At 51.1% G+C, this 54,655-nt stretch carries 50 protein-coding genes and 1 rRNA gene; 34 read left to right on the top strand and 17 right to left on the bottom strand.

The annotated features are described in order from the left end of the window. The first annotated feature begins 92 nt into the window (after positions 1–92). Positions 93–208: ribosomal RNA gene (gene rrf / locus IV04_RS20860) — 5S ribosomal RNA — on the top strand. A 65-nt stretch (positions 209–273) separates the two neighbouring features. Here the strand turns inward: rrf and IV04_RS20855 are convergent. The 4 genes from IV04_RS20855 to acs form a co-directional block, all read right to left on the bottom strand. Continuing rightward, on the bottom strand, positions 274–2,313 hold the full coding sequence (locus IV04_RS20855; RefSeq protein ID WP_051916921.1) for a glycoside hydrolase family 3 N-terminal domain-containing protein: 2,040 nt from the start codon (positions 2,311–2,313) through the stop codon (positions 274–276). Between the two features lie 384 nt (positions 2,314–2,697). After that, positions 2,698–4,350, bottom strand: a complete 1,653-nt coding sequence (actP, locus tag IV04_RS20850) for a cation/acetate symporter ActP (RefSeq protein WP_037395187.1) — start codon at positions 4,348–4,350, stop codon at positions 2,698–2,700. Next, positions 4,347–4,658 (bottom strand): DUF485 domain-containing protein, encoded by a 312-nt coding sequence (locus tag IV04_RS20845; protein ID WP_037395184.1) that lies wholly within the window; start codon positions 4,656–4,658, stop codon positions 4,347–4,349. The genes actP and IV04_RS20845 overlap by 4 nt, the downstream gene beginning before the upstream one ends. Positions 4,659–4,906: 248 nt before the next feature. Next, positions 4,907–6,865, bottom strand: a complete 1,959-nt coding sequence (acs, locus tag IV04_RS20840) for an acetate--CoA ligase (protein ID WP_037395181.1) — start codon at positions 6,863–6,865, stop codon at positions 4,907–4,909. Positions 6,866–7,013: 148 nt separating this feature from the next. On the opposite strand from acs, the gene IV04_RS26455 reads away from it, so the two are divergent. Next, positions 7,014–7,157 (top strand): hypothetical protein, encoded by a 144-nt coding sequence (locus IV04_RS26455; RefSeq protein WP_156106821.1) that lies wholly within the window; start codon positions 7,014–7,016, stop codon positions 7,155–7,157. A gap of 306 nt (positions 7,158–7,463) precedes the next feature. Here IV04_RS26455 and IV04_RS26450 read toward each other — a convergent pair whose 3' ends face one another. Further along, on the bottom strand, positions 7,464–7,637 hold the full coding sequence (locus IV04_RS26450) for a hypothetical protein (protein ID WP_156106820.1): 174 nt from the start codon (positions 7,635–7,637) through the stop codon (positions 7,464–7,466). A gap of 86 nt (positions 7,638–7,723) precedes the next feature. Between IV04_RS26450 and gltP the strand changes: the two genes are divergently transcribed. After that, positions 7,724–9,040: a glutamate/aspartate:proton symporter GltP gene (gene gltP / locus IV04_RS20835; RefSeq protein WP_037395178.1), complete on the top strand. Its 1,317-nt coding sequence runs from the start codon at positions 7,724–7,726 to the stop codon at positions 9,038–9,040. 49 nt (positions 9,041–9,089) lie between these two features. Here the strand turns inward: gltP and IV04_RS20830 are convergent, their stop codons facing one another. Beyond that, the gene (locus tag IV04_RS20830; protein ID WP_037395176.1) at positions 9,090–9,629 is read right to left on the bottom strand and encodes a metal-dependent hydrolase; all 540 of its coding nucleotides are present in this window, start codon (positions 9,627–9,629) and stop codon (positions 9,090–9,092) included. Between the two features lie 111 nt (positions 9,630–9,740). Between IV04_RS20830 and IV04_RS20825 the strand changes: the two genes are divergently transcribed. After that, positions 9,741–12,002 carry an FAD-dependent oxidoreductase gene (locus IV04_RS20825; RefSeq protein WP_037395173.1) on the top strand — a complete coding sequence of 754 codons (2,262 nt, stop codon included), beginning with the start codon at positions 9,741–9,743 and terminating at the stop codon, positions 12,000–12,002. A 166-nt stretch (positions 12,003–12,168) separates the two neighbouring features. Here the strand turns inward: IV04_RS20825 and IV04_RS20820 are convergent, their stop codons facing one another. The 4 genes from IV04_RS20820 to IV04_RS20805 all read right to left on the bottom strand — a co-directional run bounded on the left by IV04_RS20820 (position 12,169) and on the right by IV04_RS20805 (position 15,612). Next, positions 12,169–13,317, bottom strand: coding sequence for a sugar phosphate nucleotidyltransferase (locus IV04_RS20820; protein WP_037395171.1), 1,149 nt, complete (start codon positions 13,315–13,317; stop codon positions 12,169–12,171). 19 nt (positions 13,318–13,336) lie between these two features. Continuing rightward, positions 13,337–13,684: an STAS domain-containing protein gene (locus IV04_RS20815; RefSeq protein WP_037395169.1), complete on the bottom strand. Its 348-nt coding sequence runs from the start codon at positions 13,682–13,684 to the stop codon at positions 13,337–13,339. A 536-nt stretch (positions 13,685–14,220) separates the two neighbouring features. Further along, positions 14,221–15,006: a LuxR family transcriptional regulator gene (locus tag IV04_RS24800; protein WP_051916920.1), complete on the bottom strand. Its 786-nt coding sequence runs from the start codon at positions 15,004–15,006 to the stop codon at positions 14,221–14,223. A 279-nt stretch (positions 15,007–15,285) separates the two neighbouring features. Further along, positions 15,286–15,612, bottom strand: coding sequence for a FaeA/PapI family transcriptional regulator (locus tag IV04_RS20805; RefSeq protein WP_051916919.1), 327 nt, complete (start codon positions 15,610–15,612; stop codon positions 15,286–15,288). Positions 15,613–16,376: 764 nt separating this feature from the next. Here IV04_RS20805 and IV04_RS20800 point away from each other — a divergent pair. The 15 genes from IV04_RS20800 (at position 16,377) to IV04_RS20730 (ending at position 33,407) form a co-directional block, all read left to right on the top strand. Then, positions 16,377–16,910 (top strand): fimbrial protein, encoded by a 534-nt coding sequence (locus IV04_RS20800; protein WP_037395166.1) that lies wholly within the window; start codon positions 16,377–16,379, stop codon positions 16,908–16,910. A gap of 68 nt (positions 16,911–16,978) precedes the next feature. Then, the gene (locus tag IV04_RS20795) at positions 16,979–17,512 is read left to right on the top strand and encodes a fimbrial protein (RefSeq protein WP_051916918.1); all 534 of its coding nucleotides are present in this window, start codon (positions 16,979–16,981) and stop codon (positions 17,510–17,512) included. Positions 17,513–17,635: 123 nt separating this feature from the next. Then, positions 17,636–20,206 carry an outer membrane usher protein gene (locus tag IV04_RS20790; protein ID WP_081893263.1) on the top strand — a complete coding sequence of 857 codons (2,571 nt, stop codon included), beginning with the start codon at positions 17,636–17,638 and terminating at the stop codon, positions 20,204–20,206. Positions 20,207–20,217: 11 nt separating this feature from the next. Then, entirely contained in the window at positions 20,218–20,967 is a 750-nt protein-coding gene (locus tag IV04_RS20785) for a fimbria/pilus periplasmic chaperone (protein WP_037395225.1), read from the top strand. Between the two features lie 164 nt (positions 20,968–21,131). Next, complete coding sequence (locus tag IV04_RS20780; protein WP_152562927.1) at positions 21,132–21,569, top strand: fimbrial protein; 438 nt, start codon at positions 21,132–21,134, stop codon at positions 21,567–21,569. A gap of 19 nt (positions 21,570–21,588) precedes the next feature. Further along, positions 21,589–22,074: a fimbrial protein gene (locus tag IV04_RS20775; protein WP_051916915.1), complete on the top strand. Its 486-nt coding sequence runs from the start codon at positions 21,589–21,591 to the stop codon at positions 22,072–22,074. A 14-nt stretch (positions 22,075–22,088) separates the two neighbouring features. Further along, positions 22,089–22,619, top strand: a complete 531-nt coding sequence (locus tag IV04_RS20770; protein WP_037395217.1) for a fimbrial protein — start codon at positions 22,089–22,091, stop codon at positions 22,617–22,619. Positions 22,620–22,698: 79 nt separating this feature from the next. After that, on the top strand, positions 22,699–23,526 hold the full coding sequence (locus tag IV04_RS20765) for a hypothetical protein (protein WP_037395162.1): 828 nt from the start codon (positions 22,699–22,701) through the stop codon (positions 23,524–23,526). Between the two features lie 442 nt (positions 23,527–23,968). Next, entirely contained in the window at positions 23,969–25,369 is a 1,401-nt protein-coding gene (locus tag IV04_RS20760; RefSeq protein ID WP_037395159.1) for a glutamate decarboxylase, read from the top strand. Between the two features lie 101 nt (positions 25,370–25,470). After that, complete coding sequence (gene gadC, locus IV04_RS20755; RefSeq protein WP_051916913.1) at positions 25,471–26,973, top strand: putative glutamine/gamma-aminobutyrate antiporter GadC; 1,503 nt, start codon at positions 25,471–25,473, stop codon at positions 26,971–26,973. A 94-nt stretch (positions 26,974–27,067) separates the two neighbouring features. Beyond that, positions 27,068–28,531 (top strand): amidohydrolase family protein, encoded by a 1,464-nt coding sequence (locus tag IV04_RS20750; RefSeq protein ID WP_037395156.1) that lies wholly within the window; start codon positions 27,068–27,070, stop codon positions 28,529–28,531. A 59-nt stretch (positions 28,532–28,590) separates the two neighbouring features. Beyond that, a complete protein-coding gene (locus IV04_RS24795) occupies positions 28,591–28,926 on the top strand; it encodes a YtcA family lipoprotein (protein WP_051916911.1) in 336 nt (111 codons plus the stop codon). 9 nt (positions 28,927–28,935) lie between these two features. Next, the gene (mdtN, locus tag IV04_RS20740; RefSeq protein ID WP_037395152.1) at positions 28,936–29,985 is read left to right on the top strand and encodes a multidrug transporter subunit MdtN; all 1,050 of its coding nucleotides are present in this window, start codon (positions 28,936–28,938) and stop codon (positions 29,983–29,985) included. Next, positions 29,969–31,873: an FUSC family protein gene (locus IV04_RS20735; protein ID WP_037395148.1), complete on the top strand. Its 1,905-nt coding sequence runs from the start codon at positions 29,969–29,971 to the stop codon at positions 31,871–31,873. Before mdtN ends, IV04_RS20735 begins: the two co-directional genes overlap by 17 nt. A gap of 1 nt (position 31,874) precedes the next feature. Continuing rightward, positions 31,875–33,407, top strand: a complete 1,533-nt coding sequence (locus tag IV04_RS20730) for a TolC family protein (RefSeq protein WP_051916909.1) — start codon at positions 31,875–31,877, stop codon at positions 33,405–33,407. Positions 33,408–33,584: 177 nt separating this feature from the next. Here the strand turns inward: IV04_RS20730 and IV04_RS20725 are convergent, their stop codons facing one another. Both IV04_RS20725 and IV04_RS20720 read right to left on the bottom strand, forming a co-directional pair. Beyond that, positions 33,585–34,958: an exo-beta-N-acetylmuramidase NamZ domain-containing protein gene (locus tag IV04_RS20725; RefSeq protein WP_037395145.1), complete on the bottom strand. Its 1,374-nt coding sequence runs from the start codon at positions 34,956–34,958 to the stop codon at positions 33,585–33,587. A 353-nt stretch (positions 34,959–35,311) separates the two neighbouring features. Beyond that, a protein-coding gene (locus IV04_RS20720; protein ID WP_152562926.1) for an IS3 family transposase occupies positions 35,312–36,399 on the bottom strand; the annotation gives its coding sequence in 2 pieces (ribosomal slippage) (positions 35,312–36,147 and positions 36,147–36,399; 1,089 coding nt in all). Between the two features lie 30 nt (positions 36,400–36,429). On the opposite strand from IV04_RS20720, the gene IV04_RS20710 reads away from it, so the two are divergent. The 3 genes from IV04_RS20710 (at position 36,430) to IV04_RS20700 (ending at position 40,542) form a co-directional block, all read left to right on the top strand. Then, a complete protein-coding gene (locus IV04_RS20710; RefSeq protein ID WP_081893262.1) occupies positions 36,430–37,035 on the top strand; it encodes a glutathione S-transferase in 606 nt (201 codons plus the stop codon). Positions 37,036–37,352: 317 nt separating this feature from the next. Next, positions 37,353–38,714 carry an NCS2 family permease gene (locus tag IV04_RS20705; protein ID WP_037395134.1) on the top strand — a complete coding sequence of 454 codons (1,362 nt, stop codon included), beginning with the start codon at positions 37,353–37,355 and terminating at the stop codon, positions 38,712–38,714. A gap of 178 nt (positions 38,715–38,892) precedes the next feature. Further along, positions 38,893–40,542: a Na+/H+ antiporter gene (locus tag IV04_RS20700; RefSeq protein ID WP_037395131.1), complete on the top strand. Its 1,650-nt coding sequence runs from the start codon at positions 38,893–38,895 to the stop codon at positions 40,540–40,542. Between the two features lie 108 nt (positions 40,543–40,650). On the opposite strand, the gene IV04_RS20695 is transcribed toward IV04_RS20700, so the two are convergent. Both IV04_RS20695 and IV04_RS20690 read right to left on the bottom strand, forming a co-directional pair. Next, on the bottom strand, positions 40,651–42,381 hold the full coding sequence (locus tag IV04_RS20695) for a SulP family inorganic anion transporter (protein ID WP_037395128.1): 1,731 nt from the start codon (positions 42,379–42,381) through the stop codon (positions 40,651–40,653). 154 nt (positions 42,382–42,535) lie between these two features. Continuing rightward, the gene (locus IV04_RS20690; protein WP_037395125.1) at positions 42,536–43,423 is read right to left on the bottom strand and encodes a LysR family transcriptional regulator; all 888 of its coding nucleotides are present in this window, start codon (positions 43,421–43,423) and stop codon (positions 42,536–42,538) included. 123 nt (positions 43,424–43,546) lie between these two features. Between IV04_RS20690 and IV04_RS20685 the strand changes: the two genes are divergently transcribed. Further along, positions 43,547–43,969: a CidA/LrgA family protein gene (locus tag IV04_RS20685; protein WP_037395122.1), complete on the top strand. Its 423-nt coding sequence runs from the start codon at positions 43,547–43,549 to the stop codon at positions 43,967–43,969. Beyond that, positions 43,962–44,651 (top strand): LrgB family protein, encoded by a 690-nt coding sequence (locus tag IV04_RS20680; RefSeq protein ID WP_037395119.1) that lies wholly within the window; start codon positions 43,962–43,964, stop codon positions 44,649–44,651. The genes IV04_RS20685 and IV04_RS20680 overlap by 8 nt, the downstream gene beginning before the upstream one ends. 32 nt (positions 44,652–44,683) lie before the next feature. On the opposite strand, the gene IV04_RS20675 is transcribed toward IV04_RS20680, so the two are convergent. Both IV04_RS20675 and lpxP read right to left on the bottom strand, forming a co-directional pair. Next, positions 44,684–45,373: a CTP synthase gene (locus tag IV04_RS20675; protein WP_037395116.1), complete on the bottom strand. Its 690-nt coding sequence runs from the start codon at positions 45,371–45,373 to the stop codon at positions 44,684–44,686. A gap of 140 nt (positions 45,374–45,513) precedes the next feature. Continuing rightward, positions 45,514–46,434: a kdo(2)-lipid IV(A) palmitoleoyltransferase gene (gene lpxP, locus IV04_RS20670; RefSeq protein WP_037395113.1), complete on the bottom strand. Its 921-nt coding sequence runs from the start codon at positions 46,432–46,434 to the stop codon at positions 45,514–45,516. Between the two features lie 434 nt (positions 46,435–46,868). Here lpxP and IV04_RS20665 point away from each other — a divergent pair, with 434 nt between their 5' ends. The 3 genes from IV04_RS20665 to IV04_RS20655 are packed head-to-tail and all read left to right on the top strand — an operon-like array spanning position 46,869 to position 49,179. Beyond that, on the top strand, positions 46,869–48,092 hold the full coding sequence (locus IV04_RS20665) for a site-specific integrase (protein ID WP_037395110.1): 1,224 nt from the start codon (positions 46,869–46,871) through the stop codon (positions 48,090–48,092). Beyond that, positions 48,089–48,910: a hypothetical protein gene (locus IV04_RS20660; RefSeq protein ID WP_037395106.1), complete on the top strand. Its 822-nt coding sequence runs from the start codon at positions 48,089–48,091 to the stop codon at positions 48,908–48,910. The genes IV04_RS20665 and IV04_RS20660 overlap by 4 nt, the downstream gene beginning before the upstream one ends. A gap of 53 nt (positions 48,911–48,963) precedes the next feature. Continuing rightward, complete coding sequence (locus tag IV04_RS20655; protein ID WP_037395103.1) at positions 48,964–49,179, top strand: AlpA family transcriptional regulator; 216 nt, start codon at positions 48,964–48,966, stop codon at positions 49,177–49,179. A 454-nt stretch (positions 49,180–49,633) separates the two neighbouring features. Here the strand turns inward: IV04_RS20655 and IV04_RS20650 are convergent, their stop codons facing one another. After that, positions 49,634–49,837, bottom strand: coding sequence for a YlcI/YnfO family protein (locus IV04_RS20650; protein WP_037395100.1), 204 nt, complete (start codon positions 49,835–49,837; stop codon positions 49,634–49,636). Between the two features lie 196 nt (positions 49,838–50,033). Here IV04_RS20650 and IV04_RS26445 point away from each other — a divergent pair, with 196 nt between their 5' ends. From IV04_RS26445 to IV04_RS20615, 7 genes are all read left to right on the top strand, one after another. Beyond that, complete coding sequence (locus IV04_RS26445) at positions 50,034–50,249, top strand: host cell division inhibitor Icd-like protein (protein WP_037441317.1); 216 nt, start codon at positions 50,034–50,036, stop codon at positions 50,247–50,249. Further along, positions 50,242–50,475: a hypothetical protein gene (locus IV04_RS20640; protein WP_037395098.1), complete on the top strand. Its 234-nt coding sequence runs from the start codon at positions 50,242–50,244 to the stop codon at positions 50,473–50,475. The genes IV04_RS26445 and IV04_RS20640 overlap by 8 nt, the downstream gene beginning before the upstream one ends. Further along, complete coding sequence (locus tag IV04_RS20635) at positions 50,468–50,758, top strand: hypothetical protein (protein WP_051916906.1); 291 nt, start codon at positions 50,468–50,470, stop codon at positions 50,756–50,758. The genes IV04_RS20640 and IV04_RS20635 overlap by 8 nt, the downstream gene beginning before the upstream one ends. After that, positions 50,755–51,093 carry a hypothetical protein gene (locus IV04_RS20630; RefSeq protein WP_037395097.1) on the top strand — a complete coding sequence of 113 codons (339 nt, stop codon included), beginning with the start codon at positions 50,755–50,757 and terminating at the stop codon, positions 51,091–51,093. The genes IV04_RS20635 and IV04_RS20630 overlap by 4 nt, the downstream gene beginning before the upstream one ends. Then, positions 51,090–52,838 (top strand): DUF5906 domain-containing protein, encoded by a 1,749-nt coding sequence (locus tag IV04_RS20625; RefSeq protein ID WP_037395094.1) that lies wholly within the window; start codon positions 51,090–51,092, stop codon positions 52,836–52,838. The genes IV04_RS20630 and IV04_RS20625 overlap by 4 nt, the downstream gene beginning before the upstream one ends. A gap of 286 nt (positions 52,839–53,124) precedes the next feature. Beyond that, a complete protein-coding gene (locus IV04_RS20620) occupies positions 53,125–53,427 on the top strand; it encodes a hypothetical protein (RefSeq protein ID WP_051916905.1) in 303 nt (100 codons plus the stop codon). A gap of 215 nt (positions 53,428–53,642) precedes the next feature. Beyond that, the coding region (locus IV04_RS20615; protein ID WP_037441313.1) for a phage major capsid protein at positions 53,643–54,655 on the top strand (1,013 nt) is incomplete at its 3' end.

The raw sequence follows: 54,655 nt of genomic DNA, 5'->3' as shown, positions 1-54,655 counted from the left end.
TGATTTTCAGCGAAGTTCCGGATTGGTTCTGGTGGTTGCGTGCATACGAGAGAGGAGTATGTGATGTAACGGCTGGAATGAGAAAGAATTTGCCTGGCGGCAATAGCGCGGTGGTCCCACCTGACCCCATGCCGAACTCAGAAGTGAAACGCCGTAGCGCCGATGGTAGTGTGGGGTCTCCCCATGCGAGAGTAGGACACTGCCAGGCATAAAATAAGCAGAAGGCCATCCGCAAGGATGGCCTTTTTGCGTTTCTGGTATTCACTCAGGCAATTACAAACTCATCCCTGCATGAATTGGGTAGAGTGGATTTGCCGAGTCGTGTGGCACATCTTCTTTTTGCTGCAAAACAGCATTCCAGCTTGAAGGCAGTTCAAACGGCAATTTGCCTTCAGGTTTTGCTTTACCACTGATGATATCGAAGAGTGTGGCATCAGAACTGCCAAAGTTTGCCAATAAAGCATCCGTTTTATCGACGATATTTGTGAGTATTGCCGGACGATCCAGATAAATTGAGATGATAGTTGGTATCCCCTGCAGCTTCACCTGTTTGATGATCTGGTAATCATCACTGCCGCTGTAGATACCTGGTTTTTCATCTAATACCACGCTCTCTTGGTCTTCAAACCCCAGTTGCCCGAAATGCACAGCGCCAAACGGGTAGTGCGGATCGGTCTGGTAAGGCGTATTCACGCGAATTACTGCAATGTCAGCAGCTTCAGGCGTGCTGACAACGGTGAGCCCATAGCTGGCAGCCACTTCGGCATTTACGTTATACAAAAAGACTTTCTTGCCTGTGAGTGACATTGGTAACAGGTTATTGTCGTTCTTCAACAAGACATGCGAACGGCGCTGAGCGTCTGTGGCCTGCTGTTGAAAATCATTGTTACCGACCAGCGTTGCGGCGGCAGTTTCATCAACATAGGGGTTTTCGAACAATCCCAGGACGAATTTTTGTTGCAGTATTCTGACGACGGATGCATCAAGACGCGTCGTAGTGATTTGCTGTTCCTCTACTGCTGTGATCAGATCACTGGGATCGCTGGTTCCGCCAAACTGATCGATACCTGCATCCACGGCTTTAACGACTCGCTCTTGGCGTGTCAAGGTTTCAACGCCCCAAGGCATACCAATGGGGACAATAGCGAAAGGCGAAATTCCTGCGGCAACGTCGGCATCACTCATACCGGTAATACAGGTGCCTTCACAGTCTGACAGGATCCCCCAGTCACTCAGTATCACACCATCGAAAGCATAACGGCCACGAAGGATTTCTGTCAGAATCTGTTTGTTAAAACCGAACCCCACAGATTCAATCAGCGCATCTTTATACCAGAGGTCTACCGGTTGGCCGTAATAGGGCATAACCGAGGCTACTTTAGCGGCAAATGCTCCTTCAAATGGCACTAGGTGATACTCAAAGTCATTTCCTGGATAGACCTGTTCTTTACCATAAGAGTTATGAGGATCCAGGCCGTTCAACTGTGGCCCACCGCCGGAAAAGTGTTTCACTACGGTGATGACGCTATCTTTGTTCAGGCCGGTGCTGCCATTCTGGAAACCTTCAATATAAGCCTGCGTCATTCTCTTCGAGATCTGGTTATCTTCACCGAATGTTCCGTTGATCCGTCCCCAGCGTGGTTCGGTAGCCAGGTCAGCCTGCGGTGACAATGCCATTTGGATCCCTACGGCACGGTACTCCTTCCGGGCAATATCGCCGAATTTTTTCATCAGTTCTACATCATCGATCGCGGCGAATCCCAATGTCTCAGGCCATTGGGAAAAACTGCCCGCGACAATACTGGTCGCGTTGGGATCGTTGGTAAAATGGTTTCGTGGGTCGGTGCTGATGATAATCGGAATACCGAGGCGAGTTCCCTCTGCGACTTGCTGTATTTGGTTGTTATCATGGGAAATGTGGTTGGGATTGCCAGCCATACGCGTGATGAAGGTATTGACGGCTTTATCGACGATATCTTTTTTAGCGGCCTCAACATCGACACGCCCTGAAGAAAGTGGCAATGTCCCGTGCATCATTAATCCGGCTTTTTCTTCGGTAGTCATCAGAGAGGCCAGATTATTGGCTCGCGTTTTGGCATCCAAGCGCCAATCTTCATAGGGATCGAGCTTATTATTTTTATTGAGATCTTTGAACTTCAGTCCGTCGACCTCTAACAAGTTAACCTCTCGATGACCTAAATTTGCCTGTTTGGGGCCATCAGTATTTATCGTATCGTTATCAGAACATCCACTCAGCGCTAGAGCGATGAAACTTGCCAAAGACATTGCAGTACCGATCTTTCCTATTTGCATTGATCTATCTCCATTTTAGTGACAAAACTCCCAAAGGTAAGTCGTTAGCCTACTTCAAATTTTTTCCCAAAAAAACAAAGAAATAGCTTAGATGTTGCCCCAGAAATACGTGTAATAAAAAACTATTTTTTCGGACTATAAAATAAATACTCATAGATATATGAGATAGAGTTCAACCTTTGAGTAATTATTCTTCAGTATTGGGTCATGTTTTGGGATAGCTGTAGGATTTTTTTGGCAGAAATAGAGATTTTATGAATTAACCCCGAAACATTATTCGAGAATAATTTTAAAGATAAAAATATATCGCCTTCTATTTAACAAGCGACAGAGGATTTTTGTAGGGAAAAGGCTCCCTGAGGAGCCTTTGGCGGGTGATTGATATCAGTGTTTGGCACTCTGAGAGATACCTAGCCCGGTTTGCGAACGCACAAACTGGAAACGGAAGCGTTCGCGTTCTTGTTGCCCGGAGAGTGAGTTATCGGTGACTGAGAAGAACCAGGTTCCGACAAACGCAGCCAACATTGAGAACAAGGCCGGATATTCATACGGGTAGATAGGTTTGGCATGCCCAAGAATTTGTACCCAAATGGTTGGGCCCAGGATCATCAGGATCACAGCGGTCAACAGGCCGAGCCACCCCCCGATCATTGCCCCACGGGTTGTCAGACGTGACCAATACATGGAAAGAATGATAATCGGGAAGTTACAGCTGGCTGCGATGGAAAACGCCAAGCCAACCATGAAAGCGATATTCTGCTTTTCAAACAGAATCCCCAAAGTGATCGCGACGATCCCTAACACCAGAACGGTGATCTTAGAGACTTTAAGCTCATTACGTTCAGTCGCTTTACCGCTTTTGATGACACAGGAGTACAGATCGTGAGAAACCGCAGAAGCACCAGCCAGTGTCAGCCCGGCGACCACCGCCAGAATGGTAGCGAACGCCACGGCAGAGATAAAGCCGAGGAAGAAGTTACCACCAACGGCATTAGCCAGATGCACTGCAGCCATATTGTTGCCGCCTAGCAGGGCCCCCGTGGCATCTTTAAACGCTGGGTTAGAGCCCACCAGCAGGATCGCGCCGAAGCCGATAATAAAGGTCAGAATATAGAAATAACCGATAAAGCCAGTGGCATACAGCACACTCTTACGTGCTTCTTTAGCATCGTTAACCGTAAAGAAACGCATCAGGATATGCGGCAGACCTGCGGTTCCGAACATCAATGCCAAGCCTAGCGAGAGGGCTGAGATCGGATCAGAAACCAGCCCGCCAGGGCTCATGATGGCAATCCCTTTCGGATGCACTTTCACTGCTTCGGCAAACAGCGTATTGAAATCAAAATTGACTGACTTCATGACCATCAGGGCCATAAAGCTAGCACCAGCCAGCAACAGGACGGCCTTGATGATTTGCACCCAAGTGGTGGCCAGCATGCCGCCAAACAGAACGTATAACACCATCAATATGCCAACCAGTATGACCGCCACATGGTAATTGAGGCCAAACAGCAGTTGGATCAATTTGCCCGCCCCAACCATCTGAGCGATCAGATACAGCGCCACCACCACCAGTGAACCACAGGCGGAAAGGGTGCGGATGGGTTTCTGTTGCAGGCGATAAGAAGCGACATCGGCGAAAGTATAGCGCCCAAGGTTCCGCAACCGCTCAGCGATCAGGAACAGAATGATCGGCCAACCAATCAGGAAACCGATAGAATAAATCAGGCCGTCATAGCCGGAAGTATACACCAGGGCCGAAATACCGAGGAATGAGGCGGCAGACATAAAGTCACCGGCGATTGCCAACCCGTTTTGAAAACCGGTAATGCGCCCACCTGCCGTATAGTAATCCCCACGGGAGCGGGTGCGTTTAGAGGCCCAGTAGGTGATGTACAGTGTGGCACCCACAAACAGTATGAACATGATAATGGCCTGAATGTTCAGTGGTTGGCGCTGTACTGCCCCGCCGATAGCATCGGCATGGCTTAAGCCTGGCAAGGCCAGTAGAGTGATAGCTGATGTCAGGCGCTTCATTGCTGTACCTCACGCAGGATTTCGGCGTTAAGACGATCAAATTCACCGTTAGCACGGTAAACATAAATTCCGGTCAGAACAAAAGAGATGATGATCAGCCCGACACCGATCGGGATCCCGCGGGTAATCGTCGATCCGGCGGCGATCGGGGTGCCTAGCCACTGTGGTTCGAAGGCGATAAGAAGAATAAAACTAACGTACAATGCGAGGGTGATCAGCGAAAGTAGCCAAGCAAAACGGCTACGTTTCTGTACCAGTTCCTTGAAGCGCGGGTTATCTTCAATCTCTTGATAAATGTTTTCATTCATCTAAGTCTCTCCAGTAGGTGTTGATCTATACTCGCCGCACTTCAAGTCATATGGGCATAGGCTGCGTCCACTCGCCATTCGCACGGCTATACGCCTGGCGATTTTCGGGCTTGTTGCCTGCATGCAACTCGAATTATTGAGAGTACATACCTTTTATTGTTCAAGGGCGCCATTGCAGCGTCTTGACCTCTATCGGGTATACAAGCCGTTCCCCTGTGGTGACAGAGGAACGGCCAAGGCGGCGAAAATTAGGATGGAACTTTAATTGATTGTTTTTCTTCTAACAGCTTGTCGACTACAGCTGGATCCGCCAGCGTTGAGGTATCCCCCAGATTGCTGGTATCACCGGCAGCAATTTTGCGCAGAATACGCCGCATGATCTTGCCGGAGCGCGTTTTCGGCAGCGAATCAGTCCAATGGAGAACGTCCGGCGTAGCGAGCGGCCCGATCTCCTTACGCACCCAGTTGCGAACCTCGGTATAGAGCTCCGGCGTGGGTTCTTCTCCGTGATTCAGGGTGATATAGGCATAGATTGCCTGGCCCTTGATGTGATGCGGGATCCCTACCACGGCAGCTTCGGCAATTTTAGGATGAGCGACCAGCGCTGATTCGATCTCTGCCGTCCCCAGACGGTGGCCGGAAACGTTGAGCACGTCATCGACGCGGCCAGTGATCCAGTAATAGCCATCTTCGTCACGGCGGGCACCATCACCGCTGAAGTACATACCTTTAAAGGTAGAGAAGTAAGTCTGCTCAAAACGCTCGTGGTCACCGAACAGGGTGCGTGCCTGACCAGGCCAAGAGTCGGTAATCACCAGATTACCCTCACAGGTGCCTTCCTGCGGAATCCCCATGTTGTCCACCAGCGCAGGCTGCACGCCAAAGAATGGGCGCGTCGCGGAGCCGGGTTTCAGTTCGGTGGCACCAGGCAGCGGAGTGATCATGAAACCGCCGGTTTCTGTCTGCCACCAGGTATCGACGATCGGGCATTTACCGTTACCGATCTTGTTGTAATACCATTCCCAGGCTTCCGGGTTGATCGGCTCACCAACCGACCCCATAAGGCGCAGTGAATCGCGCTTGGTGCCTTCGATAGCTTTGTCACCTTCTGCCATCAAGGCACGGATCGCGGTTGGTGCGGTGTACAGAATATTGACCTGATGTTTATCGACAACCTGTGACAGGCGGTTCACACCGGGATAATTTGGTACGCCTTCAAACATCAACGTGATTGCGCCACAGGTCAAAGGGCCATACAGCAGGTAACTGTGGCCCGTTACCCAACCTACGTCGGCGGTACACCAGTAGATATCACCATCGTGATAGTCGAAAACATATTTGAACGTCAGTGCGGCATACACCAGATAGCCACCGGTGGTGTGTACCACGCCTTTCGGTTTGCCGGTAGAGCCGGAGGTATAAAGAATAAACAAGGGATCTTCGGCGTTCATCTCTTCTGGTGGGCAATCAGCACTCGCTCCAGCCGTCAGTTCGTGCCACCACAGGTCACGCCCTTCTTGCCAGTAACCGGGCTTACCGGTGCGTTGGAAGACCACGACATTGGTGATGGTTTTCACCCCAGGGTTTTGCAACGCGTCGTCCACGTTCTTTTTCAACGGCACGGAGCGGCCAGCGCGCAGGCCTTCATCGGCCGTGATCACCAGTTTGGCATGACAGTCGATAATACGGCCAGCCACGGCTTCGGGTGAGAAGCCACCAAAGATCACGGTATGTATGGCACCAATGCGGGCACAGGCCAGCATCGCGACGGCGGCTTCTGGCACCATCGGCATATAAATAGCGACGACATCACCTTTTTTCACCCCGAGTTTCTTCAGCACGTTGGCGAACTGGCAGACATCGTGATGCAGTTGCTTGTAGGTGACTTTTTTGGACTGGGTCGGATCGTCACCTTCCCAGATAATGGCGGTTTGCTCACCGCGATCGGCCAGATGACGATCCAGGCAGTTTGCCGACAGATTCAACGTACCATCTTCAAACCAGCGGATGCTGATGTGCCCAGGATCGAATGATGTATTTTTCACTTTAGTGTAGGGCTTGATCCAATCCACGATTTTGCCATGCTCACCCCAGAACGCTTCCGGGTCTTGCACAGACTGTTGATAATATTGCTGATACTGCTGCGGGTTGATCAGGGTTCGTTCTGCAATTGCAGACGGAATTGGGTGTTTATGCGGTTGGCTCATGGTTTTTCTCCTTAGAATTGTTAATAATATGTCAACTTATGGTTAAGTATAGTTTGCTCTCATTCTTTGTTCTTTTTTTGCGCGGCAGATCACGCAACGAAGATATTGATTTGTAATAGTTACTACAGTAATTGCGTTGTGGATCTGCTTGTTTGACGATGAAAAAGCCTCAGCCGGGGCATTTTCCTTAAAAAACTTTTTAAATAACCAAAAAGAGTTAATAAAAAAGCTGGCGTCTAGCTCTCTTGAAGAGGGAATGGGTATTACAAGTATGGAGTATGTATATATTTAAACCATTTTAAATTCGGTTAATAAATATTCTCTTCATTATTAATGATAGGAATTACCTTATTTCTGACTCAATGAAGAGGTCATTACTGACCACTAAAATCATTGTCAGCATTTTTTGTTTTGTATGAATTTCGTGCGTCTTATGGCTTTTGATTGGGAGCCTGCCGTTTCTTTTTGTTATCTTTTATTTAACAAAAATGAAACGATAGGATAAGACTAATTATGCAAACCGGATGCGAAATAACGCATTTCTATTTTGTATAAATATTGTTCTATTCTGTGCGCGGGTGATCAGAGAGCGCTAATATTATGTTTTTAAGAACAAGCAATTATGTTGCTGTTCATTTTTTGCTTGCTTATTTCCTATTCGAGAAAGTGTTCTGCCCAGATAAAACAAGGCTTGCAGAACAGGGGGTCCAAATGGTACAGATTCATATTGCGCTGCATAAAGGGCAAGCAAGCGTAGGGTTTCAATCAGCATAAGCCCACATCAAGTGACTAAGTATTCCATCTGAAGCTAGGGTTTGTTAAAGACTTTGGAGAGGCGTCTGTGAGGGATTTTTGGGTATGAAAAGTGTAAAAATTAGTCTGGCGTGGCAGATACTGATCGCGCTGATATTGGGGATTATACTGGGTGCGGTATTACATAATCAGACGGAATCGCGAGAGTGGTTGGTCAATAATATATTGAGCCCCGCTGGTGATATCTTTATTCGACTGATTAAGATGATAGTGGTTCCTATTGTTATTTCTACGCTGATAGTAGGGATTGCCGGTGTCGGAGACACCAAGAAGTTAGGCCGTATTGGATTGAAAACCATTATCTATTTTGAAGTGATTACCACTATTGCCATTGTGCTTGGGGTGACATTGGCTAATGTTTTTCAACCCGGACATGGCATCGACATGTCGGTGCTGACAGCGGTTGATATCTCCAAATATGAGAAAACCACTGAGCAGGTGCAGAGCGGCTCACACAGCCTGGTCGCCACTATGCTGTCGCTGATCCCGTCAAACGTGTTTGCATCGATTGCGAAAGGGGAAATGCTCCCGATCATCTTCTTCTCGGTGATTTTTGGTTTAGGGCTCTCCTCCCTGCCGCAGGAAACCAAAGAACCGCTGCTGAAGGTGTTTAAGGCGGTGTCTGAAAGCATGTTCAAAGTGACGCATATGATCATGCGTTATGCCCCGATTGGGGTGTTTGGTTTGATTTCGGTTACGGTGGCGAATTTTGGTTTTGCTTCGCTGCTGCCGTTGGCCAAGCTGGTGGTGTTGGTTTATTTCGCGATCGCCTTCTTTGCGCTGGTGGTGTTAGGCGTGGTAGCGCGGATGTGTAACCTGCGTATCTGGACCTTGATCCGCATCCTGAAAGAGGAACTGATCCTGGCATACTCGACCGCCAGTTCAGAGACCGTGTTGCCACGCATTATTGAGAAAATGGAGGCTTACGGCGCACCGAAGTCGATCACCAGCTTCGTCGTACCCACCGGTTACTCTTTCAATCTGGATGGTTCTACGCTGTATCAAAGTATCGCTGCCATTTTTATTGCACAGTTGTACGGCATTGAGCTGTCGCTGGGGCAGGAGATCATCTTGGTGCTGACGTTGATGGTGACCTCAAAAGGTATTGCTGGTGTGCCAGGGGTTTCTTTTGTGGTCCTGCTGGCGACGTTGGGCAGTGTGGGCATTCCGTTGGAAGGCTTGGCGTTTATCGCCGGTGTGGATCGGATTCTCGATATGGCGCGTACTGCATTGAACGTCGTGGGCAACGCCTTGGCGGTGCTGGTGATCGCCAAGTGGGAGAACCAGTTCGATGTCGAGAAATCACAGGCCTATGAGCGCGAGTTCCTGGCTGGCAAAGTGAAACCGGCAAGTCAGTCTTAAGTTCTCAAAAATACCGGTAAATCCAGCCACGGCGGATTTACCGGTACCCTCACGCTCTGCGCCCTGCAATCACTTTGCGCCAGACTATCAGCAGGCTCATCATCATCATCCCCGGCAGCCAGACCCACTGTAATTCAGAGAACATCACCGCATGGCCTGATGGCGTCAGGTATTTTTCCAGGTTGAATGGTGCCACCCGAATGACCTGCCAGGGCGCGAAGAAGCGTTGATCACTCCATGGCCACAACCAGCCTACGCCTTTACCTCCCGTGGTGATCGAATCCAGCAGGCTGTGTGAAAGCAGTGAGACAAACAGAAAGGCCCAGCTTTTCAGCGGCGGAGCTTTAAACCACCGGCACAGCAGCAACGCCAGCGTGGGGATGAGCACGGCAAAAAACAGTGAATGCGTAAAGCCGCGATGACCGAATGCATTGCCATAAGCAACACCAAATTTGAATGCCAGTACGTCGGCATCGGGCAACATGGCCAAGATAACGCCAACGAATAACAGGCGCGGTGGGATGATGTTCTGCCCGAGCCCTAATCCAAGGCACAGTGGCACTGCTGCATGAGTCACGATCGTTGGCATGGCTATCTTCCGTGATTTGAACCTATCGGCCCGCAGTTTTATCACAATCGTTCTTTATTACCTACTTTGGTATAGGCTTACGTCATTCAGCGTCATGGAGAGGTTCTGACTATGTGGGATGTTATCGTGATTGGTTCAGGGATTGGCGGGCTTACCAGCGCCGGATTATTGGCGGGGGTGGGTAAAAAAAAGGTCCTGGTATTGGAAAAACACTCGGAACCGGGCGGGCTGACCCATGTTTTTCGCCGCGATGGCGCATCATGGGATGTCGGCCTGCATTATATCGGCAATGTTGGGCCTGATTCTAAAACCCGGCAGCTATTTGATTGGCTTTCTGGCGGTGAGTTGAAATGGAATAAGCTCCCTGACGATTTTGACCGTTTTATCTACCCCGATTTCCAGTTCAACGTCCCTTCCGATCCTGATTTATATAAAGCTCGTCTCATTGCCTGTTTTCCAGACGAGGCCCGAGCGATCAAACGCTATTTCCGTGATATCAACCTCAGTTCTCTTTGGTCAACCATGGGGTTTGTCCGTGCATTTGTGCCGCAGAAAGTGGCTCCTATTGTGGGTTTTTTGCAGCGCTTAACCAGCCGTAAATCGCTCCAGACCACCCAGCAATATATGGAGAAAAACTTTCGTTCACCGCTGTTGCGTGCCGTTTTAGTCAGCCAATGGGGGGATTATGGTCTGCCCCCGGCCAACAGTGCTTTCGCCATTCATGCCCAGATCGTCAAACACTATTTAAACGGAGCCTGGTATCCGCAAGGGGGGGCGGGCCGCATTGCGCGGACTTTTGAACCACGCATAGAAAGCCAGGGCGGTGCGATACGTGTCAGTCAGGAGGTAGTGGCGATCGTGCTTGAAAACGGTCGCGCCGTCGGGGTAAAGGTGATCGATAGAAGGGGCGGCGAACCGCGTGAGGTCATCTATCGGGCCTCTACGATTATCTCCAATGTTGGTCTGGAGAATACGTTTCAGCACTTATTGCCGACGGAGGGGGAGGTCGGTAGCAAAACGGCGGCGATACGAGAGCTGGTGGGGCGGTTAAAGGGGCAGGGCGTATCTGCCGTCACACTGTATTTACGCTTAAAGGCACCGATTGCTAGCCTCGGCGTGCAGGGGGAAAACTATTGGATAAATACCAAGACGGACTTTGACGATCTGAGTTCACACTCTGAGCACCTGATGCAAGGCCAACCTTCGCACATCTATGTCTCTTTTCCTGCTGCCAAGTCGGGGGACGAGCGATTCCACACGGCTGAAATCATCTCTTTTGTGCAGCCCGACGCCTTCTCTGCCTGGCAAAATACCGCTAAAGGGCTGAGAGGCGGTGACTATGCGGCGCAGAAAAAGCGCGTGGCTGCAGGGTTATTACGATTGGCAGAAGCATCATTGCCCGGTTTAACCCAGTTGGTTAGCTATTCTGAGCTCTCAACGCCTTTAACCATGCAACATTACACCTCACATCCTCGTGGTGGTTTCTATGGCTTGCCTGCGACCCCGGAACGCTATCGCGCCTATTTTTTAGGGCCAACTACACCGATTGCCGGGCTCTATATTTCAGGCACGGATGCCGGATGTCTGGGGATTGTTGGCGCGTTGATGGGGGGCGTTGGGGCTGCGGCGCAAGCGATGGGGGCCAGAGGGTATAATTTAATCCAGGCTGCGCTGAAAGAAGAACTGCAACCGTTACCGACCTATTCATTACCGGCGCACAAGCAACGTGCCGTATTAATCAACAAAACCCCGCTTACTGCCACGATCTGGCATCTTCGTTTTGAATTGGGTTCACCGCTTGTTGCCTTTGTTGCAGGGCAATTTGGCCGTTTGCGTGTTGCCGATTACGAGTGGCGCGACTATTCGATTGCGCGAACGCAGGGGAAAACGGTTGAATTTGTCATCGATACTCGCACCGGAGGGGATGGATCTGTTTTCGTCAGGCAGGCCGAAGTGGGGTTGCAGACCGAGATTGAACTCCCACTCGGCCATTATGCAGTGGTGAACAACGCAAACCGCAAAGTATTCATTGCTACAGGCACGGGATTAGCGCCCTTTTTACCGATGTTTAAGCAGCTTGCCCAGTCCGGGGATCTCGAAATGGCTGAACTGTTCTTTGGCTGCCCGACATTGGCTGATGATATTACCGGCCATTTTTCGCCGTTGCCGCCAGTGAAAACGCTTTGCCTCAGCAGAGCAGAGGTTGTGTCTGATGGAATGTTTAAAGGAAGAGTGCCCGAAGCGCTCGACAATCTGCCTTTTGACCCAGATACCACGGATTTTTATGTTTGCGGTTCCGCGCAGATGGTGGCGGATTGCCAACGCTTGCTGGAACAAAAGGGCGCAATAAATATTTTCATCGAAGCTTATTAGGGGGCGCAGTGAGGCTCCCTGGCATTTCAGCGCTATCAGAAACTCGTAAACCGGTAGCACTTTAAGTGTTGGCCGCCGTATCTCACCTGATGCGGGCCCGATAGCGCAGCAGACTGACTTCTGCACCTTGATCGGGCCTGCATCCTCTCGGCGAGCGGGCTCAGATCTAGCCGAGTAGCTCTTTGAATAACGACTTTTCTGCCGTAATAATGTCGGTGCGCCGTTTGTCATCAATTAACCAGTTCAACCCGGCATCCGACAAATCGATGGCGGTTCCGTCCGGTGAAATCACCTTTCCGGCAAAAATCATCTGCTGGTTCAATTGGGCGATCCCACCGACCCGGGTGTAATCAGCGACAAAGCTCTGATCGACCACCGCACCTTGCTCCAAGAGGCAGCCTGCCCCAATGATTGCAGGCCCTCGGATGGTCACACCCGGCTGTATCTCGGTACTGCTACCGATATAGACCGGCCCTTCGATATCCAGGTTGGCAAAATCGGCTTTTACGTTAAGTCCACACCAGATCTGCGGTGCAACCTGAATACCTGGCATCGGGTAGTCAGGCAGTTCCCCATTAAGAATCATACGGTTCACATGCCAGAAATCCTGCAGCGAGCCAATGTCTACCCACTGGAATGGCAAGGCAATGCCGTAGAAAGGAACGCCTAAATCAGCAAGTTTAGGGAACAGTTGGCTGCCAATGTCATATTCAACGCCGTCAGGAATGTAATTGAAAATCTCGGGTTCAAAAACATAGATGCCGGTATTAGCGTTGTTGGATAACGCTTCTTCTGCTTTCGGTTTTTCCTGAAACTTACTGACCCGGCCTTGTTCATCGGTGACGACAATACCGTATTTACTCACCTGATCGGTGGGTACGGGGCGCATGATCAGGGTGGCGATACTTTTTCTGGCCCGATGAAAAGCCAGAACCTGATCGAAATCCACATCAATCAAGGCATCCCCACATACCACGACAAAAGTGTCGTCAAAAAAGCCGGAGAAATTTTGGATGTGCTTCATGCCACCGGCAGAGCCCAACACGTTATCAACAAAGGTATTGCCCTGCATTACGCCTTCGTAGGAGTAGCCCATTTCGACTCCCCAGGCATGGCCATCGCGGAAATAATTCTCGATATCTGAGGAAAGGTAGCTGGTATTAACCATTAACTGATTAAATCCGTAGGCTCTTAAATGCTCAACGATCGATTCCATAATCGGTTTGCGAATGAGTGGGATCATTGGCTTTGGTAATATCGTGGTCAGCGGTCTGGCTCGGGTTCCCTTTCCTGCGGCAAGAATCATGGCTTTCATAATAGATATTCCTTGTTAATCAAGGTGCTACTGAGCACATTTGTTGTAATGCATGACTTTGATCGGCACCGATAGTAAATATCTTGTCCATTCGGGTTAACTTGAACATGCTGAGAATATTGTTGTTCAGTGAGCAGACCGCGAACTCACCTTTTCCATGTAAGGTTTTCAAAAGAGAGACCAAAGCACCTAAAAAGCTGCTGTCGATGAAATCCACCTGCTTGAAATCCAGCAAAATTTTGTGGGTCCCCTGTGCGATCATGGTTTGTATATCTTCTTTGAACTTGGCGGAGACCGAGGCATCCAACCGCCTGTCCAGAAGAGTTACAACCAACACATCGCCAATTGACTGAGTTTCAAAGTTCATCATTTCTTCCTTACAATACCGTTGGAGGGAAAGCAGCTACTGCGTCAGCTCACCAGTAAAGAAATATCGTTAATTCATCCTACAGGCCCAGGCGGAATAATCACTATGCCGTTCATCTGTGGGTGTTGGTTACCTGTAACGCAATGGTTGTTGTATTTGCCGAAAACGTAACATAGGCAGAAAGCGTAAACTGCCATGCAGCCAGCAGTTTTTGTCACCTGCAAGCGATCTTCTATTTGTTGACGGGTTGGTGAAAGTTTCTGAGAGGGGGTCTGGCATCAGGCTGTGTCCCTCCATGTCACTTGTCACGGTTGGCGGCTATTTGGCAAGAAATCCGTCGCTAGCTAAAGGGCATTGCGCGCGGGTTCTTGGCTACCAATAACGGTATTAAGCGTAGCACAGAGTTCTAGCCTTTCAATTTGTGGCTCAGGTGGGCCTGGAGGGAGGGGAACTCGAGTTTTATCGAGGTGAGCCCGATTTAATCAGGCCCATCTTCCGGAGCTACGCCGATGCTGTTCAAATCGTTCCGTTGCCGTCTACCTGCATCTTGACGTTATTTGGGGATAGTCGCTGACTAGTATGCCCTGAGAATAGGTTCTGGCCGTTGGCGTTTTGACCTGGCCGTTGGCGTGTGTTTTTTCTCCCGACTGATGAACAGAGTTGGTGGCAGAAGGTCTGCTCACCTGGGGGTTGTGGGGGGACTGTGCCTGGGCCAGTTCGTTTAAATAATGCCCTCCTCCTTGCAGGAGCCATTGATAAAGCTCTTGGTTACATCTGAAATTCAGTTTCCGCATGGCACTTTGCTTATGAGCATTGGCCGTTTTCTCGTTGATGTCTAAATATGCTCCGGTATCACGTCCATTCATCCCTTGGTAAATACACCGTAAGACATCGGTCTCTCTTGGCGTTAACGGGAACATGCACTGACAGGAACGGTGAAATGCGCTTGATAACGGGGATTGCGAATCCAGCGCGGAATTTAGCAACTCAAGCAAGACGAAGAGTGTCTGATGGCGATACAGCGTCCCTGCATTGCATTTTTCACACCGCCCTCCACGTTCGAAAGTCTCTTTGTTCCGCCCTCGCTGTTTGATAAAGAACACCAACGGATGGCAATTACGCTGGTGTAATTGGTAAAGCCACGGGGGATTAGTGGTGATATTGCCCAGGAAAACGATGTCGACAGCGCCATCGGTCTGAGTTTCATCAAGCAGATGAACATCTTGAGCACGAGACTGAAAAAAACCTTGTAACCCAAGGCGTAGGCCGTTAGCAAAATAGCGGTCGGCATCGGCTATCAGGATGGAGAGTGGCTGTGCCATGATATGGAGTCCTTTCTACCTAGGTATCTGTAAACGGTGATTTCGCCATATTTCGCGTTGCATGTATGTTGGTTGCGCTACTTGGCACTATCCAGTGCTTCTACCCATAGCGGCCATAGCAAACCGCGTTTCAATCAACTCCCTATTTGTGACATCACTATTCCCAAGCTTACAGCCCTCCTGAAGCTCAAATATTTAGAGCATAAGATAAGAGTGGTGCAGCTCTGTAATGGATCGATGTCGACCAAAATAACGTTGGGATAGATGTTCAAAGGTTAATCAGAGTATTAAGTTTTCTGTGCTGCAGGACAGCTCTTCCCTTTTGCTATGTTGTTTAGCTAGTGGAACAGATTCGGCGATGTACCAGCGTAAACTGTTATTGAGTGCCCCAGAGGTAACATAAGCTTTTTTTTCATCAACCAATCTCAGCAGATAGTAACGCGCCAGGTAAATGGTAATTTCGCAGTATTCGGCGATCTCTCGGGTTTTTGGCCAATTTACTTGCGGGGGAACGGTTGTATGGGGAACCTCCTTCTTGCAGAGGGTTCGCAAGGCATTAAGTACATTATTTAGTTGCTTTTCTCTTTCTTTATTGCGAGAAGACATCGACTACCTCCTTTTAATGTGTCTCGATAAAATTTAATTTCCCAGGGCTAATATTGCCCTGCTAATTTTTATCTCTATTGCAATAAGATTGATGCTATAGAAGCCCATGCTTTGCTTTCGTTTCATACGGGTGCTAGTCCGGTACGCTAAGTTACCATGGCTTATTGTTTTGTAAAAACAAAAAACACGATCAATGAAGTTGCATTTGCAATGTTTTTTAGCATAAAATTCTAATTAATCCTATTTTGCGACCGCTGGGGTCGCAATAGGAATATTCGTACACAAAAATAAGTTTTTTATGGCGAAATTGCTCGGTTAGGAAAAAATACTTTCAAAAATCAGAAGCATTTGCAATAATTTTTTCCGAAGAGAGGTGTGGGTTAACTGAGGGTGAGCCACTGTTGAAATAGCCATCAATATTGCTTTTTTTTAATTATAAAATAATTTATAGATGATGATTAGGCTGTTTTTTTACAGATAAAAGCCCTTTTTTCTAGAATTTTTTGTAGGCTGTTGTTTTATTCTGTTTGATTTGTTCATTGGATAAGGCACCGAAATGAGGTTTCTTTTTCGGTGTGTTGCCCCTTGTTAAATAAAGGGGAAGGAAAGGATGCCTTCTTTTATGTCAAATGAAAGGATGCTGCCTGATATATCAATCTCTGCCCGATTTAAACTGTGCCTTCACTTGACTGGTAGGGTTTTTATTGCGGCGGAATAATAGCTCAGGATCTCTCGTTAATTAACGTTTTAAGGATAAAGAAAGCATGAAACTGAATAACATTGCGCTGGCTACGATTCTGTCTCTGGGAATGGTTTCCTTGGCAAATGCTGATGCTGGTTCGGGCAAAGTCAATTTCGTCGGTAAGATCATTGATGCGCCTTGCTCTATCGCACCAGAAAGCCTCGACCAGACCAAGAGCTTTGGTCAGGTAGCTAATGTGGCTTTGGTGAATGGCGGCAAATCCAGCGTACTGAATTTTGATATCAAACTGCAAGGTTGCGATATCTCCAGCAAAAACAAAGTAAGAGTCACCTTCGGTGGCCCATCAGGTGGCGCTACAGGTAGCACCAATACCCTGCTGGGCATCACTGGTGCTCGCGGTGCGAGCATTGCGATGTTTGACGGTTCTAACCAACCGATCACATTGGGTACCGCAACCACCGTACAAAACCTGCTGGCTGGGGCCAACACCCTGAGCTTCTCTGCTTATCTGCAGGGGCATGCCGGTACTACGTTGGCGGATATCGAAGAAGGTGACTTCACCGCGACGACCAACTTTACGTTGGCATACAACTAAGATTGGACGTGGCTGCATGCGTTTTCGCATGCAGCCTTTATTTTCGCGGTCCGTAACGGGAGTCAGGGATGTCAGGGAATACCTTTACCGCTGCCACGCTGCTGTTACTGGTGGGCGCTGTTACTGTGCTGCCCGCGTGGGGAGGAAGCAGCCTCAACATCAATGGGGCCATAGTGGCTACCGCTTGCGATATCGATATTAAAAGCCATGACCAAACTGTCGAGATGGGTACGTTGCCTTTTGATCAGGTGGTCAACAACAGTCAGGCATTGGCGCGCTCTTTCAGTATTGGCCTGGTGAACTGTGCGCTGAAACACATTGGCGACAGTATCCTGGGCAAGCAGCATTTTCGTGTCACCTTTGATGGCCGTAATGAGAATGGCCGTTTTGGCGTGGACGGCGAGGCCCGTGGCGTGGCGCTGGTATTGAGCGATGCGCAAGGCCAGGAAGCGACGCCTGGTGAACCATTACCACCGCAGATACCGGTATTACAGGCCAAGGAAATGCGCCTGAATTATACCGCTCGTATGGTGAGCAATAATCAGCCGTTGCAGACCGGTACTTATACCGCTCTGGTGCGCTACCAAATTGAGTATTACTGAGTAGCACGCTGGCGTGATGATGGACTGTCAGCGCGTCAAGACAGATTTACTTTCTCGGCAGAGTATTCCCTTCAATAACAACCATAACGCCCGTGAAAGTTATTAACGCATAAAGGTCAATGGATGATGAGCACCCCACTTGTAGGAGTACCGGTTCCCCGCCCCCGCCTGTTGCCATTGTTGATTGCGCTGGCATTGGTGAACGGCCAGGTGTCTGCCGCACAACCCATCGAATTTAACACCGACGTGCTGGATGTGCAGGAACGCGGCAATATCGATCTGAAGCGTTTTGCCCGTGCTGGTTATGTCATGCCGGGTGAATACAGTCTGGTGGTCAACGTTAACCAACAGGAATTGTCAGAGCAGTCGATTCAGTTCTATCCGGCAGAAAAAGATCCGGCTAACACTGAGGCCTGCCTTCCGGCCAAGCTGGTGGAGCAAATCGGGCTCAAGGAAGAATTCTCCCGCCAACTGACCTGGTGGCATAACGGCCAGTGCTTGGCGATCGGTAGCCTGGCCGGGATGACGGTGCGCACCGATTTGGGTAACAACACCCTGTATCTGAGTGTGCCGCAGGCTTATCTGGAATACAGCGCCGCCGATTGGGATCCACCATCACGTTGGGATGATGGCATTCCCGGGCTGCTGCTGGATTACAACATCAACGCCCAAACTCAGCGTCAAACCCAGAACGACAATGTACAAAAAGGCTATAACCTGAGCGGTAACGGGCTGGTAGGGGCCAATGCGGGCAGCTGGCGGTTGCGGGCCAGTTGGCAGACACAGGTTGATCATCAGACCGGCTCGGGGCAACCCGTCAATCAAAGATTCGAGTGGACTCAATACACGGCTTACCGGGCGATTGCGCGGTTAGGGGCCAAGCTGACGTTGGGTGAGGATTTCCTGAATTCCGACATCTTTGACAGCTTCCGCTATACCGGGGTGAGTCTGGTGAGTGATGACGCCATGCTGCCGCCGAACCTGCGCGGCTATGCACCAGAAGTGAGTGGCGTGGCACGTACCAACGCCCGAGTGGTGGTCAGCCAGCAGGGGCGGGTGTTGTATGAAACCTTGGTTCCCGCCGGGCCATTCCGTATTCAGGATCTGAATAACGCAGTATCGGGGCTGATGGATGTCCGTGTCGAAGAGCAGGACGGCAGCGTACAGGCGTTCAGCATCAGCACGGCGAGCATCCCCTACCTGACACGCCCTGGCATGATCCGTTACAAACTGGCGAGTGGGCGGCCAACCGACTGGCGGCATCGTACGCAGGGCCCACTGTTTGGCAGTGGTGAATTCTCCTGGGGGGTTAACAACGGTTGGTCGCTGTTTGGCGGTGGCCTGGCCGGTGATGAGTACAACGCATTGGCGCTGGGTATAGGCCGGGATCTGATGGCTTTAGGGGCGCTGTCGTTTGACGTGACGCAATCCTGGGCGCGCTTACCGCAAGAAACCCTGAGTGGCGGCTCGTACCGCCTGCGTTATTCAAAGAACTTCGATCAGATTGGCGGTCAGGTGACTTTTGCCGGTTATCGCTTCTCGGAACGCAGCTTTATGACCATGGGAGAGTTTATCGAGGTGCGTAACCTGGGTGCTCGCAGCCAGAACAGCAAAGAAATGTATACGGTGTCATACAGCCAGCAGTTCCGTGACATAGGGCTGACGGCCAATCTGAACTACGACCACCAGACCTACTGGGATCGGGATGCCAACGATCGTTACAGCCTGTCGTTGATGCGCTACCTCAACATTGGCCGTTTCAAGAACCTCAGCCTGTCGCTGACCGGTTATCGCAATCAGTACAACGGGCTGAATGATGATGGGGTGTTCCTGTCGCTGTCACTGCCTTGGGGTAACCGAGGCTCAGTCAGTTATAGCGGGACATGGGATCGCAATGACAACACACACCGCGTCAGCTACACCGATCGCGTCGGCGATCGCGGCAGCTATCAGGTCAGCAGTGGATGGACACGCAATGGTGCGCTGGCAAGCGGCTTCTATAGCCATCAGGCCGATTGGGCCCAGATCAATGCCACGGCCAGTGCCCAGAGAGGCAGTTACAGCACGGTGGGGCTGGCGTTCCAGGGCGGAATGACCGCCACCCGTGAAGGTGCGGCGCTCCACCGCGTCGCGGTACCGGGCGGCACCCGCCTGCTGGTGGATACCGATGGAGTCGCGGGGATCCCTATCCGCAACTACGGCGCACCGATGCTGACGAACCGTTATGGCAAGGCCGTAGTGGCGGATATGAACAGTTACTACCGTAATCGGGTGAACATCGACCTGGATCAGTTGCCCGATAACGCCGAAGCGCTGAAGTCGGTGGTGCAAGCCACGCTGACTGAAGGTGCCATAGGTTACCGCCGATTTGACGTGGTTGCCGGTGAGAAAGCGATGGCTACTATCCGTCTGGAGAACGGCACCATGCCGCCATTCGGGGCGACGGTACAGAACCTGAAAAAACGCGATGTGGGGATCGTCAACGACGGCGGCAGTGTCTACCTGAGCGGCATCCAGCGCGGCGAAACCATGACGGTGCACTGGGACGAACGGGCGCAATGTGAGCTGACATTACCTACCGTGCTGCCTGCGGAAGGGACGCGAGAATTACTGTTGCCATGCAGGATTATCTCACCAAAAACAACCACAACAGATTTGGCTGCAGTACAGACAAACGCTGAGACAATACGATGATGGGGCATGAAATGAAGAGAATGAATACGGTGATGGCGCTGACCGCCGGATCTTTGTTGTGCGTACTGGCGACGCAGGCCCAAGCGGCTATCGCGCTGGATCGTACCCGGATTATCTTTGCTGGCGGGGATAAGTCGGTCAGCCTGAGCGTGAATAATGATAACCCGCAACTGCCGTATCTGGCACAGGGCTGGATAGAGGATGCCCAGGGCAACAAGATCACCGGCCCGCTGACGGTGTTACCACCGGTACAGCGTATCGAACCCGGTGCGAAAAGCCAGGTCAAGGTTCAGGCGTTACCGACGGCGAACCAACTGCCACAGGATCGGGAAACGCTGTATTACTTTAATTTGCGTGAGATCCCCCCCAAGAGCGACAAGGCTAACACATTGCAGATCGCGCTACAGACACGCATCAAGCTGTTCTATCGGCCAAAGGCGCTGGTGAAGACCACGGCAGAGATGGCAACGCCATGGCAGGAGCAACTGACGTTGAGCAGGCAGGGTGACAAGTATGTGGTCAACAACCCGACGCCTTATTACGTGACGCTGGTGGATGCGGGCAGCCAAAAAGGTGTCAGCGCGCCGGGGTTTGAACCACTGATGTTAGATCCGAAGGGGAGTATGCCGCTGGGCGTGACCGCCTCGGTGTTGGGTAATTCGCCGGTATTGACCTACGTCAATGACTATGGTGGCCGCCCGGTGTTGACGTTCAGATGCGGTGGAGCAGATTGCCAACTGGTCTCGGAGAAGAAGGGCTAGCCTAGGCTGGCCGCGCCAGGTCACAGGGAGAGGACGCGGGTCAGCCTGCAAGGAGAGAACGAATGCAACAATATTATCCTGCACCAGATGGAGACCATCGGGGCGAGATGCGCACAGGAGCGGTAAGTAAATATTGCTTGGGAATATTAGTGGGCGTTTTACTGATGAGTGCTCCTGCTATCGCTAATATACCGGTGAATATCCGGGGGACGGTCATCCTCCCTCCGCCCTGTATTATTAATAATAATCAAACGATCCGGGTGGATTTTGGTGATGAAGTGATGACCACTCGTATTGATGGCGTTAACTATAAGCAGGCGATTACTTATAGCCTGAGTTGTGATATTCAGAAAACCAATAATCTGAAAATGAGCATACAGGGCAATACCGCCGATTTTAATGCGGCGCTGCTGCGTACCAATAAAAGTGGTTTAGGCATCGCTTTATATAATGGCAACCAATCGTTAAATGCCAATACCTGGTTCAACTATACCTACCCCAGCAAACCTGAACTGTATGCGGTGCTGGTCAAGCAAAGTGGGGCGACCTTGAGTGGCGGTGAGTTTACGGCAGGCGCAACGTTATTAATCGATTACCAGTAAACAGAGGGAGAGCGGAGTCATGCGGATTTTACAGTTTTCCCTGCTGGTAGCGGGTTTAAGTGGATATTTATCGATGGCGTTTGCCGCTGGCGATGTGGCATTTCGAGGCACGTTAATCGAACCGCCTCCCTGCACTATCAACAGCGGCAATAATATCACCGTTGATTTCGGGCAGAAGGTCGGCATTAAAAAGATCGACGGTGTTAATTATATGCAGGACATTAACTATAGTCTGGTTTGTGAGCCCAATACGCAGAGTTGGGTGTTAAAGCTGAAGCTCACCGGCAACCGTACCCCGTTTGATAATGCGGCGGTACAAACCAATATTAGCGACTTGGGCATTAAGATCCTGCGTGACGGCCAACCCTTTACCTTGGGCAGTGAGCTGACTATCACACCATTAAGTCGGCCCCAACTCAAAGCCGTGCCGGTACAAAAGCCGGGGGTATTGTTAACCGAAGGCCCCTTTGAAGCGGCAGTCACGCTTCAGGCTGATTACCAATAAGAGGGAGCGATATGATGCGGTTTTCAGCGCTGTTATTACCCATAATGATCGGGGTTGGCGGTTTATCTGGCCCAGCCTCGGCAGCCGACAATGTGCGCTTCAAGGGGGCATTAGTCGCAGAGCCCTGCACATTGCGCGCGGCGGATGAAAATATTACGGTCGATTTTGGTTCAATCGTTGAGAAATATCTTTATCTCAATGGTCGTACCCTGGGTGAGCCTTTGGTATTGCATCTGGATGATTGTGATATCAGCTTGGGGAATATGGTAAAGCTGACGTTCTCCGGTATTGAAAATACCAAGCTTAACGGACTGTTGGCGATATCGGGGGCGAGCCAGACCCAGGGTATTGCGATCGGTATTGAAACGCAGCAGGGTAGTCTGGTGGCACTCAATAGCGGGCGTTATAACCAGGGGTTACTTGCTGGTAATAATACGCTCAGCCTGCGGGCTTATGTGCAGGGTGAACCCGAAGCCATTATCCAGAAAAGCATTAATCCTGGCGGTTTTACCGCTAGTGCAACGTTTTTATTGGAATATGAATAATCTATTTAATACGGCTTACCTGAAATCAACGCTGTGACTGATTGACAGGCGCGGATAAGGGATAATCACAGGAGTGTTTATGAAAGCCATAAGAAATATTCTTTTGGCTGTTGCGATACTGACAGCTTTTAGCGCCCAGAGTGCAATTTATTCTTATATTACCAAAAGTGAGGGAACCCCCTCGAATGCGAAATATTGGTGGACTATCGAATATTGGGACACTAACGATTCCACACCAAATCCTTGTTATGGATGGTCACAATGTACGGCATTTATCGGCCACCGCCACAGCGATGCGGGTGAATCCGGTAATTGGGTATCGGATGGTAACGAATTTATTAATGGTATTCAGATTTACCGGACAGTCGGTGAGGTAGGGGCGGCTTTTCAGCGTAATTACTCCCTGCCACGCAGCGGCACACAGAGCCACAGTGGGCCGGCGGTCACCCAGGAGTGTGTCGGGATCTACTATAAGGCTTCGACAGGGACATCCAACGCTCTGGGTAATCCCATGATGCCCAGTAGTTTATGCGGTATTGTACCGCCGCCAGTGGGCAAGTGTGAATTTACCGAAACCAGCATTGAACTGACCCATGGGCAGATTCAGTTGAAAGATATTGAAGGGAACCAGGCTCGGCAGACTGGCTATATCCGTTGCACGCAAGATATGGACGTTGTGGTCTACGCAGCAGGATCTGGCGGGAATGGGATGGTCAACCTCAGAAGCGACGGCAGTCTGAAATCCAGGTTGACCATTGGCGGGGTGAGTGGTTCAACGGGAACGAGGGTACGTGCTTTAGCGAACATCAAGATGCCGTTGGAGTTCGTTTCCACTCTAACTAAAGTGGGTAACGTAGATGCGGGGGATTTCTTCGGTTCGGCCACGGCGATTCTGACGGTGCCATAGTCTTGCATTTTGGGCAGGGGATTGAATTTTAACGACAATCCCCTGCGTGCCAATTAATGATTTGCTGTTTTCTTTGGCATGCCGATTAATAAAACAGAAGGTTACTTACCCGTTAATTATAAATTATTAACTTTACTAAGCTTATAATATAACTGAGTTTCCCCCTCTTTTTTTGGCCTATCAGACCCTTTTTTCCTCATCTCTCCCGTAAACCGTTAACGACAATTATACCCGTCATACTTCAAGTTGCTTGGTGATATTAATAAACATTAAAAAAGCTAATTTATTATACGGTCTATTAACTCCCTATCACTAATAGAAACCCCTATAACATATAAGTAACCGTCGGGTAGAAGCGAAAATTAAATTTTTTTCTACGCTTGTGCTGGTGATTTTATTGTTCTAGCTTTAGTTGGATCTCTATTTTTACGAGGGGTATGAAATGACTAAAAAAGCTACAGAGAAATATCGGGCGGAGTTTTTGGACTCTCGTTTTGGTTCTGAAGCCATTCGTAATCGGGTAGAAAATAAACATTTCCCGCAAGAGGAAATGCGTGAAGATATTGCTTTCCAGATCATTAATGATGAACTCCTGCTGGATGGCAATGCGCGGCAAAATCTGGCTACGTTTTGCCAGACGTGGGATGACGATAATGTCCATAAACTGATGGATCTCTCAATCAATAAGAATTGGATAGATAAAGAAGAATATCCCCAGTCTGCCGCTATAGACATGCGCTGTGTGAACATGATGGCCGATTTATGGAATGCCCCTAAGCAACAAAATGGTCAGGCGGTGGGTACCAATACCATCGGCTCTTCGGAGGCCTGCATGCTGGGTGGTATGGCAATGAAATGGCGCTGGCGCAAAAAAAGGCAAGCTGCGGGCAAGCCAACGGATAAACCGAATTTTGTCTGTGGCCCTGTGCAGGTGTGTTGGCATAAATTCGCCCGTTATTGGGATGTTGAAATCCGTGAAATTCAGATGGCACCGGGCCAGTTGTTTTTGGACCCTAAGCGTATGGTTGAAGCCTGTGATGAGAACACGATTGGCGTCGTGCCGACTTTTGGGGTGACCTATACCGGTAATTATGAATTCCCGCAGGAACTGAGTGACGCACTTGACCAACTTTATCAAGATACCGGCCTGGATATTGATATCCATGTTGATGCTGCCAGCGGTGGCTTTCTGGCGCCGTTTGTCGCCCCCGAGATTGTTTGGGATTTCCGTTTGCCACGCGTTAAATCCATCAGTACATCGGGTCACAAGTTCGGGTTGGCGCCGTTAGGTTGCGGTTGGGTGATTTGGCGTGATGCTGCAGCCTTACCGGAAGAACTGGTCTTTAATGTTGATTATCTTGGTGGGCAGGTCGGGACGTTTGCGATCAACTTCTCTCGCCCGGCTGGGCAAGTGATTTCTCAGTACTATGAATTTTTGCGTCTGGGCCGGGAAGGGTACACCAAGGTACATACAGCTTCTTATCAGGTGGCGCAATATCTGGCTAACGCGCTGGCGCCATTGGGGCCCTATGAGTTTTATTGCAAAGGTTTACCGACGGAAGGGATCCCAGCGGTCTGTTTTCGCATCAGAGAAGGGGAAAATCCAGGTTATACGCTCTATGACCTGTCTGAGCGGTTGCGTCTACGTGGCTGGCAGGTTCCCGCCTTTGCACTCAGCGGGGGTATGTCGGATGTCACAGTGATGCGTATCATGTGCCGTCGCGGCTTTGAGATAGATTTTGCCGATTTGTTTTTAGACGACGTTAAATCTGCATTGAAGTACTTGAGTGAGCATCCATCTCTTGGCGGGGAGGCAGGGCAGAATAGTTTTAATCATACCTAAACCGGCTGGCGATTTTTATTCTGATTCTTAACCTTTATATCTTGAAGTATGAAGGGTATAAACCAAGGCGGCATTATGCCGCCCAATCAGGTGGATAAATTATGTCAAATAATGTCTCCGGTATTGGAACGGCTAAAACGGCAGTTCCAGTAAAAAAACTGGGTATTACTACGTTGGCGATTATGAATATCGTCGCTGTCGTTAGCTTAAGGGGATTGCCCGCTGAGGCTGAATATGGCTTGGGTTCAATCTTTTATTATTTATTTGCAGCGGTATTTTTTTTGATTCCAGTCTCACTGGTGGCCGCAGAATTAGCCACCGGCTGGCCTGAAAAAGGGGGCGTATTTCGTTGGGTTGGTGAAGCATTTGGCCCACGCTTAGCGTTTCTGGCCATGTTTATGTTGTGGATCGAGGTCACCGTGTGGTTCCCAACCGCACTGACCTTTGCTGCGGTATCACTGGCTTTTGTCGGGCCCGAGCAACGCTGGGATGAGGCCCTGTCCGCTAACAAATTCTTTGTGTTGGGCATTGTGCTGTTTATTTATTGGTTAGCCACCTTTATTGCCTTTAAAGGGGTTGAGACTTTCGCCAAGGTTGCCAAGTGGGGCGGAATCATCGGCACCATTATTCCAGCGGTTATTCTGATTGTGTTAGGTTTTGCTTATTTAATCGGCGGTGGAGCACCACAAATAAAATTAGACTGGAGTCAGGTGGTTCCTGATTTTACCAACTTTGATAATGTGGTGCTGGCAGCCAGTATTTTCTTGTTTTATGCGGGTATGGAGATGAATGCTATCCATGTTAAAGATGTGGATAACCCTAACAAGAACTACCCGATTGCTATTATGCTTTCTGCAGTGGGCACTGTACTTATTTTTGTATTAGGTACTCTGGCTATCGCCTTTATTATTCCACAATCTGATATCAGTCTGACTCAAAGCCTGCTGGTGGCCTATGATGCTATGTTCAAGTGGGCTCATCTGGAATGGTTGGGGCCAATCGTTGCCTTTGCTCTGGCTATTGGGGTGTTGGCCGGTGTCGTCACCTGGGTGGCTGGCCCGTCCTCCGGGCTGTTAGTTGTGGCCAAAGCGGGTTACCTGCCGCGTTGGTGGCAACACACCAATAAGAATGGCATGGCAACCCATATTCTACTGTTACAGGCGCTGCTGGTTTCCCTGTTGGCGATACTGTTTGTGGTATTACCTTCTGTACAGGCTGCGTATCAAATAATGAGTCAACTGACCGTTATCTTGTATCTGATCATGTACATGCTGATGTTCAGCTCCGCTATTTATCTGCGTTACAGCCAGCCGAAGCGTCCACGGCCATATCACATTCCCGGTGGGGCGATTGGGATGTGGTTGATTGGTGGCGCCGGGCTTATTGGCTCAATTCTGGCTTTCGTGTTCAGTTTTATTCCACCCAGCCAAATTTCGGTGGGTAGTCCAACCGAATATGTAGGGATCCTGCTGGCTACCACGCTGTTCTTTGTGGTACTGCCATTCCTGATTTATCTCGCCCGTAAACCAGACTGGCGTGATGAAAATAGCGATTTTGCGCCATTTACCTGGCAAGCAGAAAACAGTTCCCGGCCCAGATTTTAAATATTTTTCATTAAAATAAGTAGTTAAGATTAAGATTGTTCTATGCTAGAAAAAATCATCATATTCTGTGCGGTCATTAATCATGGAGAGCGTTATGCCTCATATGCCATTAATTCAGGTTCCATGCACTCATTCTGACGCTTGCCTCTGCCATAGCCCGGCCTTTGTGCGTATTAATACGGTATTTTCGCAGAAAGCGGCCCAAGCGGCCCCCATCACCCGAGCGGCGGTGGCCGCGGCTGTCCCGGGCGCCAGGACACAAAACAGAGATGCCACAGATAATGCTGCGCGAGTAATGGCTTTTATAAATATTCGCGTCTTTGATGGTGTTTCGGACAGCCTGCGGGATGGGCTGCGGGTAGTGGTGGAGGGTAACAGGATCAAGTCGGTAGAGCCCGCAGATACGCCATTGCCTCCCGATGTCGCGCTGATTGACGGTGGTGGTGGCGTATTGATGCCGGGGCTGATTGACGCACACTGGCATGCCATTATGGCTCGTCCATCGATGATGACAGCCATGACGGCGGATTTTAACTATATCCAAGCGCTGGCGATTGCGGAGGCCGATGCCACATTGATGCGGGGTTTCACTACCGTGCGTGATATGGGTGGGCCGGTTTTTGGCTTGAAACGTGCCATTGATGAGCAAGTGGCGACGGGGCCACGTATCTTCCCTTCTGGTGCCTTTATTACCCAAACCGGTGGGCATGGTGATTTTCGCTTGATTGGCGAACTGCCACATACACCATCAGACCCTCTGAGTTACGCTGAGCGTGTTGGCATGACGGCGATTGCCGACGGTGTTGACCAAGTCTTGTTGCGCGCCAGAGAGCAATTGATGCGAGGAGCATCGCAACTCAAATATATGGCTGGCGGCGGTGTGGCCTCAATGTATGACTCCATCAGCGTAACGGAAGGTTCTGTGCCTGAAATACAGGCGGCGGTTACAGCGGCTGAAAACTGGGGGACTTATGTTACCGTCCACGCCTACACGGCCAGAGCCGTCACCATGGCGATCAACGGCGGGGTTAAGTGCATTGAACACGGCCAGTTGGTGGATGAGGAAACCGTTCAGTTAATGGCAGAAAAAGGCATCTGGTGGAGCCTGCAACCCTTCCTTGATGATGAGGATGCGGTTCCTATGGCCAGCCCGGCATCACGTGCCAAGCAGCTCGAAATGGTTGCGGGTACTGATACTGCCTATATGTTGGCGAAAAAATATAACATCAAGACGGCCTGGGGCACCGATACGCTGTTCGATGCCCGGCTGGCCACCCGGCAGGGGGCGCAATTAGCCAAGCTGACCCGCTGGTATTCACCGCTTGAGGTGCTCAAGATGGCGACGAGTGTTAACGCGGAACTTTGCGCCCTCTCTGGCCCAAGGAATCCTTACCCCGGTAAGTTGGGGGTGGTGGAAAATGACGCGTTGGCCGATCTGATTCTGGTCGATGGTAATCCGCTGGATGATATTCAACTTATTGCTCAGCCGGAGAAAGCATTCCGGTTAATTATGAAAAATGGGCAAATTTTCAAGAATACATTGGGAAGCGGCCAGTAGTTGCTGTCCAGGGGGATAGACCCGGCTTTCTGGTGGGGCAGGTTAATTGAGGTTGTTCAATGAATAATATGACTTCCTTCAGGAAGCTGCGGGTTTTTTCCTTCACGTTTTTCAGTACCGCGCAACGTCACCAATGGGGTCGGCTTTGGGCTCTGCTGTTGGTGAGCGTTTTGAGCGGCTGTACGGTGGGAGAGGCTCCCTCATTTTCATTGATTGGCTCTTACTTCCCTGCCTGGATGGCTTGTGCCTTTATCGGGATAATCGCGGCGATCATGGCGCGCGTTCTGTTTATTCGTGTTGGTATTGATGAGGCGTTGCCATGGCGGCTGTTTGTGTATGTCTGTCTGGCGCTCGCTGTGGCATTCCTCTGTTCCCTATTGTTGTTTACGCGATGAATAATGCATATGAATAAACTATCAGGGAGTGGGCACCGGCGGCAGTTGGCCCTCGTGGTCGCAGGCGTCATTATCGTAGCGGCATTGATATCGGGTTGGTTTGCGGTAAGGCAGACCACCTTGAATCCGTTATCTGAAGATGCCGAGTTGGGGGCCAGTGTGGTACATATCGCCAGCTCGGTGCCTGGCCGTATTCTCACGATTAACGTTGCGGAAAACAGCAAAGTGCAGCGCGGTGATTTGCTGTTTTCTATTGAGCCGGATCTCTATCGGCTGCAGGTCGAACAGGCGCAGGCCGAGCTGAAAATAGCGGAAGCTGCCCGCGATACTCAGCAACGGACGGTGGTGGCTGAACAATCCAATGCAGCGATTACCAACGAACAGATTCTGCGAGCGCAAGCCAATCTCAAGTTGGCGACTCAGACGCTTGCCCGTTTACAACCTCTGCTGCCTAAAGGCTATGTGACCGCTCAGCAGGTTGATGATGCGATGACGGCGAAACACGATGCCGAGGTCAGCCTGAAACAGGCCTTAAAACAGTCCTCTGCTGCCGAAGCTCTGGTGAGCAGCACGGCGGCGGCTGAAGCGCTGGTGGCCGCGCGCCGCGCTGCGTTGGCTATTGCGGAACGCGCGCTGGCGAATACCCAAGTGCGTGCGCCCCATGATGGTCGTGTTGTGGGGCTGACGGTCTCCGTTGGGGAGTTTGTGGTGCCTGAGCAATCGATTTTTACCCTTATCAATACCGAGCATTGGCATGCTTCGGCGTTTTTCCGTGAAACAGAATTGAAGAATATCAAAGTGGGGGATTGCGCTACCGTGTACGCGATGGCCGACAGGCAGCGTGCCATTCAGGGGCGGGTTGAGGGGATCGGTTGGGGCGTTAGCTCGGAGGATATGTTGAATATCCCTCGTGGCCTGCCTTATGTACCAAAGTCATTAAATTGGGTGCGCGTGGTTCAGCGTTTTCCTGTGCGGATCAGTCTGGAGAAACCGCCGGAGGAGCTGATGCGTATTGGGGCGACGGCTGTCGTGATAGTGCGCAATGACGATGGTTGCTGACGGGACGTTTGGCGGCTTAATCCGCCAGGCAAAAGCCGATTTGGCCTATTTCCCAGGGCGAGTGGCCATGGCCTGGCGCGTCGCGGCCCTTTGTGCGCTGATGGCGATGGTGGCAATGGTGTATGGCATCCCGGAATCCGCGATTAGTTGCTATCTCATTATTTTCGTCATGAAGCCGGATGGTGTAGAAAGCATGGTGATGGCTACCGCCATTATCGTCTTGGTCTCGCTGGTCGTCGGGCTGGTATTTCTACTTATTCATTTCACTTTGGAAGCGGTGCCATTACGCATGGCGACGTTGATTGTCAGCTCGTTTCTGTTTCTTTATCTCGGTTCCGCCAGCAAGCTTGGCCCGGTAGGCAGTATTATTGCGCTGGTTATTGCGTTTGTGATGACGTTGCTAGGTGATATCCCAATGGGCGAGGTTGCCACGCGGGGGTTATTGTACGCTTGGTTAATGGCTGTTTCCCCGATGTTGCTGATTATTGGGTTTAACCTTTTCTTCGGACGCTCGCCTCAGACATTATTGCGAGCCAGTTTATCCGAGCGATTATTCACGGTAGCCGAGGCATTGCAGCAACCTGATGCAGCCACTCTGGCCCGTGTTGGGGAATTGTTGCAGGAAGGCCAAAGTGAGCATCAGCAGCGGGCACTTTTTGTGCGTATTTTTCATCTCCGGCCCGCAACCGAAGCCGTTTGGCTTGAAAATGCCGTAAAAAGCAGTTACCGGTTGCTGCTGGCAACGTCGGTTTTGCCTTCTGACTCACCAGAAAATGTGCGTCTTGAGCTTGCAGCATACTGCCGCGAGGCTGCGCAGGCGATTGCTGCAGGTGGCCTGGCGGTTAATCCCCGGTTTGCTAGCGAGAATAGCGGGGATGAAACCGAGGAGATAAAAAACGCGCTGATCGCATTGGCGAATGGCAATGACGAGCAAGATTTAAATGCCCCGAAATCCTCCTTCTTTGCGGCGGATGCCTTGAGCAACCCGATTCATCAGCGGTTTGCACTGAAAACCACGGCAGCGGCTCTCATTTGCTATCTGATCTACACCGCATTGGATTGGCAGGATATTCATACCGCCATGATCACTTGCTATGTTGCGGCGTTAGGGACGACCGGTGAGACCGTTCATAAACTGGTATTACGGATCATTGGTTGCCTGTTCGGGGCGCTGATGGGGGTGTTGGCGATAGCGTTTATTATCCCCCATCTGAATGATATTGGGCAATTGATGGCGCTGGTGTTTGGCTGCATTTTGTTGGCTGCTTGGGTGTCATGTGGCAACGAGCGGATCGCGTATGCCGGTGTGCAGGTCGGGCTGGCTTTCCTGCTGACGGTGCTACAAGGCTTTGGGCCGAGCACTGATATGGGCGTGGCTCTCGACAGGGTGCTCGGTATCTTGCTGGGTAATCTGGTGGTGTATGTGATTTTTACCCGGATATGGCCAGTGGCGATTGCAGACACGGTGCGCATCCATATTAGTGATGCGTTGAAGGGATTGGCAAACTTGGCCGCGTTGCCGCCCGAAGCACGGTCTGCGGCCCTAAGAGAAGCAACCACCATTGAGGCGGATATCACCCTGGCGCAGGAAGAGTTGGCGCTGGTGCCCTTTGAACCCGCACAACTGCGCCTCTCGCAGGGTGAATATGCCCGCTTGCAAGCAATACTGGATGAGATGGGGAAATTATGCCCGGTGCTGTTTTTACCTACTGAAAAATCTGCGTCAGATGCAGAGCAACTGCGTCGACTTTCGGCAGACGATAACGCCATCGTCTTACCTAATGAGCTGCGACAGCATAGTGCCTCATTACGGTCAGGGTTATCACCGATTGATATTACTATTCAAGAACGTATAAAGCGGCTTAGGGAACTTCTGGGAATTGAATGATATGACGATGCACGCTGTCCTGATGGCTCGAATAGCCAAAATCAGCCTGACTTGCTCGGTATTGAGTTTGCTGCTCACCGGCTGTGCTACGGATCGTTTGGATCTTGCGCCTGCATCTTATACCGAACCCTGGACGCCGGATGTGAAGACCGGGGCTGCCGTAGGGAGTGGCAACTTTTCTGTACCGCCAAACCCCATGGTGGCGGAATTGACGCCGCCCCCCACCATCAAAAGCGATCGCGCTTATTCGTTACCAGAGCTGATTGATATCGCCCAAAGCCAGAATCCTGATACCCGTATTGCCTGGCAGCAGGCACGGCAAGCGGCTCTGGCGGTTGGAATGGGGGAGGCGGTATTTTTACCGATAATTTCAGCGAGCGTGATTGGTGGCTACCAAAGTACAACCACGCCGTTGCCTTATGCGCTCGGCAACCAAAAGGATCTGACAACCACCGGCAGTGCGGTTGTTCCTGCTCTGGCATTGCAGTGGCTTATCTTTGATTTTGGGCAACGTAGCGCATTGCTTGATGCCGCTGAAAAGAGCTCCTATGCCGCCAATGTCAGCTTTAATGGCATGCACCAGAAGCTGATTTATGATGTCACTCGTACTTATTTCCAATATGGTGCCGCGCTGGTTCAGAGCCAAATAGCGGAGCAGACGCTGAAGAATAGCCTGAAGATTCAGGATGCTGCAGAACAACGCCGCAAGAATGGGATTGCGACGGTAGTAGAGGTGGCGCTGGCACGACAGCAAGTCGCTCAGTCTGAGCTGCGCCGCGTAGTGGCTAAGGGAACTGAACGTGATGCCTATCAGGCATTACTGGGTGCAATGGGGGTGAGTCCTTCATTGGCGATAACAGTTGGTTATGCTGAGGATCGTGCGTTACCGGATGCTGCCAGCCCGCCAACGGAAAAGATGATTCGGCTGGCGCTTTCCCAGCGGCCAGATGTGTTAGCCAGCTATGCGGCCGCCGAAGCCGCCAAGGCCGGTATCAAAGCGGCTGAGGCCGACTTCTTGCCGAAAGTCTATCTTGCCGGAGCTATTGCGGGTGGCGATGGGCGCTTCGATATTCAAGGTTTGCCGGGAATCAGCCAGCAAACTTCATCCTCCAGTATTCTGGTTGGTGTCAGTGTTCCTCTTTATGAGGGGGGAATCCGTGCTGCCAGAGTTAAAGAGGCTGAATCTCGCGCGGCAGTTGCTGCTGAAGGCTTTAAGAAAACGAAAGAGTTGGCCGTGCGTGAAATTGTGGTTGCGGCGGATACCCTGCGTTCTGCACTTGAATCCAATCAGGCGGCGTTAAATCTCGTGAAAACGTCGTTTATTGCCTACGACGCCGCGCTGGAGTCTTATCGCAATGGTGTCGGTACCATAACGGTGGCCAACGAGGCTGCCAATGGGCTGTTGAATGCACAACAAATGAGTGCGGACGCGCATGCCGCTGCTTTAGTCGCGGCAGCCAATCTGGCGTTCGTGATGGGTAAAATGACCAATGCCCCTGAACTGTCGGGAGCCATTCAGGCAGTGAAAGAATGAATGCTATACCCAAAATAATTCGAGTTGCTTGCAGCGGCCTCGAAGGGGCGAGGCCCAGTATGGGCCGAGTAACGCAGCCAACACCCAAGCAACTTGAAGTATGACGGGTATATAGGGGCTGCAACAGCCCCTTTGATGATCGGTGATAATGGCAAACTGCAGGCCAATTACCAAAAATTAAATCCCATCTTTATAGAGCGTATATTTCTGACGCATAGCCTTATAAGCCTGTAAATCAGGTTGCCAGCCAGCCTCTATTTGCTGGATGGTTTCTTCTTCCGTGAGGTTATTCTCGCTGGCAGCTTTTAATTCCTCCAGAAATGATTTGCTCCCCACCAGTTTTGCCAGCCACGCAGGGCGTACCACATAATAACGATCCGCGTTTTGCAGATATTTGCTCTCTTGGTCATAGCCTACATAGGTTTGGTAGCCATATTTCTCCATGTTGAACCACCACTGCACAAATGGCTGAATTGAGGGCTTTCTCTGTTGAGGCGAAACTCCGGTGACTTCTTGGCGATAGCTCTGCCCCCAGACATATTGCCCACCCTGTGGCCAACCTAATGCCGTTATCCCTGAGCTAATCTGATATTCGGTATTGATATAAAATTGGTTATCCGGATACCCCGTTTGCTCATGCGGATAGTCAGATCCGCGCCCCATATTTACGCTGGTGGCTTCAAACAGCGCTAATGAAGGATACATACGGATAGCCATGTCGGTTCTTAAATTAGGTGATGGGGGTTTAGGCAATGAATAAGGCGTGGCATGGGTATAATTCTTCATGGCAATCACATGTAGCTGGCCAGCAGGAAGACGATATTCTGGCAGGCCAAACAAATCCCAACGGTTATCCGCATTGTCGACACCTTTCAGCCACCCTTGGCCGACAATCATCTGCGCGAATTCACCAGAAGTTAAACCATGAGCCATAGGAACCGGGGCGATGCCGATATTGGAGACATTCTCCTGCTCCAGTAACGGGCCATAAATAGAGTCCCCATTAGGGTTGGGACGATCAAATACCATAAACTCTTTGCCATAGGCCTGAATGCTTTCCATCATCCACTGCATTGAGATGGTATAGGTGAAGAACCGCACCCCGACATCCTGCAGATCAAAAATCACCACATCGACGTTGGCTAATTTTTCTTCGGAAGGGTGAGCTAATCGTTTACCATTCGCATCATTGCCGTACAGCGACCAGACCTGCAGGCCAGTTGCGGGGTCGATATAATCTTTATCGCCAAATCCAGCTTCTTCATTGCCCCGTAGTCCATGTTCTACCGAGAAAAGTGTGGTGACGGTAAAATTATATTGAGCCTGCAATGCAATTAATTTCTCGATCGCATGCTGCCCTGATGAATCAATCGAGCTTTGATTAACCATCAACCCCACCCGTTTACCCGATAACAACGGGCCATAAACTTCGGGCCGATCAATACCCAGCACGAGCGCATTATTTTCCGCTGGGGTGGCGAGCGTTTGTGAGTCATTACAGCCGTTGAGTAAAAAAATCGACATGAGTAAGGTCAGTAATATCTTTTTCATAAATATAAACTAATCGTCCTATTTGTATGGCGGCTATGTGGCCGCACCGAAAATGATGTTAAGACCAAGAGATTACGCTGTACTGAATATATATACAAGAAACCTCAGGGTTCAGCGTTATCACATCCGGCCGATATCACTAATTTGGGGCTATGAATCTGAAGGAAATATATATCTAAAATAATTCGAGTGGCTTGTAGTCGATGGTGCGCAGCCAACATCCACGCGGCCCTGGGTACTTCTTACCACCCGCTGTCCACCGTACAACGAGAAATAGAAAACCTGGAAATTCGGCTTAATCCTAATCCGGCAAACGGTAATCCCCCCCTTTTTAACGGAGGTGATAAGTAGGATCAGGTCATACGTTGAATATGCTGCATTGGTGTAAAGCCATTTAACGCCATATTCGGTCTTTCGTGATTATAAAACCATTGCCACTGAGTGGCATAGTCCTGTAATTCATCCAGTGATGTAAACAGGTGTTGCCCCAGCCAGTCATAACGCACCGTCCGGTTATATCGCTCAATATAGGCATTCTGCTGAGGTTTGCCGGGCTGAATAAAACGAAGGGCTATCTTCTGCTGAACTGCCCATGACGTCAGTATTTTGCCTGTATATTCTGGCCCGTTATCACACCGTATAGCTGTCGGTTTTCCTTTCCATTCGATGAGCCGTTCCAATGTTCGCACAACCCGATTCGCTGGTAGAGAAAAATCGACCTCTATTGCCAGTGCCTCACGGTTAAAATCATCGATAACATTCAGCAGACGGACTGAGCGACCATCCGATAGCTGATCATGCATGAAGTCCATCGACCAGCATTCGTTGCTGCTTTCAGGCACCGCCAACGGTTCAGGTTTATCCCGCTTCAGTCGCTTTTTCGGCTTTATTCGCATATTCAGCGACAACTCGCAGTAAATTCGGTACACCCTCTTAGGGTTGAACCGGAAGCCTTTTACGTTGCGCAGGTATAAAAAACACAGGCCAAATCCCCAGTTGCGCTGACTGTCAGTGATGCGGAGCAGCCAGTCAGCAATGAGGTCATTTTCTGCATTCAGTTGAGGCTGATAGCGATAGCAACTTTCGCTGACCACAAACAGCTTACAGGCAAAACGCACGCTGACGTTTCGGCTTCTGACCGCGTGCTGTGCCATCCGCTTTCGACGCGATGGCGTCACCACTTTTTTGCCATGGCCTCCTGAATGATTTCGGCTTTGAGCCGCTCTTCGGCATACATCTTTTTGAGACGACGATTTTCGTCTTCCAGCTCTTTCAGACGGGCCATCATGGAGGCATCCATCCCGCCAAAACGTGAACGCCACTTATAGAAACTGGCATTGCTCATGCCATACTCGCGGCACAGTTCAGCCACCGGCGTTCCGGCCTCGGCAAGCTTTAGGATGGACATGATCTGGCTGTCAGTAAAACGTGATTTTTTCATAGAGATCTCCCCGGTTCAGATTACGAGAGAATTCTACTTATAAACACACCGATTTTTCGGGGGGATTACCAAACCACCCTGCTGGCACCGCCAGAACTGAAAAAAATCCACCCGTTAGGGAAATCTCCGGTGATTGTCGATGGCGACCTGGCGTTGGCGGAATCTGGCGCAATTATTGAATATCTGCAGGAAGTCTATGATGAGAAAGGGCATTTTAAACCCAACGATTTTCATGCTCGTCAGCAGTATCGTTACTGGCTGCATTATGCCGAAGGTTCGCTGATGCCGTTGCTGGTGATGAAGTTGGTGTTCAGCCGTTTGGGGCATCCGCCGATCCCATGGCTGATTCGCCCAGTGGCGGGGGTGATCGGCAAAGGGGTGCAAAAGGAATATCTGGATAAACAGATCGCCACCCACCGTATTTATCTGGAACAGCACTTAAACCACAATCCCTGGTTTGCCGGTAATCAGTTCAGCGCTGCGGATATTCAGATGAGTTTTCCGCTGGAAGCAATGGCGGCACGCGGCGGGCTGGAGGGATGCCCGAACTTACAGGGCTATCTGCAACGTGTTCACGCCCGACCAGCCTATCAACGGGCGCTACAACAGGGTGGGCCGTTGAACATCCTTGGGTGAACACCCGATACCTTTTCATCCAGATTGTCGCGATCTTTAGTTGATCAGACAGTACGGAAGGCTAGATAATCGTTTGCCTCAAATCGCGCCTGCATATTTCAAGCCATGGGTTTGTTGGCTTTACGTGAGATCTGCAGGCAAAAAGTACTATCAGTCAGCCACTTCATGCAATAAGAGTTAAACGTTTGCTTTTTTACAGGGCGTCTTCGCTGGCGTTGGCGGCGAACGTGACGGAAACGGTTTCGTAATAACCATGTATGAGTGGAATAACAAACCATAATTATACCAGATGTCAATGAAACACAGGGGATAGCAACATGTCGAATTCTCAAGCGAACCACGCCGCGAAACCTAAAGGCGGGCTTGATGCGTATTTTAAACTGTCAGCACGTGGCACCAACGTGCGTCAGGAGGTGGTGGCGGGGTTAACCACTTTCCTGGCGATGGTCTATTCGGTGATTGTGGTGCCAAGCATGTTGGGCAAGGCAGGCTTCCCGCCAACCGCCGTGTTTGTTGCCACTTGTCTGGTCGCGGGGTTAGGCTCTTTGCTGATGGGGCTATGGGCTAATCTGCCAATGGCGATTGGTTGCGCGATCTCTCTGACGGCATTTACCGCCTTTAGCCTGGTGTTGGGCCAGCACATCAGCATTCCGGTGGCGTTGGGAGCGGTATTCCTGATGGGGGTACTGTTCACCATTATTTCTGTGACCGGCATTCGTTCCTGGATCCTGCGTAATTTGCCGATGGGTGTTGCACATGGTACCGGGATTGGGATCGGCCTGTTCTTGCTGTTGATCGCTGCCAACGGTGTCGGTCTGGTGGTGAAGAACCCGCTGGATGGTCTGCCGGTGGCGTTGGGGGCATTCACCTCTTTCCCGGTGGTGATGACGTTGCTGGGGCTGGCGGTGATCTTCGGTCTGGAAAAGCTGCGCGTGCCGGGTGGCATTCTGCTGGTGATTATTGCCATCTCTGTGATCGGCCTGATTTTTGACCCGGCGGTGAAGTACCAAGGGCTGTTCGCCATGCCGAGCTTGGCAGATGCTGACGGTAAATCTCTGATTTTCAGCCTGGATATTATGGGCGCTTTACAGCCCGTTGTGCTGCCGAGCGTGCTGGCACTGGTGATGACTGCGGTGTTTGATGCCACTGGCACCATCCGTGCGGTAGCCGGGCAAGCGAACCTGTTGGATAAAGACGGCCAAATCATCAATGGTGGCAAGGCGCTGACGTCAGATTCCCTGAGCAGCATTTTCTCCGGGCTGGTTGGGGCTGCGCCTGCGGCGGTGTATATCGAATCTGCCGCCGGTACGGCAGCAGGCGGTAAAACCGGCCTGACGGCCACCGTGGTTGGCATCTTGTTCCTGCTGATCCTGTTCCTGTCACCGTTATCCTATCTGGTGCCGGTGTATGCTACCGCGCCCGCGCTGATGTACGTGGGTTTGCTGATGCTGAGCAATGTCACCAAGCTGGATTTCAACGATTTCGTTGATGCTATGGCGGGTTTACTGTGTGCGGTGTTTATCGTGCTGACCTGTAACATCGTAACCGGCATTATGCTGGGCTTCAGTTCTCTGGTGATTGGCCGTATCTTCTCGGGCGAGTGGCGCAAACTGAACCTCGGTACCGTGCTGATTGCTATTGCGCTGGTTGCGTTCTACGCTGGTGGCTGGGCTATTTAATCATTTTGTTTGCCCTCTCTTGCGGGAGAGGGCATGTTCGATGTTTCCCCTTCAGATACTTCTCCTTCTTTGCTGTTCTTTGTTTTAAAAGGCCTAACACGCTTTTCCTGCTGCGAAAAAGTGATCTATTATTCGGCATACTTTGGCAGAGAACCTGGGTATAGAGCCTAAGGAAAGCATGGAAATCTTTTTTACAATCCTCATTTTGATCCTGGTGGTTTCCCTTTCTGGGGTGGTGACGCGCATGTTGCCGTTCCAGGTGCCGTTGCCGCTTATGCAGATCCTCATCGGGGCTTTGTTAGCCTGGCCGCATTTCGGTCTGCATGTGGATTTTGATCCTGAACTGTTTCTGGTGCTGTTTATTCCTCCGCTGCTGTTTGCTGATGGCTGGAAAACGCCTATGCGGGAATTTCTGCATCATGGGCGGGAAATCCTTGGGCTAGCGCTGGTTCTGGTGCTGATTACCGTTATCGGGGTGGGGTATCTGATTTACCTGATGGTGCCAGGGATCCCGCTGGTGGCGGCGTTCGCGCTGGCGGCGGTATTGTCGCCGACCGATGCCGTGGCGCTGGGGGGGATTGTTGGCAAAGGGCGGATACCTAAGTCGATTATGGGCGTGCTGGAAGGCGAAGCCTTGATGAACGATGCTTCCGGTCTGGTATCCCTGAAGTTTGCCATCGCGGTAGCGATGGGTACCATGGTGTTTACCTTAGGTGGTGCCACCATGGAGTTCCTGAAGGTGGCTATCGGTGGCTTGCTGGCGGGGGTGGCGGTGACCTGGGTTTACAGTAAATCGCTGCGAGTGATGAGCCGCTGGAGCGGCGATGACCCGGCAACACAGATTGTCTTCCTACTGTTGCTACCGTTCGCTTCTTATCTGATCGCCGAACATATCGGGGTTTCCGGTATTCTGGCAGCGGTTGCCGCCGGGATGACCATCAGCCAGTCTGGCGTGATCCGCAATGCTCCGCTGGCAATGCGCCTGCGTGCTAACAGCGTTTGGTCAATGTTGGAGTTTGTATTCAACGGCACGGTGTTTATCATGTTGGGGCTGCAGTTGCCGGGGATCATAGAGACCTCGATTTTGCAGGCCGAATTGGACCCGACGATTGAGACCTGGTATCTGTTTACCGACGTGGCGATTATCTATGCCGCGTTGCTGATGTTGCGTTTTAGCTGGCTGTGGCTGATGAAAAAGGCCAGCAAGCGCTTGATGAAAAAGCGCCCATTGCAGTTTGGCAGTTACAGCACGCGTGAACTGTGGGTGGCGTCGTTTGCTGGGGTTCGCGGGGCGATCACGCTGGCGGGCGTGCTGTCGATCCCATTGTTGCTCAGCGATGGCACCGCTTTCCCTGCCCGTTACCAACTGGTGTTTATTGCTACCGGCGTGATTTTGCTGTCGTTGATTATTGGCGTGCTGGTGTTGCCATTGTTGTTGCGCGGTGTTCAGGTCGCTGACAAAAGCGCCAGTAAAGACGAAGAGCGTATGGCGATTGCCGTCGTGGCGGAAGTGGCGATTCATAGTATCAACAAAATGGAAGAGCGCTTGGCGGCGGACACCGAAGAAAACTTCGATCCGCAGATCCTGAAAGAGGTCAGTTCACGGGTGATTGGTACGCTACGGCGGCGTATTGCCAACAAAGATGACATCGAGAATGCATTGGCGCTGGAAAACCTGGAACGGCGTTTCCGTTTGACTGCATTACGGGCCGAGCGAGGGGAACTCTATCACCTGCGTGCTACGCAAAAAATCAGTAACGAGACACTGCAAAAATTACTGCACGATCTGGATTTGCTTGAAGCCTTGCTGATCGAGCGGGAAGGTTAAGATTGATGACCAAGTGGTGTTTATGCCCGAGATCCGCGGGTTTAGCGCCGATGATCGGAACAGGCTTGGTCAGTCGTCTGCAGGGCCGCAATGCGGCCCTTTAAGTGATTAACTTGGCAACGGAACTTCCGCGTCTCTTTCCCCTTCAGCCTTGAGTTCCTTGCTTTGAATCAGCCTCAACGCCAGATACAGGTCAGGAACCAGGATCAGATCGCGCTCATCACTACCGGAACGATGCAAACGGAACCAGCGTGTTAATTCGGTGCGCCTGCCTGCCAGTACCAGGCTGATACCACGCAGCTTAAGCTCCTGCTTGAGCTCGTTGATCGCTGCCAGCACGCTGATATCTGCATGAGTGAAGCTGGCGACCGCGTCGATCACCACCCAACGCGGTTTTACAGGGCTATTCTCCACCAGATTAGCGATCCGCCGCTTAAAATAGGCGACGTTAAAATAGGTCAGGGGCGAGTTAAAACGGTACATAATCACCCCATCGACCGGCTGAATATCGTTGTTTTCACCGAGCGAGTGGATCATGCCGTCCTCATTCACCCCGAGCAGCTGCTCGGTAGGCCGAAACACCGTTTGTAAAAACTGCAACAGGCCCAGCAGAACGGCGAGCCCGATGCCGGGAATGATCCCGACCAGCAGAACGCTCAGGAAGGTAAACACAGCCAGATTGAATGCAGAACGGTTACGCTTGCGCAGCCGGAAAATACTGCGCATGTCCAGCAACGACCAGCAAGCATAAATCAGTATCACGCCCAGTACCGGTATGGGAATAAACGACAAAGGTTCGTTGAGGAACAGCACTACCAGAGCAATGGCCAGCGCGGCAATGATGGAAACCAGCTGGCTTTTGCCACCGTTGGCATCGTTTACTGCAGTGCGGGAGTTGGCCCCGCTGATAGCAAACCCTTGCGAAAGCCCAGAGACGATATTCACTAACCCCAGTGCGCGGAATTCACTGTCGGCATCCACCTCATAGCCGTTCTTTGCCGCAAAACTGCGGGTGGTCAGCATCATGCTGACAAAACTGACTACCGCCAGGTTTAATGCGGGGATCACCAGATCGCGCAGCAGCCCAGGCTTAAAGTCAGGCCATGACACCATCGGCAGGCCACTGCCGGTATAGCCGGAGACCGTTTCGATGCCAAAGCGCGGTAAATTCGCCGCCCAACTTAGCGCCGTCGTTAATACCACGGCGAACAGCGGTGCTGGCCAATTGGGCCGGGCATAATGTACGCCAAGCAGAATCAGCAACGTCAGCAACGAGACACCCATCGTAGGCCAATGGCTGCTGAGTAAGTTGCCTGGCAAAGCGACAATGCGTTCAATCAGCTCACTGGAAGGGGATGCATAGCCAAACACTTTGCTGATCTGGTTAACGATGACCGTCAGCGCCACGCCGTTCAGCAGTCCATTCAAGATGGGGCGAGACAGCAGATCCGCAACCGCCCCTAACCTGAAACGGCTGGCAATCAGACACCAGGTGCCCATCATCAGGGTCATCACGATGGTTAACTGCCAGTGGAGTTCGGTATTGCCTGCGGCCAGCGGCGTGACGACGGCGGCAATCACCGCACAGGTCGCGGCGTCGGGGCCGACGATCAACTGCCTTGATGAGCCAAAAATAGCGTAAGCAATCATCGGCAGAATGCAGGAGTAAAGCCCGACGATGGCGCTCACACCGGCTAATTCGGCGTAGGCAATCGCCACCGGTAACGCCACTGCCGCGACAGAGAGGCCCGCGCGAATGTCTGGTTTCAGCCAGCTACGCTCATAAGCGAGCAGATTTATCAAACCGGGAGTCATCTTCTGGAGGGATTTCCACTGCATATATTTTCCATCTGGCATGAAAGTAGTGGGAATGCACAATGTCATGCAGCCTCGAATGGAAGGGCGCGAGGCGCATGTTCTTGGTGTTTTTTTGTCACCTTTAGCCGAAGTATAGCAGGTGATTTTGATATGAATTCCCCGGCACGGCGGGCTGTTACTTAGGCATTGGCCAGTAGTCGCGGCAGCAGGCGATCCAGGCCTGAGCACTGTGGGAAAGATAGTGGCCCTGACGCCAGATTAACCCCACCAGCCATTCCATACGCGGTTCCAGCGGCAGCCAGATAAGGTTGCTCTTATCCAGCCATTGGCACACCGGTTCGGGTAACGTGGCAATACCAATACCGGCTTGCACCATCGAAGCCAGAAAATCCCACTGCCCGCTGCGTACGGCAATCTTGGGCTCGAAACCCGCCTGATGGAACGCCGCCATCAGCATTTTATACAGCGTAAAATCCTCGTTATAAATCAGGATGGGCCACTCGGCGAGCTCAGCAATATTGATGGTGGTTCGGTTAAGCCAGTGCGTGTTACGTGGCATAACGACGCACATCGGGTGGCTCAACAGAGGGAGAAAGGTCAGTGGCTGTTCAGTACCGGAAGGGCGCACCGTCATTGCCAAATCCAGCTCACCGGACAGCACCGCCTGTTCGACTAACTGGCCGCCCAACTCGGCAATTTTCAGCTCGATGCCGGGATAGGTTTGGCGAAACTGCCTGATCAGCCCGGCGATCTGCCTGCCCACCATCGGTGGGATCCCCAACCGCAGTACGCCTTTTTTGACTGAACTGATGTCTTCCAGCTCGGCTTCCAACTGGCGGAACTCACCAAGGATCGCCAGCCCGCGCTGATAAACGGCCTGCCCGCTGTCGGTGAGATGCAGTTTGCGCCCTTCGCGGATCAGCAGTGTGCATTCCAGTTCTTCTTCCAGATGACGCAGCATTTTGCTGATCGTCGGCTGGGTGACAAACAGCTTTTCGGCTGCGCGGGTGAAGCTTTGCTGACGAACTACTTCAACGAAGTAGCGTAGGGTACGGACATCCATTTAGGCTCTCCTGGGGTAGCACTATTCCTTTCTGGCATGATACTGATGATTTTAATTCATTTCAGGCACTGTTTCCTCGCTGCGTATACTGTGAACCGTGATTTTTTATTTGAGGTTTCGGTTATGTACCTGGCGTTACGCCGTGCTGCGCCATCGTTGTTGAGCCGCTTACAGGTGCCGGCTCAGGTGGTGCTGTATGCCCTGTTATTCCTGCTTGCCGATCGACTGGTGAAGCAGTTCCATCTGCCGCTGCCAGCCAATATTGTCGGTATGTTGATGATGTTGGCGCTGATCTTGCTGCGTATTCTGCCGCTGAATTGGGTAAAGGCCGGTGCGCGCTGGTTGCTGGCTGAAATGCTGCTGTTCTTTGTCCCCGCCGTGGTCGCGGTAGTGAACTATGCCCAGTTACTGATGATTGAGGGCTGGAAGATTTTTCTGGTGATCGCCATCAGTACCCTGTTAACGCTGGCGGCAACCGGTTTGGTGGTGGATCGCGTCTACCGTTTTGAGCTTTGGCTGCAACGCAGGAAAACACGCCATGAATGATGTGATCCTCAGCCTTGCCTGCTTTGTGGCAACTCTGGTGCTCTATTTTGCCAATAAGAAACTCTACCGCCGCCGCAGGACGCTGTTGCTGATGCCATTGGTATTAACCCCGATGATTCTGGTGCTGCTGCTGGTGGTGACTCATATCTCGTATCAGGATTACATTGGTGAAACGCACTGGCTGTTGTGGCTGCTTGGCCCGGCGACCATCGCTTTTGCCGTGCCGGTGTATGAAAACCTGCAGGTTATCCGCCGCCATTGGCTTTCGCTCAGTGCCGGGGTGTTCACCGCAGTAGGCGTGGCCGTTTGCAGTTCGGTGTGGCTGGCGCGCTGGTTGACTTTGCCGGATGAGGTTCAGCGCAGCCTGGCGGTACGTTCTATCACCACGCCGTTTGCTCTGGAGGCGGCAAAACAAATGGGTGGGCAACCGGATCTGGTGGCGCTGTTTGTGGTGATCACCGGCGTGTTCGGCATGGCGGTGGGCGATGTGCTGTTTCTGCGGCTTTCGGTGCGCAGCGGGTTGGCGAAAGGGGCCGGGTTTGGTGCTTCATCGCATGGTGCAGGCACGGCCAGAGCCTATGAGTTGGGCCAGCAGGAAGGTGTGGTTTCCAGCCTGGTGATGATGCTGGCGGGAGTCATCACGGTGATCGCAGCTCCGCTGATTGGTCGCCTGATGTGGTGAGAACTGGGGGGCTATTTAGCCCCCAGAAGGGCTCAGCGCGCGGCCTGAATCAGTGCCACCACCAGCGGTGACAGTTCACCGCGCAACGCAGCACGTTCCGACTGGAACAGCGTAGCGGCATAAAAACGGTGCCCTGGTAGTTCTATTGAGCGCACATCCCCTTCGGTGTCGTGCCCGCTGACGATCAGCGGGTGCTGCTGCAGGTCAGCCACAAATTCAGGGTTCACACCAAAGTTACAGTGGTAACCCTCATGTGTTTCCAGCCTGCCATAGGCTCGGGCGATTAGCGTTTCCGGTTGGAACCGAACGGTACCGGTTTGTTCGACCAGTGAGCAACTGAGTGGGGCGATCACCAAACGGCCCCCGCTGTCGGTCTCTGCATGCCCGGCATCGTGCCAGCCCATCACATTGCGGGCATACTCCACAATCGCATACTGAAAACCGCCGCAAGATCCCAGAAACGGCACGTTCTGTTCACGTGCATAGCGGATCGCCATAAACGCGCCATCATCATTGTGATAGGGGCTACCGGGTACCACCCAGATGGCATCATAGTTCTGCAGTATCGAGGTTTCGGTAAGCGTTTCAGTAGCAAGCCACTGGAACTGAATATGGATATCCAGGTGTGAGGCAGTGAGTTGCAGAGCGACGGGGATAGCTTGGTGGGCAACAGCGGTTGGTTGGTAATCACCGACCAGAGCAAGACGAACCTGATTTTTCATTGCTTCTTTTTCCTGTGCAGGTAAAAAGAGATGTTACAGCAAAGTTAAAATCTGTTCAGCCGATTTCTAGATGGGGAGCACAAAATGCCAGAGGGGAAAATATCGTGGGGCACCGTAGGTTGCGCCCCAGAATGTGAGGCTCAGTACAGCGAAGGGGAGCCTGCCGGGCGGGTTTTGAAGCGCCGATGTAGCCACAGATATTGCTCTGGCGCGCGCATGATTTCCTTTTCCACCACTTTGTTCATATAAGTCGCAGCGGCAACCTCATCGTCGATCGGGTAATCTTCCAGCGCAGGTTGGATCAGCAGATCGTAACCACAGCCATTGGGGCGACGGATCAGCACCACTGGGAGCAACGCTGGCTTGGCCAGGCGGGCCAGCATAAAAGTACCGCTGGTGGTGGCTGCCTGATCAACCGCAAACAGCGGAGCAAATACGCTGCCGCGTGGGCCGTAATCCTGATCTGGCGCGAACCACACGGCTTCGCCACGTTTTAGGGCATTCACCATGCCGCGCAGGTCTTTACGATCCAGCATGGCCTTGTTGGAACGCATACGGCCTTTGGTTTGAGCCCATTCCATGGCTTTATTGTTGTGCGGGCGATACATCGCCATCATCGGCTGGCACAGGCCCATGGCCCTGCCACCAAGTTCCAGCGACATAAAATGCACGCCAATCACCAGCACGCCACGGTTGTTTTGCTGTGCGGCTTTCAGGTGTTCCAGGCCGGAGACATTAAACCAGCGCTTGACGCGGCTGTCGGGCCAGAACCAGGCCATGCCGGTTTCCAGCAGGCCCATCCCGAGGGATTCGAAATTACCTACCACATGGCGCTCACGTTGTTCTGCACACATATCTGGGAAGCACAGTTCAAGGTTACGGCGCGCGATGGTGACGCGGCGCTTCAGGAAGCGCATGGAGGTGCGGCCCATCCAGACACCGAGCTTGTGCAATACCGGGTAAGGGAGTTGTACCAGCAGGAACAGCACACCCAAGCCAAACCAGGTCAGCCAGTAGCGTGGGTGCAGGAAAGCACGTTGGAATTTTTGCGGGGGCTTCATCATTAACTCATTATGCGATTGGGTACGAGAACCTGTAACGCATAAAGAAGCAATTCGATAGCGATACAATATTCAGACACCCGCTCATGGCGATCGTTTGGACAACTTAGGTAATTTGCAAAATATTTACATTTAGTCGCTGAAAAGTCAGCATCACCCGATATATTTCGCAGAACTACAAATAAAAAGGCGCTCACCGGTTAAGGAAAAGCGCCTTTTATCAATACGTTAACTGATTAGTATCAGTTCATGCCGTATTCTATAAAGCACGGTTTTTTGCAGTTTATCATGGTTCATTATTGTTTTATTAACTTTATGATATTTATAAGTAATCAGCCTTTTTATGCTCGTTCTCGTTTATGCTTGTTTATGGGGATGCGCAGAACGGTGTAGTCTATGGTGTAGTCTGTGCAACATATGAACTGAGATTCTCTATGGCCGGTGCAACCAACAAATTGAGCGATGCAACGCTGAGAAAAATGATAGGACGGGAGAGCCCTAGCGATAACTTTTACGCTGACGGTGACGGCCTGAGCATCAAAGTCATGAAGTCTGGTGTTATGACTTGGCACTTTGCCTATCGCCTGGGTGGCCGTGAGGCTAAACCTCAACGCTTGAAGCTGGGGAACTACCCGGATATGAGTCTTAAGCTGGCGCGGGAAAAGCGCGATCAGTGTCGTGCCTGGCTGGCGGAAGGCAAAGACCCCAAGCACCAGTTAAACCTTACGATAGCTGAAACCCTCAAGCCTGTTACCGTTGAAGATGCTTTGAAATACTGGATCAACGAGTACGCCACCGATCACCGCGCCAACGTCGAACGACACAAAGCCCAGCTCGAAAAGCACATTTACCCCTATATCGGCGCTTTGCCTTTGTCACAGTGTGAAACCCGTCACTGGTTGGAATGCTTCGATCGGATGAAGAAAGAAACGCCGGTAGCGGCGGGCTATGTCTTCCAGATGTGCAAGCAGGCTCTTAAATTCTGCCGTGTACGGCGCTATGCCATCAGCAACGTTTTGGATGATCTGACCATACCAGACGTGGGCAGCAAGCAGGATAAGGGCGACAGAGTCCACACAGACGACGAGATCGGCCAGATATGGAAGGCCAGCCAGCAATTAAAGTTCAAACCTTACTACGCCGCCATGCTGCGCTTGCTGGTGGTGTTCGGCTGCCGTTCTCAAGAAGCCAGATTATCTACCTGGTCAGAATGGGATTTGAAAAGGTGGGTATGGACGGTACCGAAGGAGCACAGCAAGGGTGGGGCTAAAATAGTCCGTCCGGTGCCGGAAGCCATGAGGCCGTTTATCGAGGAGCTACACCGCCAGAATAAAGCCAGCGGCTTACTACTGGGTGAGGTAAAGGAATCAAGCGCGGTAAGCGCCTGGGGCCGTTTGGTCTGGAAGCGTTTAGGCCATGCTGAATCCTGGTCACTTCACGATATCCGGCGCACGTTCGCCACCAAACTTAATGATCTGGGTATTGCTCCGCATGTCGTTGAACAACTGCTCGGCCATATCATGCCGGGAGTGATGGCGGTCTATAACCTCAGCCAATATATGCCGGAAAAGCTGGAGGCGCTGAATATGTGGTGTGAGCGTTTGGAACTGCTGGCCGGTGAACATGACAATGTTATTTTGTTGCAGGTGAGAAAATGAAACTACCGATGCGTTTATATTACCCATTACCAGAGGCAGCAGCTAAAATGGGATGCAGCGTGAACGATATTATTCATTATGCATCAACCGGAGCTATGAACATTTCCGTGTTTATTGACGTGGATTTTAAAAACGAACCTGACAGGTATATCGGTGTTGGTTTTAGTAATGAAGTAAAAAACTCACCCGGCTTTTATGATGATTTTGTTGGTAAGTACCTAAAAGATCATGGGTGGATTATTAATGATTTGGAGCACTTGGAGAGGGCTGGAAATTGGAATCATCCAGGTTATTATGGTAAATCAATTTATGGTTTTTTCTACATTGGAGACTCTAATATAGTTAATCTTGAATTCAGTGGTGATGATAATATATTAATTGATTCACTTTTTGTAAAATCATCTTATGACTCTAATAATGATGTTCTTATAAGTTTCATGGGAATACCTATTAGCGTGAATGTGAAATATTTATGTGTAATGGCTAGTGAATTTAATAATATTAAGGAATATGGTAATTTTCAGGTTTTTGCCGGAGATCTTGATATTGCCAGCGAAAAGAGGACAAGAGTACAAAACGGATCAAAACAGAATAAATTGATAAAAGCATTAATAGAGATAGCGTATGGAAAAGGCTCATCTGAAAAGCCCAGATCACTTCTTAATGAGGAGAGAGGTACTGGTGATTTTCTAATAGATTTACAGAAGATGGGGATTAAACCGCCGGTGACTGGTTCAACTCTTGCTGATTATTTAAAAGATATAGAGCTTGATTATGTGGGAATTCCCACGCCAACTGTGGAAAACGACAAAAAGTAGTATTTTTTCACCTTAGGCTCCTTACGAACCCACTTAAACCGTAAGGAGCAATGATGAACAATCAACAATCTTTCACCGATCGCATTGTCCGTGAAGCGGAATGCCGGAAAATGACCGGCACATGCCGCACTAAACGCCACTTAATGGAAAAAGAAGGTAAATTCCCTGCACGCCGCAAGCTCGGTGGCCGTGCCGTTGGCTGGATGCTTTCAGAGATTCAGGAATGGTTGCAAAGCCAGCCGAAAGTAATCACCAATAAAACGGTGTGAGGTGGGGTATGGCACATAAAACAAAAGCGGCCTTGCAGGGCCGCCAATGTCACTACACAAAACAAGGCCAGCTTATCACACCGATCGATCAGGTCAACCGGTGCGATTATGTTCGCATCGCTGGTGGAACCCAGCCGGTGGCTGAGTTCGATATCAGACAGGTTTTGAGCAGAGTGCATAATTGCACTCTGGAACAAAATCAATCAGTTATAAGCGTTGGGGGAATTCCCCCAACGGTCTTAGAAACTGCCGGAATCCCGGTAGTAAACTTTTACTCAGCCAGAGGACAAGTATCTGTTACCGAAAATCCCGTATCTAACCGACTGATAAGCAAACAAAGCTCAAACTTGAGCCCTGTCACTCATTTAACCGCGCCGCTGGCGCAGTTCGATCTGGTCGGGTATCCGGCATTGTCGTGCGGCCCAGGCGATAACCACTCAACGGAAATTTTCGTTCAGCCCTTTGGTTCTTCCTTGGCCTTCTTGCGCTGCTCCGCTTTGAGTTTGCGCCCACAGGCATCCAGCACCCATGAAGAAAAGTTAGCTCCGGGGTTTTCTGGTTTCTCACGTTCTACGCTCGCGTCGATCTCTTCAATTAACTCATGCGGAAAGCGGATTCCCTTTGTTGTTGAGCGGTTGTTCTTAAAGCCTGTTGCCATGCTGTTCCCCTTACATTGGTGTAGGAACACTATACAGGTAAGAAAAGAAAATAAAAGCGTTGACGTGTATATGCACCTAGATATATGGTGTTTGTGCACCTTGATTTTGAACATGGTGCAAATAGCGAAGCCCGGCAGTGTTGGAGCACTAACCGGGCCTCTTACCACCAACGTTATCATGAGTAACGAGGTAGCTATGTTAGATCATATCACACCCTTAACCGGGCGGAATTCCCTCACCCCTAATAAGTACACATGGCGCTTTCTGGCGATCTCTCGCATTGACCGTGAAGCCAAGCCCTGCCGCTTATCCGTAGAGGCACACACCGAACGCGAAGCCCGTAAGGTTCTGGCTCCTCACTTCATCCTGTCATTTGCTGCCCGTCTGCCAGTGGAGGTGCGCCATGTCTAAGGAATTAACGCTTACCCAGGCATCAGAAAAAGCCTACCAGTTAGCCTCGCTCTTATCCGTGGTATCAGCGCATCGGTTTGATGGGGTTGATTCCGCAGATGGTGGAAACCTCGTTGATCTTGCCAGCGATCTAGCTGGAGAGGTGGCGGTATTTCTGGGTGACCTCTCAGCAGAAGAACGCCAAAACGTTGCAAATTCACGCCAAACGGGAGGCCACCATGCGTAAAGATGCTTACTGGCTGATCAATGACGGCCGCAACGCGCCACTCGAGGATGTAAAGGAGCTTCGGCAAGCCGCTTCGGTCGTGCATGACAGCATTCTTGAGGGCATTTCAGCAATAGGAAGCCTGATGTTTTGGGCTGCTGAGAGTGAAAGCTATGACGCCGACCAGGCAAAGACGGACATGTACAGGCTAGGCGAAATGCTGCAAAGCATTGCTCGGATAGCTCACGGTGCAACGCACGCAAAAGAAAACCTCGCTTACCGGTTACGGGAGAAAAAACAATGATCAGCCCACTGAAATTCAACGAACTGGTAAAGCGGGTAGAAGCGCTTGAGCTGGCTTTAACCTCCCTGCTGCGTAAAGACACCCTGCCGGAAGGCATGGCCCCATTAACCACTCTGGCCGCTGAAATGGGCCTCTCCACCAGCAAAGCGGAAGAACTGGCGCGTAACAGCGGCGTGATGATTGTGAAGCAGGGCCACGGCCACATCGTGCATGAAGCCAATTTCAGAAAGGCGGCGCTGATCATCATCAAGGGAGCAAAGCGCAAATACGGCAGTAAATACTGGTACCACCCGCTGATCGGCAAATTCACCATGACAGTGAGGCCGCAGCTATGAGCAAACCGCAGAAGGTGAGTACCAGCCAATGGCCGAATGAGCTGTTCTCCTGCGTCTATCGCTGGGTTAATGGTCGCCCCGTAGAGAAAGCCATAGCGGCAAAAGCCATTCTCCAAACCACGGCAGGAACGCCACTTAACGATCTGGCAAGAAAGCTACATGCCCTTGCTATCGGGAATGTTACCCCGGAGTGGTTGGCGGATAACGGCTTTATTTCCAGCCGTACCCCTGAATCTGCCAGGGAGAAGCGCGAAGCGGTAGCGCTGGAGTTTATCGACCGTAAAGAGCTGGTGGCCGTACTGGCTGATTCTGACCGGATTAACGGCTTGTTCAATGCGGCACCGCCAGAACCAGCGGCAACCCCGGCCCTTAACCAGATGGGGGCCAGCCAGCGCGGTGATGTGCTTCTGGCTCGCTACAGTGGGGCGCTGGCAATACATGGCGACTCTGACACCGTTCATCATTATGACGGGGTGATCTGGAAGCCTATAGCCGATAAAGAGCTGCAGCGGGAAATGGCGGCGATCTACCGTGAGGCCGAGATCTCTTACTCACAACCGGGCATCAAATCCGCCGTGGATACCATGAAACTGAGCCTGCCCCGTATGGGGGCCACAGAGCGGCACCTTATCGGGTTCACCAACGGGGTATTTGATACTAAGGCCGGGGAATTCCGGCCACACCGCCGAGAGGATTGGTTGCTGATCGCCAGCGGCGTCGAATTCAGCCAGGCGCACGAAGGGGAAACACTGGCCAGCCATGCACCAAACTTCTGGAAGTGGTTAACCCGTTCCACAGGGGGGAATACCCGTAAGGCTGATCGGGTACTGGCTGCGCTCTATATGGTGATGGCGAACCGGTATGACTGGCAGCTATTCCTTGAAGTCACCGGGCCGGGCGGCAGCGGTAAAAGTGTGTTTGCCGAGGTCTGCACCATGTTGGCCGGTAAAGGTAATACGGTGGCCGCCAGCATGTCCTCACTGGAGAACCCCAAGGAGCGGGAGTTGATTGTCGGTGCCTCGCTGATCGTGCTGTCTGATATGGCCCGTTATGCTGGTGACGGTTCGGGGATCAAAGCCATTACAGGCGGCGACAAGGTAGCCGTAGACCCGAAATACAAAGCGCCTTACTCGATGCGGATCCCTGCTGTGGTGCTGGCGGTGAATAACAACTCAATGACCTTCAGCGATCGCAGTGGGGGCATATCACGGCGTAGGGTGATTTTTAACTTTGCCGATGTGGTGCCGGATGGGGAACGTGATATTCACCTACCTGAAAAGATTGAGGCAGAGCTGGCGGTTATCATCCGGCACCTGCTAACCCGCTTTGCCAAGCAACAGGAGGCCAAAGGGCTTTTACTGGAACAGCGGCAATCTGAGGAAGCGTTAGCCATCAAGCGTGAGGGGGATTCGCTGGTGGATTTTTGCGGCTACCTGATGGCGCTTGTGGAGTGTGAAGGAATGTTCATAGGCAATGCTGAGATTATTCCCTTTGCGCCACGGCGTTATCTATACCACGCCTATATGGCCTACATGTCAGCACATGGCCTGGGTAAGCCGGTGTCGTTAACTCGGTTCGGTAAGGATATGCCGGGCGCTATGGCCGAGTATGGCAAGGAGTATAAGAAGGCCGAATCCAAGAAGAAAGCAACCCGTGGCCGTATCCAGTCCAACATCACGTTACTGGATGAGGCCGAAGAGTGGCTGCCAGCGGCCATGGGAGGCGATGAGCCTATAGGGGGTTAGGCAGTAATATAGTTTTTCTTCAATAAACTGTCTGAACTGTCCGCCCTTATAATAAAAATATAGTAAATACAGTTAATTAAGTAGGGCGGACAGTGGGCGGATAGTTGGTGTTAAGTGTCTGAACTGTCCGACTCGTGGCGGATAGTTTGGGCGGGTAGTGGCGGACAGTTTTCTAACAACTGTCTGACGGCTTAACTTAATGATTTATATTTAAAAAATGACGAGGGCGGACAGTACGGACAGTTTTAGTAGTAAAAAACTTTTTTCTATAAAATGAGAGGTAAAAATGAACATCACCAACCAAGATGAAATGACGTATTCAAAAGTTAACATCAAGAAGATCGCCGACCATAAAAACCTGTTTGGTATTCCTGATGGTGGAAGTGATTTGCAAATGATGCCCCTGAGTGAATACCGCAATATGGTGAAGCGGGAGGCTTTCTTTTTTGTCGATCACCACGGTTTCTTGATACACCAGTTTTCAGGTGAAGTTCTTGCCACCAGCAAGGAACACATTGATATTCTCATTGAGCAACTTAAAAGGGAAAGACGCTTATTAGATGATGCCTTAGACCTTGCCAAAGGATAGTTTTGTAAATGTTCTGTTCGCGATTGTTTACTAGCGTTCAGGACAAAAACAGCCTGTTTACTATTTTATTCTGCTGTATATGTTGAGGGGTGACACTCCGACGGGAGCCGTCACTTTAGCCGTTTAACTCCCACCTTTCCGCACTGGAAATCTGTTAAGCGGCTTCCCTCTCTGAGTTGGTTTCCCGTCTGTATTCACATTACACGGAAACCGCTATGAAAAAATTGATTGAACTCCGCCAGAAGAAAGCCGAACTCGCCACCCAAATGCGCTCCCTGCTGACCAAGGCCGAAGAAGAGAAACGCAGCCTTAACCCAGACGAAGCCAAACAGTTTGACGAGCTCCGCACCCAGGCCGACACCCTACAGGCTGATATTGCCCGTTATGAATCCCTGGCCGATGAAGAACGTGCCCAAGGTGGCAACGCCAAACCAGCCAAAGACGGTAAGACCATCACCAATGAAGAGTTGCGCCACTACATCATGACCGGTGAAACCCGGATGCTGTCTACCACCGTCAATGAGAGCGGCGGCTATTCCGTTATCCCTGAGCTGGATACTGAGATCATGCGCATGCTGATGGATGAAAGCGTGATGCGCCAGATCTGCACGGTGAAAACCACCAAATCCAACGAATACAAAAAACTCGTGTCCGTAGGCGGCGCGGCGGTAGGACGTGGCATTGAAGGTGAAGCCCGTGACGAAACCGCGACGCCTAAGCTGGAAGAGGTCAGCATCAAGCTGAACCCTATCTACGCTTACCCGAAAACCACCCAGGAAATCCTAGACTTCAGCGATGTGGATATTCTGGGCTGGTTGACCGAAGAGATTAGCGACACCTTTGCTGAAACCGAAGAAACCGACCTGGTAAGCGGTGACGGGGCCAAGAAGTCAAAAGGGTTCCTGTCCTATCCGCGTGAGGCTAAAGGCGATCGCACCCGTCCATTCGGTACCCTGGAAAAGATGGTTTCCGCTGGTGCTACCCCCACCGCTGATGAGCTGATCGATCTGGTCTTTAAGCTGCGCCGCCGCTACCGCCGTAATGCAGTGTGGGCGATGAACTCCAATACCGCCGCCATGCTGCAAAAGCTGAAGAACGGCAACGGGGATTACATCTGGCGCGATCGTCTGCAAGCCGGTGACCCCGATATGTTGCTGGGCCACCCGGTTCACTACCTGGAGAACATGCCGGACGCTGCCGCAGGCAAGCCGGTGATTGCTGTCGGTGA

This window comes from Serratia sp. Ag1 (genome assembly GCF_000743355.1).
Classification (GTDB): Bacteria; Pseudomonadota; Gammaproteobacteria; order Enterobacterales; family Enterobacteriaceae; genus Chania.
The sequence above is the reverse complement of the archived record's forward strand: the minus strand, read 5'-3'. Positions and strand labels throughout refer to the sequence as shown.

What these genes read in the sequence shown, in the direction of transcription:
- IV04_RS20855 (WP_051916921.1), bottom strand. Translation starts at nt 2,313, where the DNA reads ATGCAAATAGGAAAGATCGGTACTGCAATGTCTTTGGCAAGTTTCATC.
- actP (WP_037395187.1), bottom strand. Translation starts at nt 4,350, where the DNA reads ATGAAGCGCCTGACATCAGCTATCACTCTACTGGCCTTGCCAGGCTTA.
- IV04_RS20845 (WP_037395184.1), bottom strand. Translation starts at nt 4,658, where the DNA reads ATGAATGAAAACATTTATCAAGAGATTGAAGATAACCCGCGCTTCAAG.
- acs (WP_037395181.1), bottom strand. Translation starts at nt 6,865, where the DNA reads ATGAGCCAACCGCATAAACACCCAATTCCGTCTGCAATTGCAGAACGA.
- IV04_RS26450 (WP_156106820.1), bottom strand. Translation starts at nt 7,637, where the DNA reads ATGCTGATTGAAACCCTACGCTTGCTTGCCCTTTATGCAGCGCAATAT.
- gltP (WP_037395178.1), top strand. Translation starts at nt 7,724, where the DNA reads ATGAAAAGTGTAAAAATTAGTCTGGCGTGGCAGATACTGATCGCGCTG.
- IV04_RS20830 (WP_037395176.1), bottom strand. Translation starts at nt 9,629, where the DNA reads ATGCCAACGATCGTGACTCATGCAGCAGTGCCACTGTGCCTTGGATTA.
- IV04_RS20825 (WP_037395173.1), top strand. Translation starts at nt 9,741, where the DNA reads ATGTGGGATGTTATCGTGATTGGTTCAGGGATTGGCGGGCTTACCAGC.
- IV04_RS20820 (WP_037395171.1), bottom strand. Translation starts at nt 13,317, where the DNA reads ATGAAAGCCATGATTCTTGCCGCAGGAAAGGGAACCCGAGCCAGACCG.
- IV04_RS20815 (WP_037395169.1), bottom strand. Translation starts at nt 13,684, where the DNA reads ATGAACTTTGAAACTCAGTCAATTGGCGATGTGTTGGTTGTAACTCTT.
- IV04_RS24800 (WP_051916920.1), bottom strand. Translation starts at nt 15,006, where the DNA reads ATGGCACAGCCACTCTCCATCCTGATAGCCGATGCCGACCGCTATTTT.
- IV04_RS20805 (WP_051916919.1), bottom strand. Translation starts at nt 15,612, where the DNA reads ATGTCTTCTCGCAATAAAGAAAGAGAAAAGCAACTAAATAATGTACTT.
- IV04_RS20800 (WP_037395166.1), top strand. Translation starts at nt 16,377, where the DNA reads ATGAAACTGAATAACATTGCGCTGGCTACGATTCTGTCTCTGGGAATG.
- IV04_RS20795 (WP_051916918.1), top strand. Translation starts at nt 16,979, where the DNA reads ATGTCAGGGAATACCTTTACCGCTGCCACGCTGCTGTTACTGGTGGGC.
- IV04_RS20790 (WP_081893263.1), top strand. Translation starts at nt 17,636, where the DNA reads ATGATGAGCACCCCACTTGTAGGAGTACCGGTTCCCCGCCCCCGCCTG.
- IV04_RS20785 (WP_037395225.1), top strand. Translation starts at nt 20,218, where the DNA reads ATGAAGAGAATGAATACGGTGATGGCGCTGACCGCCGGATCTTTGTTG.
- IV04_RS20780 (WP_152562927.1), top strand. Translation starts at nt 21,132, where the DNA reads ATGAGTGCTCCTGCTATCGCTAATATACCGGTGAATATCCGGGGGACG.
- IV04_RS20775 (WP_051916915.1), top strand. Translation starts at nt 21,589, where the DNA reads ATGCGGATTTTACAGTTTTCCCTGCTGGTAGCGGGTTTAAGTGGATAT.
- IV04_RS20770 (WP_037395217.1), top strand. Translation starts at nt 22,089, where the DNA reads ATGCGGTTTTCAGCGCTGTTATTACCCATAATGATCGGGGTTGGCGGT.
- IV04_RS20765 (WP_037395162.1), top strand. Translation starts at nt 22,699, where the DNA reads ATGAAAGCCATAAGAAATATTCTTTTGGCTGTTGCGATACTGACAGCT.
- IV04_RS20760 (WP_037395159.1), top strand. Translation starts at nt 23,969, where the DNA reads ATGACTAAAAAAGCTACAGAGAAATATCGGGCGGAGTTTTTGGACTCT.
- gadC (WP_051916913.1), top strand. Translation starts at nt 25,471, where the DNA reads ATGTCAAATAATGTCTCCGGTATTGGAACGGCTAAAACGGCAGTTCCA.
- IV04_RS20750 (WP_037395156.1), top strand. Translation starts at nt 27,068, where the DNA reads ATGCCTCATATGCCATTAATTCAGGTTCCATGCACTCATTCTGACGCT.
- IV04_RS24795 (WP_051916911.1), top strand. Translation starts at nt 28,591, where the DNA reads ATGAATAATATGACTTCCTTCAGGAAGCTGCGGGTTTTTTCCTTCACG.
- mdtN (WP_037395152.1), top strand. Translation starts at nt 28,936, where the DNA reads ATGAATAAACTATCAGGGAGTGGGCACCGGCGGCAGTTGGCCCTCGTG.
- IV04_RS20735 (WP_037395148.1), top strand. Translation starts at nt 29,969, where the DNA reads ATGACGATGGTTGCTGACGGGACGTTTGGCGGCTTAATCCGCCAGGCA.
- IV04_RS20730 (WP_051916909.1), top strand. Translation starts at nt 31,875, where the DNA reads ATGACGATGCACGCTGTCCTGATGGCTCGAATAGCCAAAATCAGCCTG.
- IV04_RS20725 (WP_037395145.1), bottom strand. Translation starts at nt 34,958, where the DNA reads ATGAAAAAGATATTACTGACCTTACTCATGTCGATTTTTTTACTCAAC.
- IV04_RS20705 (WP_037395134.1), top strand. Translation starts at nt 37,353, where the DNA reads ATGTCGAATTCTCAAGCGAACCACGCCGCGAAACCTAAAGGCGGGCTT.
- IV04_RS20700 (WP_037395131.1), top strand. Translation starts at nt 38,893, where the DNA reads ATGGAAATCTTTTTTACAATCCTCATTTTGATCCTGGTGGTTTCCCTT.
- IV04_RS20695 (WP_037395128.1), bottom strand. Translation starts at nt 42,381, where the DNA reads ATGCAGTGGAAATCCCTCCAGAAGATGACTCCCGGTTTGATAAATCTG.
- IV04_RS20690 (WP_037395125.1), bottom strand. Translation starts at nt 43,423, where the DNA reads ATGGATGTCCGTACCCTACGCTACTTCGTTGAAGTAGTTCGTCAGCAA.
- IV04_RS20685 (WP_037395122.1), top strand. Translation starts at nt 43,547, where the DNA reads ATGTACCTGGCGTTACGCCGTGCTGCGCCATCGTTGTTGAGCCGCTTA.
- IV04_RS20680 (WP_037395119.1), top strand. Translation starts at nt 43,962, where the DNA reads ATGAATGATGTGATCCTCAGCCTTGCCTGCTTTGTGGCAACTCTGGTG.
- IV04_RS20675 (WP_037395116.1), bottom strand. Translation starts at nt 45,373, where the DNA reads ATGAAAAATCAGGTTCGTCTTGCTCTGGTCGGTGATTACCAACCAACC.
- lpxP (WP_037395113.1), bottom strand. Translation starts at nt 46,434, where the DNA reads ATGAAGCCCCCGCAAAAATTCCAACGTGCTTTCCTGCACCCACGCTAC.
- IV04_RS20665 (WP_037395110.1), top strand. Translation starts at nt 46,869, where the DNA reads ATGGCCGGTGCAACCAACAAATTGAGCGATGCAACGCTGAGAAAAATG.
- IV04_RS20660 (WP_037395106.1), top strand. Translation starts at nt 48,089, where the DNA reads ATGAAACTACCGATGCGTTTATATTACCCATTACCAGAGGCAGCAGCT.
- IV04_RS20655 (WP_037395103.1), top strand. Translation starts at nt 48,964, where the DNA reads ATGAACAATCAACAATCTTTCACCGATCGCATTGTCCGTGAAGCGGAA.
- IV04_RS20650 (WP_037395100.1), bottom strand. Translation starts at nt 49,837, where the DNA reads ATGGCAACAGGCTTTAAGAACAACCGCTCAACAACAAAGGGAATCCGC.
- IV04_RS26445 (WP_037441317.1), top strand. Translation starts at nt 50,034, where the DNA reads ATGTTAGATCATATCACACCCTTAACCGGGCGGAATTCCCTCACCCCT.
- IV04_RS20640 (WP_037395098.1), top strand. Translation starts at nt 50,242, where the DNA reads ATGTCTAAGGAATTAACGCTTACCCAGGCATCAGAAAAAGCCTACCAG.
- IV04_RS20635 (WP_051916906.1), top strand. Translation starts at nt 50,468, where the DNA reads ATGCGTAAAGATGCTTACTGGCTGATCAATGACGGCCGCAACGCGCCA.
- IV04_RS20630 (WP_037395097.1), top strand. Translation starts at nt 50,755, where the DNA reads ATGATCAGCCCACTGAAATTCAACGAACTGGTAAAGCGGGTAGAAGCG.
- IV04_RS20625 (WP_037395094.1), top strand. Translation starts at nt 51,090, where the DNA reads ATGAGCAAACCGCAGAAGGTGAGTACCAGCCAATGGCCGAATGAGCTG.
- IV04_RS20620 (WP_051916905.1), top strand. Translation starts at nt 53,125, where the DNA reads ATGAACATCACCAACCAAGATGAAATGACGTATTCAAAAGTTAACATC.